The organism is Pantoea sp. SM3640, assembly GCF_015654165.1.
Lineage (GTDB): Bacteria > Pseudomonadota > Gammaproteobacteria > Enterobacterales > Enterobacteriaceae > Pantoea > Pantoea vagans.
The window spans coordinates 57,672-115,077 of sequence record NZ_CP064872.1 but is presented as its reverse complement, the minus strand read 5'-3'; the positions used below and the strand labels follow the sequence as shown (position 1 = coordinate 115,077).

Here is a 57,406-nt window from a genome sequence, read left to right as displayed (position 1 = left end):
CGCCCCGATCACGGCCATCAGATGCTGGACGACCTGCATAAACGTACCAATCCCGGCTATTCTGCCATTGGCCGGCTGAAAGGACTGGCTGAGCTGCGCGGCGTTGAAGTGGCGCTGAAACAGATCTATTTTGCTGATTAAGAATCACCTTTACCCTGCGTCCGCGCTCAGGCGGGCCAGGGTCACCCCAGGCGGCAGCAGCGATTCGTCCTTCTGCCCTGCCTCCCGTTCTCACCTGTTTTTTTGCTGAATACCAATAAAGGCAAAACAACCTGTCAATAAAATGTAAAGTCTGGTCGATAATTGACCTGAGTCAGTTCAGTTGATCGCAAAAACGCTAATCTGCACCGCCCGGAGAAATGCTATGCTGCGCCACTGATTAGCCCCTCCGTATAATACCAATAATATCCAGAGGATTTAGCGGTGCCGCTACTGAAACGAAAACGCGACTACGCCAGGCTGGTGATTATTATCTCCGGCGTGCTGCCTCTGATTATTGGCATTTTTTTCACGGCCCTAGATGCGCGCCACACCGTGCGGCAGCAGCAGGTGAACGCGGCAAAGACGCTGTTATCTCAGGCCGAGAGAATGAGCGACAGCGCCTGGAATATGATTACTGAGCTGCGCCAGTTTCAGCATCAGCCCTGCAGCCAGATTGAAAACCAGTTACAGCGCATCGGTGCGCTGAATCCCTATTTTCGCGCCATTGGTAAAATGGAAGAAAACAGAATTGCCTGCTCTTCAGCCTATGGTACGAAGCCTGCTTTTCTGAGCGATATGATCATGCGTGATGCGCCGGTCACCGGAAAAGCGTGGTGGAGCCTGTCGATTGCCGGAACGGCGGGTGTGCCGGACCGTCCCGCAGTGATTTTTATGCGCGATCTGCCCGATGGTGAGGGGTTCTGGGCAGTCGTTGACGGCCAGTATCTGATCGATTTTATGCGCGCCATCAGCAGTACCCATCTCTATCATTTCAGCATGGAATTTAACGACGGCGCGCCGATCTCGTTTGGCGATCCGCAAATCGCCCTGTCCGGCTGGTTTGAACCGCTGATTTATCAGGCCAGCTCCAGCCGCTATCCGCTCTCTGTCACCCTTATTGCCTCACCCTCTGAGCTGATCCTGGCCTGGCGTCAGGTAATGTTGATCATCATGCCGATGGCGATCATTTTCTCGATTCTGTTGATGATGCTGATGGCGAACTGGCTGCAACGGCGTATTTCCTGGCGCGATGAGATTCGGCGGGCCATCGCCAGCGGTCAGTTCAGGGCGCACTATCAGCCGGTCTATGACAACCGGCTGCAGCGCTGTAGCGGCGCAGAGGCACTGCTGCGCTGGACAACGCCCGACGGTAACGGCATCCGGCCCGATATTTTTATCGGTGCCGCTGAAGCGGAAGGCATGATTGTGCCGCTTACCCGTCATCTGCTCGATTTAATTGCAGAGGATGTGCAGGCGTGGCAGGTTGAACCAGGCTTCCATCTGGCCATTAACGTGGCGGCCGATCATCTGCAGCACCCGGACTTTGTCGACGATATGCTGCACTTTGCTGACCGGGTTAAAGATAAGCAGTTCCTGATTACCCTGGAGCTGACCGAACGCAGCCTGATCAAAGATGGCGTTGAGGTGGCACGCAAGCTGGAGCAGCTGCGCGGTTGCGGAATGAAAGTGGCGATTGATGATTTTGGTACCGGTCACTGTTCGCTGAGTTACTTACAGACCTTCACCATGGATTATCTGAAGATCGATCGCGGCTTTATCAACGCGATTGAATCCCTGGAGGGCAGAACCCCGGTGCTGGATGCAATCATTCAGCTCAGTCATGAGCTTGAGCTGGAAGTGCTGGGGGAAGGCGTCGAGAGCGCATTGCAGTTCAGCTATCTGCAACGGCGCGGCGTGGTCTTTATCCAGGGCTATTATTATGCCCGCCCGATGGACAACGCGGCGTTGATTGCCTGGCTCGCCAGACAGGGCGAACAGCCGGTTAAAGCGAATCACGCCCCTGAGACTCATCAGACAGCCAGCATCTAAACCGACCCTGAACTTAACAGGCTTGCCGCGCAATATCGGCGTCTGTGTGTCTTTCGTTAGGTCGCATGGCTTACTGCCACCCTGCTCTGTATAGCGAATAACCACCTGCGGCGTCGGTATCGTCGCTCATCACCCCTTCCCGCCCCCAATTTGCTGAAAAAAACGGCGATCGTCACGCAGCGTGATAATTTTTTTGCGCAGCTAATCAGCCGTAACAGTGGTAAAAATAGCCTGTATGTAGCCCAAACATGACAGATATCACACAAAAACGGTATACTCTGTCGCTGTTCGCAATAATAACAACAGTAATTATTGTGTCAGTGGGCGCGTAAACCGCGCTTATTTGAAGCTATGCTTAAATTTCTCAACGCAGCGGTCTGATGACTCACCGCGGCTCGCGCCGTTGAGGACTTTCGTGTTCCATTACAGGGTAATTCTATGAAATTGCGTAGGAAGCGTGTAAAACCAATTGGGATCGATGATGTGACCATCATCGATGATGCCCGTTTACGTAAAGCCATCACCGCGGCCTCTCTGGGTAACGCGATGGAGTGGTTCGACTTCGGTGTTTATGGCTTTGTGGCCTATGCACTGGGTAAAGTCTTCTTCCCGGATGCATCACCAGGCGTGCAGATGATCGCCGCGCTGGGTACCTTCTCTGTACCCTTCCTGATCCGTCCGCTGGGTGGTCTGTTCTTCGGTATGCTGGGCGACAAATATGGTCGTCAGAAAATCCTTTCCATCACCATCATCATCATGTCGGTCAGTACGTTCTGTATCGGCCTGATACCCTCCTATGCCTCCATCGGCATCTGGGCGCCGATTCTGCTGCTGTTAGCTAAGATGGCACAGGGCTTCTCGGTAGGCGGTGAATATACCGGTGCTTCAATCTTTGTCGCCGAATATTCGCCTGACCGTAAACGTGGCTTTATGGGGAGCTGGCTCGACTTCGGTTCGATTGCGGGCTTCGTGCTCGGTGCGGGCCTGGTGGTGCTGATCTCCTCCATTATCGGGGAAGAAAGCTTCCTTGAGTGGGGCTGGCGTCTGCCGTTCTTCGTCGCGCTGCCGCTGGGCATCATCGGTCTTTACCTGCGTCATGCGCTGGAAGAGACCCCGGCATTCCAGCAGCACGTGGACAAACTGGAACAGGGCGACCGCGAAGGCCTGCAGGATGGTCCGCAGGTTTCGTTTAAAGAGATTGCGACCAAACACTGGCGCAGCCTGCTCTCCTGTATCGGTCTGGTTATCGCGACGAACGTCACCTACTACATGTTGCTGACGTACATGCCGAGCTACCTGTCGCACAACCTGCACTACAGCGAAGATCACGGCGTGATGATTATCATCGCCATTATGATCGGTATGCTGTTTGTTCAGCCGATGATCGGCATGATGAGTGACCGTTTTGGCCGTCGTCCGTTTGTCATCATCGGCAGTATTGCCCTGCTGGTCTTCGCCATTCCCGCCTTTATGATGATCAACAGTGGCGTGCTGGGCCTGATTTTTGCCGGTCTGCTGCTGATGGCGGTGATCCTCAACGCCTTTACCGGTGTGATGGCCTCGTCACTGCCTGCGATGTTCCCGACGCACATCCGCTATAGTGCGCTGGCGAGTGCGTTTAACATCTCGGTACTGGTTGCCGGTCTGACGCCAACGCTGGCGGCCTGGCTGGTAGAAACCACCAGCAACCTCTACATGCCAGCCTACTATCTCATGGTGGTGGCGGTGATTGGTCTGATTACCGGTCTGTTCATGAAAGAGACGGCAAACAAGCCACTGAAAGGTGCGACGCCAGCGGCCTCAGACATGGAAGAAGCGCGCGAAATCCTGCAGGAGCATCACGATAACATCGAGCACAAAATCGAAGATATCGACGAAGAAATTGCCCGCCTGGAAGCGAAACGTAAAAACCTGGTGCAGCAGCATCCGGATATCAACGAGTAATCGTTCTGCTCTCCCGCCGCCCGGCGGGAGAGTCCTTTTCCCCTCTTATTACCGCACACAAACCTTCATGCCTCGCGGGCAAAGAGAGTAAACTGTCGTCACTTTTTTCACCTGCGTAAGAATGAAAATGTCTGATTATTCCCTTATCCAGCGCCCAAGAAGATTGCGCGCCAGCGCTTCAATGCGTGAAATGTTCCAGGAGTCTTCTCTGAGCCTGAACGATCTGGCTCTGCCTATTTTTGTTGAAGAAGAAGTCGACGATTACAAAGCGATTCAGGCGATGCCTGGCGTAATGCGTATTCCGGAAAAACGCCTTGCTTATGAGATTGAGCGCATCGCCAAAGCGGGCATTCGCTCGGTGATGACCTTTGGTATTTCGCACCATACCGATGCGACCGGCAGCGATGCCTGGAACGAAAACGGTCTGGTGGCACGCATGTCCCGCATCTGCAAAGACACCGTGCCGGAAATGATCGTGATGTCTGACACCTGCTTCTGCGAATACACCAGCCACGGTCACTGTGGCGTGCTCTGCGATCACGGCGTCGATAACGATGCAACCCTGGCCAATCTGGGTAAGCAGGCCGTGGTTGCCGCCGCAGCCGGTGCGGATTTCATTGCGCCGTCAGCGGCAATGGATGGTCAGGTTGAGGCGATTCGCCGGGCACTGGACGCGGCGGGCTTTACCCAGACCGCCATCATGTCCTACTCCACCAAATTCGCTTCATCGTTTTACGGCCCGTTCCGTGAAGCCGCCGGAACGGCGCTGAAAGGCGACCGTAAAACCTACCAGATGAACCCGATGAACCGCCGTGAAGCGATCCGTGAATCGCTGCTTGATGCGGCCCAGGGCGCGGATTCATTGATGGTGAAGCCGGCAGGTGCCTATCTGGATATTCTGCGCGACATTCGTGAACGCACCGAACTGCCGCTGGCGGCGTATCAGGTGAGCGGCGAATACGCGATGATTAAATTTGCCGCACAGGCCGGTGCCATTGATGAGCGTAATGTGGTGCTGGAAAGTCTCGGTGCGATTAAACGCGCCGGTGCGGACCTGATTTTCAGCTATTTCGCCCTTGATCTCGCAGAACAAAAAGTGCTCTGATCCCCTCCTCATAAAGAGCGTGGTTGCTATGTCACGCTCTTCTTCTTCGCCGTAAGGCAAACACCAGAACCTGGCTTCCGCTAAAACAATAAAGGTCTCTGTGATGAAAGCACCTGAAATCCCTGCCGACGAGGCACAACGTTTATCGCAGTTGCGTGCGCTGAACATAATGAACACGCCAGCGGAAGAGCGGTTTGATCGTTTAACCCGCCTGGCGCGCCGCCTGTATGACGTCCCTATCGCGTTAGTCAGCCTGCTGGAAAATGACCATCAGTGGTTTAAATCTGCTCAGGGCTATGAACCTAAAGGATCACCCCGCAACATCTCCTTTTGCGGCCACGCCATCCTGCAGGATGAGATCATGATCGTTGAAGATGCGCAAAAAGATGCGCGTTTTCATGATAACCCGCTGGTGACTGGCGAACCGCATATTCGCTTTTATGCAGGCTGTCCACTGCGTGCGCCCGGCGGCGCGAAAATGGGTACGCTCTGCATTATTGGTCGCGAACCGCGTCAGTTCAACGAAGAGGATCAGGCCACGATGCGCGACCTGGCCGCGATGGCCGAAGCGGAACTGGTCGCCTTTCAGACCGCCACCTGCGATGAGCTGACCCAGATTACCAACCGTCGCGGCTTTATGACGCTGGGGCAGATGGTTCTGAATGAGTGCCTGATGAAAAACCGGCCCGCCTGCCTGACCTTTCTCGATCTCGACAAGTTTAAGCAGATTAACGACACGCTGGGCCACCGTGAAGGCGACCGCGCGCTGATGGACTTTGCCGATGCGATGAAGGTGGTGTTTAAGCACTCCGATCTGTTTGCCCGTCTGGGCGGCGATGAGTTCGTGGTGCTGTTTAACGGCCTGCAGCAGCAGCAGAGCGAAGCGTTACTCGCCCGGTTCGACCATTATCTGCAACAGCAGTCAGTCAGTCTGAATCGTCGTTACCGCCTGCAATTCTCGTCCGGCGTGGTGGAGTTTGACGCAGCGCATCCACAGTCGCTGGAACAGTTGCTGCACGACAGCGATGAGCAGATGTACCTCAGGAAAAAGCAGAAACGCGTAGCGGTTTGAGATCAGGCGCCGCAGCGCCTGACCCGTCAGGGCCGCGCCAGATCGTCGAGCAGCGTCTGATTAAACGTTGCCGGTTCTTCCATTTGTGGCGCGTGCCCCATTCCGGGAAATTCAATTAAACGCGCGCCCGGAATGCGTTTTGCGGCCTCTTTACCCAGCACCGCGTAATCGCCCAGCCGGGCTTTGACCTTAGCTGAGGCGATATCACTGCCGATGGCCGTGGTGTCTGAGGTGCCGATCATCAGAGTGGTCGGGACTTTCAGATCGCCAAATTCATAAAATACCGGCTGCGTGAAAATCATGTCGTAGATGAGAGCGGAGTTCCACGCCACTTTCTGATGTCCTGGCCCGCTGTTGAGCCCGGCCAGCATATCGACCCACTTGTCATAGTCAGGTTTCCAGCGCCCGACATAGTAGGTCTGCTGCTCATACTTCTTAATGCCCTCTGCGCTGAGTTTCAGTTCGCGCTGATACCACTGATCCACCGACCGCCACGGTGCGCCTTTGGCTTTCCAGTCCTCCAGCCCAATCGGGTTGACCAGCACCAGCTTCTGCGTCTGTTCCGGGTACATCAGCGCATAACGCGTGGCCAGCATTCCGCCCGTAGAGTGACCGATAATTACCGCCTTCTCCACACCCAGCCGGGCGAGCAGCTGATGGGTGTTTTCAGCCAGCTGCTGAAAGCTATATTGATAGCTGGCGGGCTTGGTCGAGCTGCAGAAGCCAATCTGGTCGGGCGCGATAACGCGATAGCCCTGCTGACTCAGCGCGCGAATGGTCTCTTCCCACGTTGCACCACAGAAGTTTTTACCGTGCATCAGCACCACCGTTTTGCCGTTGGCCTGTTGCACCGGCTTCACATCCATATAGCCCATACTCAGCGTTTGCTGCTGGGACTGAAAATCGAAATGCTGCAGAGGATAGGGGTAATGAAATCCTTCCAGCTGTTCGCCATAAACAGGCGCGGCACTGGCGGGCGCATGCGCAAATAAAGCCAGCGAGGTGAGCAAAGCGGCAAGCGGTTTTTTCAACGCATATGTCGGGCTCATCCGGGGTTCTCCAGGTTAAAGGTGAGTCGTAAGCCTGGCATGTCGCGGCAGAAAATCTATTGATGGTCCGTGCTATGGCGTTGATTTCACAGATGCTGGCCGCCTTAACCACGAAGCGGCAAGCGAAATACTATGCTCGCGTTTATCGTTATCCGCCCGGGATCAATTATTCCCCTTATAATTAACAACAGACTAATTACAATTCATCTGTTTTATTAAAAACTGCTGTTCATATGAATCTCTTCAGAGATAACGATTCAAATACTGAAAGAACTTTACGCAAAGAATAAGCACATTAAGATAAATAATTCATAATTCCGCTGAATTAAACAGGGGAGAACAGCTATGAAAGAAAACAGATATAACGAAAGCGTGATCGTCTCTATCACTGAGTGGATTAACAATAATCTCGACCAGCGTTTAAGCGTGGATGATATTGCAGAAAAAGCCGGGTATTCGAAATGGTATTTACAGAAACTCTTTGCCCGTTATCATAATGAAACGCTGGCGCGCTATATTCGTAAGAAAAAACTTAACGCCAGTGTGAATGATTTAAAAAACAGCCGCACGCCCATCATCAGCCTGGCGCTGAAATACCATTTTGAAAGCCAGCAATCTTTTACCCGCTCGTTTAAGCAGATTATGGGCTGCACGCCAAGCGCCTGCCGTAAACGACTGATGAGTGAAGAAGCGAAGCAGCAGATGGCCGACGTCGACGACCCCTGCGCGCTGTGCAGCTACGTCCGGCCAGGCAGTATAAAGCAGAGCTGTGGCGTAACAGTCCGGCCTGTTACGCGCTCAGCGCGCGGCTATGCGCAGGCAGATGCTTTCTGCGATATCAGTTAATCAGGATTCATCCGGCTGATAATATTGCACACCAATCTTAATACGCTCACGTCCCTGGGTGACGCGATGACGATTGGTGTCGCGCAGTGAATAGACGCAGCCGCAATATTCCTGCTGATAGAAGCTCTCGCGCTTGCTGATTTCAATCATTCGCGCCGATCCGCCACCTTTACGCCAGTTAAAATCCCAGTAGAGCAGATCCGGATACGCCGCCGCTGCGCGGACACCACAGCTATTAATCTGCTTCATATCTTTCCAGCGTGAAATACCCAGACAACTGGTCATTACCGGGAATCCGTTTTCATGGGCATAGAGTGCCGTGCGCTCAAAACGCATATCAAAGCACATGGTGCAGCGTTCACCCCGTTCCGGCGACCACTCCAGCCCGCGCGCCCGCTCAAACCAGTTATCCCGGTCGTAGTCAGCATCGACAAACGGCACGCCAAATTTCTCGGCAAAGCGAATATTCTCCTCTTTGCGCAGCTCATACTCTTTGAGCGGATGAATATTCGGGTTGTAGAAATAGATGGTGTATTCAATGCCGGAGGCCAGCATCGCTTCCATCACTTCCCCCGAACAGGGTGCGCAGCAGGAGTGCAGTAAAACTTTTTTATGGCCGCCCGGCAAGGGCAGCGGCTGACGCTGGAAAGGTTCAGACATAAGTACCTTCAATCAATAGCAGAAAGGCGGAAGTGTAATGCCGCAGGCGGTCAGTTGCAAAATCTGACCTGATGCAGGCTGCTTTGCATATTCGTGCCTTGGCTGCGGTTTCCCGTTTCTGCATCAACCTGCTGATCTCCGATGCTTTCTTTTCACAGCCATGTTGTGCGACCCCAGCGATAGCCGGAAGTGTGATCGGACCCACATTGATATCGACTATGTTTACATAACATTAACAATATTGACACTGAATCACCGCAAGGAGACTCGCATGGCCGCGGCTAAAAAATCGGGAAATCATCAGAACCGTTTTACCTGGTTCGTCTGTTTTATGGCGGCGCTGTCCGGCCTGTTGTTTGGTCTGGATATCGGCGTCATCGCAGGGGCCTTGCCGTTCCTGGCGAAAGATTTGCAGATTACCAACCATCAGCAGGAGTGGGTGGTGAGTTCGATGATGTTTGGTGCGGCGCTGGGTGCGCTGGCGGCGGGCTGGATGTCCTCAAAGCTGGGACGTAAGAAAAGCATGCTGGCGGGCGCGACGCTGTTTGTGATTGGTTCGCTGTGGTCCGCCTTTTCTCCCGATGTGGAGTCGCTGGTCTGTGCCCGTGTGATGCTGGGGTTGGCGGTAGGGATCGCCTCTTATACCGCGCCACTCTATCTGGCGGAGATTGCGCCGGAACGTATTCGTGGCTCAATGATTTCGATGTACCAGCTGATGCTGACCACCGGCATCGTGGTCGCTTATCTCTCCGACACCGCGTTCAGTTACAGCGGCAACTGGCGCGGGATGCTCGGCGTTATCGCTATTCCGGCGGTGATCCTGTTTATCGGCGTGCTGTTTTTGCCCAACAGTCCGCGCTGGCTGGCGGCGCACGGCCGTTTCAACGAGGCGCAGCGCGTGCTGGATCGGCTGCGTAACAGCAGCGAACAGGCACGGGAGGAGCTGGAAGAGATCCGGGAAAGCCTCCAGGTGAAACAGCGCGGCTGGTCGCTGTTCCGCTCTAATGGCAATTTCCGCCGCGCGGTCTGGCTGGGGATGCTGCTACAGGTAATGCAGCAGTTTACCGGCATGAACGTGGTGATGTATTACGCCCCTAAAATCTTCAATATTGCCGGTTTCTCCAGCACCAGTGAGCAGATGTGGGGCACGGTGATTGTCGGGCTGGTCAACATGCTGGCCACGCTGATTGCCATCTTTTTTGTCGATCGCTGGGGTCGCAAGCCTATGCTCACCACCAGTTTTCTGGTGATGGCGGTGGGCATGGGCGTACTGGGCACGCTGCTGCATATCGGCGTCGAAACAGATTTCCGCAAATACTTTGCGGTCGCGATGCTGCTGATGTTTATCGTTGGCTTTGCAATGGCGGCCGGACCGGTCATCTGGCTGCTCTGTTCAGAAATTCAGCCGCTGAAAGGGCGTGACTTCGGCATTACTGCTTCCACCACCACCAACTGGGTCGGCAACATGATAGTGGGAGCCACTTTCCTGACGATGCTGGATCAACTGGGCAATGCCAACACCTTCTGGTTCTACGGCGCGCTCAACCTGGTGTTTATCGTGCTGACGATGATGCTGGTACCCGAGACCAAACATGTGACGCTGGAGCACATTGAACGCAACCTGATGAAGGGTAAGGCACTGCGGGACATCGGGGCGTAACCGCCCCGTATCAGCCTACCACTGCAGCTGCTGGCCGGCGTAATCGACGTAGTGATGACCCCCGCGTCCGCGCCATTGGGTCAGCTGCTGAACGATACCGGCGGCGCTCTCTTCTGCCGTCAGCGGCGCACTCTCGCCGCCCATATCCGTTTTCACCCAGCCGGGATGCAGCGTCAGCAGCGTCCCGTTCTGTGCTTCAACCGCCGGCGTCAGCGTGCGGCTCAGCATATTCAGTGCGGCTTTGCTGGCCGAGTAAATCGGCATCTGCGCCTCCGGATTTTCATTCAGGCTGCCGAGCTGGGATGAGGTCAGCGCCAGTACGCCCTCCGGCTTCAGCAGCGGCAGCAGAATCTCTGCAGTGCGAACCGGGGCTATCGCATTGGTCAGGAACAGCTGTGCCAGTTCCTGATCGTCACTCTGCGACACCTTCTGGTGCGAAGGCCCGGAAATTCCGGCATTGATGAGAATCGCATCGAACGCGTTGCCACTGAGCTGGCCCGCAAGCTGCTGAACCGCCGATGCGTCGGTCATATCCAGCGCCTGCCAGTCGATACCTGGCCTGTTGCCCTGTTCCGGAACACCGCTGCGATGGGTGGCTGTAACCTGCCAGCCGTCACCGGCAAACGCCTGCACGACCGCCAGACCGATACCGCGTGAAGCACCAATAATCAGAACTTCTTTTTGCTGCGCCATATTCACTCCTCGTTAATTGTCTCGCTACAAGCTTAACGGTATTTCCGCCCGGACAGCGGCCCGCTGTGCTTTTTAACCTGACGACCGCACTGAGGGTAAAAGCGCATGGCGCAACGCTGTTGATGGTTTTCCATCATCAAATTACTTTATCTTTTACTTTTAACCGGTTAGAAGAGATAAACAGTCTGGCAGGCAGCAGCTAATCGCCATTTACGCGTGGAGTCTGAATGAAAAAGCTCACCTTAGAGGTGGTGGCAAAAATGGCGGGCGTCGGGATTGCGACGGTTGACCGGGTGCTGAATGAGCGCGGCGGCGTCTCGCTGGAGACCAGCCGCAAAGTTCTGAAGGCCGCGCGTGAAGCGGGACTCCGGCGTCTGCTGCCAGAGGAGTATCAGCATCCGTGGCAAATCGAAGTCTTCCTTAGTAACAACGGCTCATCCTTTTTTCAGCAGCTCACCACCTGTTTCAGCGAGATCGCCAGTCAGCTTGGCTATCGCCGCCTGAAGCTGCACAAAACGCTCGTGGCCGAAGCGCAGCCCGAGCAGCTGGCGCAGAGCATTGTCGCCCGCAGCAGCACCCGCGACGGCATTATCGTGTTTGCACATGACTCACCGCCTGTCTATCGGGCACTGGCGCTGTGCCGCAGCCGCAATGTGCCGGTGATCACCATCGTCACCGATCTGCCCGACGCTGACCGCCTGTGTCATGTTGGCATCGACCAGTATCAGGCAGGCCGCACCGCGGGCCTTCTGATGAGTAAAACCCTGAACCAGCCCGGCGACATTCTGATGGTCAGCGGCCGCTTTGATTATCGCGCCCACCGTCAGCGTATCGCCGGCTTCCGTGAAGCCATGGAGCAGCGTGCGCCGCAGCGTTATCTGCGTGAGGTGCTGTCGGGTCAGGATCAGCGGGAAACCATCCGCAGCGAGCTGGCCCGCAATCTGCGTTCGTCACAGGCGATTGCCGGGGTCTACAACACCGGCATGGGCAACACGGACGTCAGCGATACCCTGCGCGCTCATCAGCTGCTGGGTAAATGCACCTACATCACCCACGAGCTTTATGATGTGACCCGTCAGCTACTGCTGAACGATGAAGTGGCGTTTACGCTGGATCAACATGCCCGGCAGCATGCCCGATTAGCGATCGATCTGATGCTGAGTCATCTGGAAACCGGCTATCAGCCGGATGTCTATCAGGCGGGTAAAGTCGCGTTCCGGCTGTTTACGGCGGAAAATATGGTGTGAGATGAACCCGGTTTCCCCTGATGAGACAATTTAATCAGGGAAAACCAAGTGAGCATTCTTAATCCGACTCGTCACGGCTTTCATTGCTGTCCGGACTGTCGTCATCATTACCCTGACTCTTCTCCACTTCCTGCGGATGTCCCATCGAAAGTGCCGTGGCGCTGGCCGGATCGAACAGTGACAGACTCTCAATCTGGTCCACCATAATCACTTTACGGAACGACATCGCATCTTTAGGCTTCGAGTCGAGCGTGATCTCATGCTCGGCGTACCATTTGCTGTAGTTATGCTCTACCGCCAGCTTCAGCGTTTTGCTGTCGCGATAGCCGCTCAGCATCGGGATCAGCACGATGTTTTTGGTGCTCTCATATTCAAAGGTCGAGGCATGCACCATGCCGATGTAAATACGGCGCGACTTCAGCGTAATCCACGCCAGCTCGCCCTCTTCCATGCACTGAAACAGCAGTTGCTCCACGCCGTTGGATCGTGACAGCCGCTGATAGAGATCTTTACGCCCTGATACATTCAGGCGTGCGCTGCCCGCCCAGTTTGAGCGATAGAGGCAGAGCAGAATGGCGAAGGCGAGCATAATGACAACCGGTGCCTGGATGCCCAGGAAACTCCAGTTCATGAACTCCACCTGCCACTTCAGATGCACGCCGGGGATCATCTGCAGGGCATTGGCGACACCGGACATACAGAGCAGCAGCAGCCAGACGATGCCGGTGGCGAACACGCCCTGCAGAACAAAAATACAGCCGTAAAGCGCGACCAGAAAATAGACATCCCAGCCCGACGAGCGGCGGATTTTAAAGCGGCTGTTTAAATCACGGCTGGTGTACCAGTAACCACTGACCATCAGCACCATAAATATTGCGGTACCCACCTTACACTCCCTTTAACGTATTCACATGGCGGGCAAAATCTTCGTGGACTTCCTCACTCAGCGTATTGACCGAGATATTGCCGTTCTCATCAATAATGATGCGCTCACCTTCGGCGATGGAGTCGTTGATATCCTGACGGGTCATGATCTGTAGAAACTTCTCGGGACTGGCAAAGACCGACTTAACAAATTTAAACATAGCGATCCCATTGTTGGCCTGAAAATTGAAGTATGTGACCGAATCCACACTCTCGCCTGTTTAATTTCAGGTGAAATTTCTTAAAATCAATTAATTAGCGAAGCGGTATCCACACGATCCGGCCTGTTTTTTGCAGAAATCTTCAACGTAACCAGCAGCCTGCCGCAAAAAACCTCCTGTTTATACGGGTCTGGTATGCAATAACGCCGAATCGCCTCACCGCCGGAAAGCGCTAAGATCAATGGTTAGCCCTTTTCTGTCACCCTGTCTGAAACGCATCGAGGAAGGTTTGCATGAAATTACGAACACTGGGCCGTACCGGTCAGCGCGTCTCTGAAATTGGCTTTGGCGCATGGGCCATTGGCGGAACCTGGGGAGAAGTGAGCATGGAGGATGCCAAAGCCGCGCTGAACGCCGCGCTGGATGCGGGCATCACCTTTATTGATACCGCCGATGTCTATGGCGATGGCCGCTCCGAAAAGATTATTGCGGAGGTGCTGAACCAGCGCGGCGGGGAACGCCCGTTTGTCGCCACCAAACTGGGGCGTCGCCTTTCACCGCACGTGACTGAGGGCTACAACGCCGAAAATCTCAACGCCTTTATCGATCGCTCACGTGAAAATCTGCAGACCGAAACGCTGGATCTGGTGCAGCTGCACTGCCCGCCGACCGAGGTCTACTACAACCCGGACGTCTTCGCGGTGATGGATGAGATGGTGGCCGCCGGAAAAATCCGTCACTACGGTGTTTCCGTTGAGAAAGTCGAGGAAGGGCTGAAGGCGCTGGAATTTCCCAACGTCTCGTCGATTCAGCTGATCTACAACATTTTCCGCCAGCGTCCGGCGGAACTGCTACTGCGTGAGGCGAAACGCCGTGATGTGGCGATCATCGCCCGTGTGCCACTGGCGTCAGGTCTGCTGACCGGTAAAATGAATGCCGACAGCGTGTTTGCCGCTGACGACCATCGCACCTTTAACCGCAATGGCGAAGCGTTCGATAAGGGCGAGACCTTCTCCGGCGTGCCGTATGAGGTGGCGCTGGAAGCGGTTGAGGAGATTCGCCGCTTCGTCACCGGGGACACCACCATGGCGATGTTTGCGCTGCGCTGGATCCTGATGAACGAAGATGTCAGCGTGGTGATTCCTGGCGCGAAAAATCGCGAACAGGCTGAAGCCAATGCCCGCGCCAGCGATGTCGATGCGCTCTCTGAGGAGACGATGGCAGCGCTGAAGCAGATCTATCAGGAGAAGATCGCGCCTCACGTCCATCAGCGCTGGTAAACGCGCGTTACAACGCCTGGGCACAGGCCCAGGCGGAACTCCAGGCCCACTGGAAGTTATAGCCGCCCAGCCAGCCGGTGACATCGGCCACTTCGCCAATAAAGTAAAGCCCCGGCACCGCACGCGCCTCCATGGTTTTCGAGGAGAGCTGCGTCGTATCCACGCCGCCCAGCGTTACTTCCGCCGTACGATAGCCCTCTGTGCCGTTTGGCTGGATGCGCCAGGCGTGCAGCGTCTGCGCCAGCTCAGTTTGCTGTTTGCTGTTGAGCTGCTTCAGCGTGATGTCCGGCACCACCTTCAGCGCCTGCAGGACTTCCACCAGGCGCTTCGGCAGAATTTTCGCCAGGCTGTTTTTCAGGCTGAGATTCGGATGTGTTTCACGCTGTGCCGTCAGAAACGCCTCAAGCGGTGTGGCGGGCGACAGATCGATAGTGACGAATTCACCCGGCTGCCAGTAGCTGGAAATCTGCAATACCGCCGGACCGGACAGGCCGCGATGGGTGAAGAGCATCGCCTCTTTGAAGCGGGTGCCATCCTGCGCATCAATCGTGGTCTCCAGCGCCACGCCTGACAGCGTCTGCAGCTGCTCCAGCAGCGGCTTGTGCAGAGTAAAAGGCACCAGCGCCGCCCGCGTCGGAAAGACGCTCAGGCCGAACTGCTCCGCAATTTTATAGCCAAATGGCGAAGCCCCCAGACCTGGCATCGACAGGCCGCCGCTGGCGATGACCAGCTTCTCCGCCTGAACCGTACTGCCGTTGAGTTGCAGGGTATAACCGCTTTCATCGCGCGCCACGCTGAGCACTTCACTGCGCAGCCGCAGGGTGACATTGCCCTTGTCACATTCGGCCAGCAGCAGATCGACAATCTGCTGAGCCGAGTCATCACAGAAGAGCTGACCCAGGGTTTTCTCATGCCAGGCAATACCATGACGATTGACCAGATCGATAAAATCCCACTGGGTATAACGCGCCAGCGCCGATTTACAGAAGTGGGGATTGTGCGACAGATAGGCCGCCGGTTCGGTATAGAGGTTGGTGAAGTTGCAGCGGCCACCGCCCGACATCAGAATCTTGCGTCCCGGCTTTTTGCCGTTATCCAGCAGTAACACGCGGCGTCCCCGCTGTCCGGCCTGGGCGGCACAGAACAGACCGGCGGCGCCGGCACCAATGATGATAACGTCAAACTGTTCCACTGCGGTTCACTCACTTAACTGGAAAGGCGCAGATTGTAGTGATCTGCTCACTGAGACGCCAGCGTCAAAAAATTGCCGTAAATGTGTCATATTGTATCTGCTTAATATCTAACCCTTTTTAGCTGAGTTACCCTTCAGCCTTACGACGAAAGGTCAAATTAACGCTATATTTTCCTTTCCCATACAGCACGTTGTCGCGGATAATGCGCCGCGTTCATGTCCTCCAAAAATGGCGTAACGTTTATGCTACATCTGTTTGCTGGTCTAGACCTCAGTACTAGCCTGTTATTGGTTCTTGCCCTGCTGTTTGTATTGTTTTACGAAGCGATCAACGGTTTCCACGACACGGCCAACGCAGTTGCGACGGTCATCTATACGCGTGCCATGCGTGCCCAGCTTGCTGTGGTGATGGCGGGTGTATTCAACTTCCTTGGCGTGCTGCTCGGTGGATTGAGTGTCGCTTACGCTATTGTTCATATGCTTCCCACCGATCTGTTGTTAAATGTTGGATCGGCTCACGGTCTCGCCATGGTGTTTTCTATGCTGCTGGCGGCGATTATCTGGAACCTCGGCACCTGGTATCTCGGTCTGCCGGCCTCAAGCTCCCATACCCTGATCGGCGCCATTATCGGTATCGGTCTGACCAACGCCCTGATGACCGGAACCTCGGTAGTTGATGCACTCAACATCCCGAAAGTCCTGAACATCTTCCTTTCTCTGATCCTGTCGCCGATTGTCGGCCTGGTGATGGCGGGCGGCTTGATCTTCATTCTGCGTCGCTACTGGAGTAATACCAAAAAGCGTGCGCGTATTCATATGACGCCTGCTGACCGCGAGAAGATCGACGGCAAGAAAAAGCCGCCGTTCTGGACCCGTATCGCCCTGATTGTTTCGGCAATTGGCGTGAGCTATTCGCACGGCGCGAATGACGGTCAGAAAGGCATTGGCCTGATCATGCTGGTCCTGATTGGCGTGGCTCCGGCCGGTTTCGTGGTAAATATGAATGCCTCCGGTTATGACATTACGCGTACCCGCGATGCGGTTAATCACCTGGAGCAGTATTACCAGCAGCATAACGCCTCGCTGACGCACATCATCCAGATGGCACCGCCTAAGCTGCCAACGCCGGAAGAAGTGCCAGCGACCAGCCCGCAGGAGTTCCACTGTGACAGCGCACGCGCACTGCAGGCGGTTCAGCGTGCTCAGGTGTTGCTGAATAATCTGCAGAGCTACGATCAGCTGACGGTTGATCAGCGCGGCCAGATGCGTCGTCTGCTGCTGTGTATCTCAGACACCGCCGATAAAGCGGCCCGTCTGGAAGAGACCTCGCCAGATGACAAGCGCTTCCTCAATAAGCTGAAAAGCGACCTGCTTGGCACCATCGAGTATGCGCCGATCTGGATTATTGTGGCCGTCGCGCTGGCGCTGGGCATCGGCACCATGATTGGCTGGCGTCGTGTTGCCACCACCATTGGTGAGAAGATTGGTAAAAAAGGCATGACCTATGCACAGGGCATGTCAGCGCAAGTGACCGCCGCGCTGTCGATTGGCGTCGCCAGCTATACCGGCATGCCAGTCTCCACTACGCATATCCTATCTTCATCGGTAGCCGGTACGATGCTGGTTGACGGGGGCGGACTGCAGAGCCGGACCATCAAGAACATCGCCATGGCGTGGATCTTCACCCTGCCGGTCTGTATTCTGCTGTCAGGTTCGCTCTACTGGATTGCCTTGAAACTGGTGTGATGCCAGCAGACAAAAGGGCGACGTAAGTCGCCCTTTTTTAATGCCAGATCGCCAGCGCCACCAGACTTATCACTACCAGTCCGCACAGTGCACTGGTCAGAAGAAACTGCCCCCGCACCCGCTCGCAGCGCCGGATAAACTCATCGTCATGATGATCAAGATAGCGCTTTGCCCAGATATAGGTGACCAGCCGCACCTGCTTGCTCGGCTGACCGTGAGAGGTGAAGAATCCCGCCCCATCGACATACTGATACAGCAGCGGATCACAGCCCCGTAATACCGCCAGCAGGGCACGCAGCGATGAAAAATAGCGCGCCATATTCACGATACACACCACACAAAGAGCCCAAAAAAGCGCAATAGTGTTGATCATATTCTCCCCCTCCCGACTGGCATCGCAGCAACAGACCCAGCGTCAGACACTGTATCCGCCTGCAGAAAAAACCAGCCACTGAATCACCGGACTGCGAAAATTTTCGACCCCCTGAGCGGCTGCGAACCGGACCGCCTTTTTTCAGTGTAGGAGAATTCTTTACATTTTTTCCAACGATGATTTTCGTTCAGCGCGAGTAAATCTGGCATAGCCTTGATCTTATTCATAAGCCAGGCGGCAACGGCAGCATTTGCAGTGAGAGAAGGCTATACTCAGAACATAACAACATCATCACCTGCAACGCAGGTAGACACTTTGGTGGCGCTCATCGCCCGCTCGCGCAAAGGATTTCGCTAAGCTGTGACGCGGCAGGAACACCGGATGCCATCCTTAATCTCGTGAAAGGAGTTTTATCATGGCTTATAAACACATCCTGATTGCAGTAGACCTTTCTCCCGAAAGTCAGTTACTGGTGGATAAGGCCGTCTCGCTGGCTCGCCCGTACGATGCCAGAATTTCCCTGATTCACGTTGATGTGAATTACTCCGACCTCTACACCGGCCTGATTGATGTCAACTTAGGGGATATGCAGAAGCGCATCTCTGAAGAGACGCATACGGCACTGAAAGGGTTATCAGATGCCGCGGGCTATCCGATCAGCGAGACGCTGAGCGGCAGTGGCGACCTCGGCCAGGTGCTGGTTGATGCGATCAAAAAATATGACGTTGACCTGGTGGTGTGCGGTCATCATCAGGATTTCTGGAGCAAGCTGATGTCTTCAGCTCGTCAGTTGATCAATACCGTGCATATCGACATGCTGATTGTGCCGCTGCGCGATGAAGACGAAGAGTAACCGCTGTTATTAAAGCCGGTGTAAGCCGGCTTTTTATCGGGCTGAATATATTTACTCTTTATTCTGGCTCGCGATTTAAGTTCCTTATTCCCGGACCACGCCACCTGAATTTCTTTTTATTTATAAACATATCCACCAGCCTGACTTTACACAAAACTCAATATATGCTGCTTTATCATTTCTAATCTCCTTTTATATTACCTCCTTTTAGCACTGTAACTACAGTCCTATACATAAATTCAAAGCCATCATTACATTGCTCATTCATCCAGTCGCTAATGATAGAAACTTTATTAATAGCAAAGCGTAATTTATCAAAATCTTACTATAGGAAAAGCTTAATTCATCCGTTATCTTTCGCTGGCTTATCTGCTGCGCAGGCAACGGGTAAAGCAGAGTAATGATTCCCATTATTTAAAAAAACCAATAAGGATATTAAAAATGAGAGAGATTAATCAGACAGAAATTGCTGCCGTTAGCGGCGCGGGCCTGACTGAATTTCTGGGTGAGGTTAATACCGCACTGACTGAAGTATCAGGTTTATACGACACCACCGTCGCATCAATCAAGGAAAGCACTGATCTGGGTCAGACTCTAGGTCTGACCTACAAAGCCATTGGTCTGAACTTCGCCAAAAGCTTTTTGAACGCATTTTCAGGCTTCCTGACTAAATTAGCCGCCTGACCGAATCAGTAACACCGCATTAACGCGACAACGCCCGTGCGGATAATTAAAGCCTGCCTGATAGTATTTCAGGCAGGCTTTTTTATTTAGCAAAAATATTATGCCGGGTCACTTTCAGACCAGGCATACGGAGATAAGCAGCAGGAAAATTATTATGGCCTGAAGCAATCGCTTCAGATCGTCATTCGTCTAAAGCGTACTGACCAGCGGCGTATAAATATCAAAGCGATGGCTTTTCGTCACCACAGCCGCCTGCGTCACGATACCCGCCAGCGGCGGTGCATAGTCTGGCCGTTTGACCACAATCCGTTTCTTCGCCAGCCGCCGGGCCGGTTCCAGTAGCGCATCGGCATCTTCATCCGGCCCTACCAGCGACTGAAAGACCCGCATCTCCTTTTTTACCAGCGCACTTTTCTGGCGATGGGGATACATCGGATCAAGATAGACCACATCCGGCTGCGGCGTAATCTCGCCCAGCGCCTGCGCACTGGCTGCATGAATCAGCGTCAGGCGGTCGCGCAGCCAGGGGCCAATTTCCGCATCCTGATAACCGCGCTGCAGGCCATCTTCCAGCAGCGCAGCCACGACAGGATGGCGTTCCAGCATCCGCACCCGGCAGCCGAGCGCCGCCAGCACAAACGCATCACGTCCAAGTCCGGCCGTCGCATCCACCACATCCGGCAGATAGCCGCCTTTAATGCCAACCGCTTTGGCGACAGCTTCGCCACGTCCACCGCCGAAGCGACGGCGATGCGCCATTGCCCCGGTGACGAAATCAACAAAAATACCGCCCAGCTTTGGCTCATCACGCTTGCGCAGCTCAAGGTGCGTCGGCGTCTGCACCAGCGCCAGCAGCGCGTCTTCGTCGTGCTCCAGCTGCCAGCGCTGCGCTAAACGTGATAAGGCGCCGTCTCCGGCGCCTGATTCATCGAGCAAACAGATTTTCACGAACCGACTTATCCCTGAATGCCGTAATGTTCCAGCATCGCATCGAGCTGTGGCTCACGGCCACGGAAGCGTTTGAACAGCTCCATCGGCTCTTCAGAACCGCCACGCGTCAGGATGTTATCCAGGAACGACTGACCAGTTTCACGGTTAAAGATGCCCTCTTCCTCGAAGCGGGAGTAAGCATCCGCCGCCAGCACGTCCGCCCAAAGATAGCTGTAGTAACCTGCTGCATAGCCACCGGCAAAGATGTGGCTGAAGGCGTGCGGGAAACGGCCCCATTCCGGACTCGGAACGACTGCTACGCGGCTTTTCACTTCGCGCAGGGTTTCCAGAATCTGTGCGCCTTTCTCCGGATTAAACTCGGTATGCAGACGGAAATCGAACAGGCCGAACTCCAGCTGACGCAGGATAAACAGCGCGGCCTGATAGTTTTTCGCCGCCAGCATTTTATCCAGCAGTTCTTTCGGCAGCGGTTCGCCGGTCTCAAAGTGACCGGAGATAAAGGCCAGCGCATCCGGCTCCCAGCACCAGTTTTCCATGAACTGGCTTGGCAGTTCGACCGCATCCCATGGCACACCGCTGATACCGGAAACGCCAGGCGCTTCGATGCGGGTCAGCATGTGGTGCAGGCCGTGACCAAACTCATGGAACAGGGTAATCACTTCGTCATGGGTGAACAGCGCAGGTTTGCCTTTCACCGGACGGTTAAAGTTACAGGTCAGGTAAGCAACGGGCTTCTGCAGGCTGCCATCGGCTTTACGCATCTGGCCCACGCAGTCATCCATCCAGGCACCGCCACGTTTGTGCTCGCGGGCGTAGAGGTCGAGATAGAAGCTGCCGCGCAGTTCACCGGTTTCATCGAACAAATCGAAGAACTTCACGTCAGGATGATAAACCTCAACGTCGGTACGCTGCTTCGCAGTGATACCGTAAATGCGTTTCACCACTTCGAACAGACCGGCGACCGCGCGCTCTTCCGGGAAGTAAGGACGCAGCTGCTCATCGCTGATGGTGTAGAGATGCTGCTTCTGCTTTTCACCATAATAAGTGAGATCCCATGGATTCAGCTGCTCAACGCCATGCTCTTTCTGCGCGAAGGCGCGCAGCTGCTCCAGCTCTTTTTCACCCTGCGGACGGGCGCGTTCAGCCAGGTCATTCAGGAAGTCGATCACCTGAGACGGGCTTTGCGCCATTTTGGTCGCCAGCGATTTATCCGCGTAGGAGTCGAAGCCCAGCAGCTGAGCCAGCTCGTGACGCAGCGCCAGCTCTTCCGCCATGATAGGACCGTTGTCCCATTTACCGGCGTTCGGACCCTGATCGGAAGCACGCGTCGCATAGGCGCGATACATCTCTTCGCGCAGCGCCGCGTTATCGCAGTAGGTCATGACCGGCAGATAGCTTGGAATATCCAGCGTCAGCAGCCAGCCTTCCTGCTCTTTGGCTTCAGCCTGAGCTTTCGCCGCCGCCAGCGCGCTTTCCGGCATACCGGCCAGCTCGCTTTCATCGGTGATCAGCTTGCTCCAGCCCATGGTCGCATCGAGCACGTTGTTGCTGTAAGCCGAACCCAGCTCAGAGAGGCGCGCGGCGATTTCGCCATAGCGCTGCTGTTTATCCTTTGGCAGGCCGATTCCAGAGAGTTCGAAATCACGCAGGGCGTTATCGACCGCTTTCTTCTGCGCCAGATCCAGTGCCGCGTATTGATCGCCCTCTTTGAGGTTGCGATACGCCTGATACAGCCCTTCATGCTGACCGACCCAGGTGCTGTATTCAGAGAGCAGCGGCAGCGTCTGCTCATAGGCTTCACGCAGCTCCGGGCTGTTTTTTACCGAATTAAGATGGCTGACCGGGGAGAAAATACGGCTCAGGCGATCGTCGGTTTCCGCCAGCGGCTGAACCAGGTTATCCCAGGTGTACGGCGCACCCTGCGCCACCACTTTTTCGACTTCTGCGCGGCATTGGCTCAGCACTTCCGTCACGGCAGGAACAACATGTTCAGGCTGGATAGCAGAAAAAGGGGGGAGCGTAAAAGATGTCAGTAGCGGATTGGTCATAGCGCAGTCCTTTATCGATGTATGGGGCGCAGCGGGTCGCGCAACGCAATCTAAGTAACATGCGGCTTAGTGTAGTGAAAATCAATGGGGGTCAGGATGAGGTGGGGAAGAAACGCGCGAATGGCTACCCGAAAGCCCGCTGCTTTTAAACTATGGCTGCGATTGCGATGAGCGCGTCGGGCAGCTTTCCGTACCTGCATGCCTGCAACAGGATGCCGCGCCCTGTAATCCCGATTTGTTATCACGCTTCTGGCCCATCGCCAGGCCATCCCTGATATAATCGCGGATTCTCATGCTTTTCCTGCGTCGGTTGCTGTGCGTCGTTCTGTGGGTAATACGTGAGGTAATAATTGGTATAAATTGATTCTCCATCAATTAAAACCTTATACATTCAACAGGATAAACAATGCTGAGTTATCGCCATAGCTTCCATGCGGGCAACCATGCCGACGTGCTGAAGCACACCGTTCTGAGCCTGATCATCACAGCGCTGAAAGAGAAAGAGAAACCGTTTTTCTATCTGGATACCCATGCAGGCGCAGGCCGCTACCAGCTGAGCGGCGAGCACGCCGAGCGTACCGGCGAATATCTGGAAGGCATCTCGCGTATCTGGCAACAGCCCGATGCACCGGAACTGCTGCAACCCTATTTTGACGCCATCGGTGCGCTGAATCGTGGCCCTTCTCTGCGCTACTATCCGGGTTCACCGCTGATTGCCCGTCATCTGCTGCGTGAAGATGACCGGCTGCAACTCACCGAGCTGCACTCCAGCGACTATCCGCTGCTGCGCAACGAGTTCAGCAAAGACAACCGCGCGCGCGTCGACCGTGCCGACGGTTATCAGCAGTTAAAATCGAAACTGCCACCGCCGTCGCGTCGCGGTCTGGTGCTGATTGACCCGCCTTATGAGATGAAAAGCGACTACCAGGCAGTAGTGAAAGGCATTCAGGAAGGTCATAAACGGTTTGGCACCGGCGTCTTTGCGCTGTGGTATCCGGTGGTGTTACGTCAGCAGATCAAACACATGCTGCGTGACCTGGAAGCAACCGGCATCCGCAATATCCTGCAGATCGAACTGGCTGCCCGTCCGGACAGCGATCAGCGCGGCATGACCGCCTCCGGCATGATCGTGATTAACCCGCCGTGGAAGCTGGCCGATCAGATGAATACCCTGCTGCCATGGCTGCACAAAAAACTGGTTCCGGCCGGTACCGGTCACTTCGTGGTGAACCAGATCGTTCCTGAATAACCGATTATGTGGATTCTGCTGGCAGGCGCGCTGGGCGCGCTGCAACCCGCCCGGCGGCTGGCGCTACTGCTGTTAGCGCTCGCTGCGCTGCTGGGGTTTTATCACGACGTCCTGACATGGCCAGTACTGCCGCTGCTGGCCGGGATCGCGGCACTGGTCGCGCTGCGCCGCTTTGACCCAATCCGTTCCCGGCAGCACATTCTGAGTGAAGCGCTGCTGGTGCTGATTTCGCTGGGATTGTTCCTCCATCTTTTTCCCGGCTTTCACAATCCCCTCGTCGTCGATGAGGTAAAGGTGGGCGCACAGAGCCTGCCGTTCAGTTTCTCCTTCAACTTCGATAAAGCGCTGATCCCCTTTGTACTGCTGGCCTGCCTGCCGACGCTGTTCCGTGCCCGGGCCTGTCCACCACGTTATCCGTGGATCGCTGCGCTGGCATTAATCGCCGCCGTGCCGCTGCTGCTGGGTAGCGCCGTGCTGCTGGGTGGTCTGGCCGTTGAGCCTCATTTTCCGCCCTGGCTGCCCGCGTTTATGCTGGCGAATCTGTTCTTTGTCTCGCTGGCCGAAGAGGCGCTGTTCCGGGGCTATCTGCAACAGCGGCTGAGCGAGAAGCTGGGTGGGTTGCCCGCGCTGCTGATTAGCACGCTGCTGTTCGGGCTGGCGCATGCAACCGGCGGCGTACTGCTGGTCGTTTTCGCGACGCTGGCCGGGCTGCTTTATGGTCTGGCGTGGCACTGGAGCGGCCGCTTATGGCTGGCAGCCGCCCTGCACTTCGCGCTTAACCTCACCCATCTGCTGCTGTTTACTTATCCGGCGCTGCATCACTAAACCGTAAACACCGCCAGGTCCGAGGCCAGCTCGGTGCGGGGGAAAATGGTCTGGCACTCCGCCAGCAGGCGGCTCATGTCCTTTGCCAGATAGCGGGAGCTGAAATGGGTGGCGATCATCCGCTTTGCCCCGGCGCGCTTTGCCACCTCCGCCGCCTGCAGGGTTGTGGAGTGCCCGCGCCCGTTGGCTTTCTCCACCATCGCCGCCTCCAGCGTGGTTTCATGCACCATCAGGTCAACCTCCGCCGCCAGCTGCAGCGCAACCTCCGTGGGAGCCGTATCGCCAAAGATGGCCAGCTTTTTACCGGGTGTCGCCGGGCCAAGGTAGTCAGCGCCGTTAATTACCCGCCCATCTTCCAGCGTCACACATTCCCCCTGCTTCAGCTGCTGGAACCACGGGCCGCGGGGCACGCCTTCGGCTTTCAGCCGCTCGGCATCCAGCAGGCCGGGTTTGTCATGCTGTTCAATGCGATAGCCAAAACACTCCACCGGATGGCTCAGCGGCCAGGCACTGATACGAAACTCACCGTCATCCAGCGTCCAGCCCGCCTCAATCTCAACAATGTTCAGCGGGTAATCGGTGTAGGAACCGCTGATCGACAGCGCCGTCTCAACAAAGGTCTTCAATCCTCTGGGGCCATAAACCGTCATGGGTGAGGTCAGTCCGGCCATCGACCGGCTGGTAAGTAAGCCCGGCAGGCCGAAGATATGATCGCCATGCAGATGGGTGATAAAAATCTTATCCAGCTTGCCCGGTTTCAGGCTGGAGCGCATAAACTGTAACTGCGTGCCCTCCCCGCAGTCGAACAGCCAGGTTTCACCACTCAGCGCGCGGGTAAAAGCAATGGAGGTCACGTTACGTTGCAGGCTGGGAGCACCGCCGCCGGTGCCAAGAAAAGTAAGGTGCATGGTATGCTTCCCTGTAAGCGAGTGAAAAACAGAACCCTATTACAATCATAGGCGCAAACTTTGCGTCATTTCGACCCGCAGCGTTACACTCAACCCCAATTTTTTATGCAACCGGATGGATACTTCAATGACCCGACATTTCGACTATCTCGCCATTGGCGGCGGCAGCGGCGGCATCGCCTCGATTAACCGTGCAGCTATGTATGGCCAGAAATGCGCCCTGATTGAAGCAAAAGAGCTGGGTGGCACCTGCGTGAACGTGGGTTGCGTGCCGAAGAAAATCATGTGGCACGCCGCGCAAATCGCCGAAGCTATCCATCTTTATGGCCCGGATTATGGCTTCGACACCACCGTAAACCGCTTTGACTGGGCCACGCTGGTCAAAAACCGCAGCGCCTATATCGATCGCATCCACAGCTCGTATGACAACGTGCTGGGTAAGAACAAAGTTGAAGTGATCAAAGGCTTTGCCCGCTTTGTCGATGCGCACAGCGTTGAAGTGAACGGCGAGATTATTACGGCTAACCACATTCTGATCGCCACTGGCGGTCGTCCGGTTCACCCTTCTATTCCGGGTGCGGAGTACGGCATTGATTCCGACGGCTTCTTCGAGCTGGACGCGCTGCCAAAACGCACCGCGGTTGTCGGCGCGGGCTATATCGCGGTTGAGCTGGCGGGCGTGGTGAACGCGCTGGGTTCAGAAACCCACCTGTTCGTGCGTAAACACGCGCCGCTGCGCAGCTTCGACCCGCTGCTCACCGAGACGCTGGTCGAAGTGATGAACACCGAAGGCCCGGCGCTGCACACCGAAGCCATTCCTAAGGCTGTGATCAAAAACAGCGATGGCAGCCTGACGCTGCAGCTGGAAAACGGCAGCGACTACACCGTAGATTGCCTGGTCTGGGCGATTGGTCGTGAGCCTGAAACGGACAATCTCAATATTCAGGCCGCAGGCGTGGCGCTGAATGAGAAAGGCTATATCAGCGTCGATAAATTCCAGAACACCAATGTCTCAGGCGTTTACGCCGTGGGCGACAACACCGGTGCGGTTGAGCTGACGCCGGTTGCGGTTGCCGCAGGACGTCGTCTCTCTGAGCGTCTGTTTAACAACAAGCCGGACGAGCATCTGGATTACAGCAACGTCCCGACCGTGGTGTTCAGCCATCCGCCGATCGGCACCGTAGGACTGACCGAGCCGCAGGCGCGCGAACAGTATGGCGACGATCAGGTGAAGGTCTATAAATCGTCGTTTACCGCCATGTACACCGCGGTCACCCAGCATCGTCAGCCGTGCCGCATGAAGCTGGTTTGTGTGGGTGCCGATGAGAAGATCGTCGGCATTCACGGCATCGGATTCGGTATGGATGAGATGCTGCAGGGCTTCGCCGTGGCGCTGAAGATGGGCGCGACTAAGAAGGACTTTGATAACACCGTGGCGATCCACCCGACCGCAGCGGAAGAGTTTGTAACGATGCGTTAATCCGCACCGGGCTTCAGAAACAGAACAGGCGACCTTAAGGTCGCCTGTTTTTTTATGCCGCATCCACTTCCGCTTTCTGACCGTGCAGTGCAGCACCGCGTCAGTGCACTTCAGCTTACGCGATCCAGCCAGCGGACATACGCCTGATCCCACAATGCTGCGGGCGTACCCGCCTTGCCGAGGCCAAATCCGTGTCCGCCTTTGCTGATCTGAATCAGCTCAACCGGCACGCGGTTGCGGCGACAGGTGTCGCGCATCAGCTCGGTGTTAAACGGATTGGAGGTGTGATCGTCCTCGGCCTGCGCCAGAAACGTCGGCGGATATTGCCGGGTCACATAGTTCTGCACTGACCAGTTCGCCTCATCCTGCGGCGTGGCATTTTTACCGACCATCATCAGATGCGTATTGGTGTGCTGATAAGGCGCTTCCAGGGTAATGACCGGATAGATCAGGCCGACGCTGTCGACTTTCGGCACCACTTCATCCAGCGGATCGATGGCCGGATAAGATTCAAAGTCTGGCCGCGCCGCCGCCAGCCCCAGCAGATGTCCGCCTGCCGAGAAACCCAGCACATGCACCTTACGTTCGAAAGATCGCACCAGCCGGATGGCGCGTTGCGCATCCTGCAGTGGCGCCAGCCGACCCGCCTGCCACTTCTCATGCGGCAACCGGTAGCTGAGCACATAGGCAGTATAGCCACTGGCATTCAGCCAGCGCGCTACCGGCCAGGCTTCACGCGCCATGCCGATCCAGCGATACCCGCCGCCTGCGGCGATTAATACCGCTTCGCCATTCGGATTTTCTGGTTTAAACCGCTGAATCGCCGGGCTGACGATATTTGACCAGGATCCACTGCTGTTAATATGCAACTGGCCGGATGGGCCGCCGCCGCCGGGCGGATCGTCCGGCCAGAGGGGAATAATGTCATCGCGGGCAAATAATTTGCCGGTGGTCATGGAGAGCCCGAGCGCTCCCGTGCCGAGAATAAAGCGTCGACGCGTAATCATAATGCCTGTTGTGTGATGCCAGAGTAATGAGCAAGCCGTTGCGGCAGGCTACAGAAGAAGTAACAGATGCAAGTCTGGTGCCATGGGTGGCGATTATGTACGCAATAGCCCCAGGAAAGCCATAAAAAAACGCGCCGGACAGGCGCGTTTTTATTTCATTCCGTATGGTTAATCTTCCTGCTGGAACTGCGCCATCACGGCCTGTTCACACTGCTGTTCGTTGACGCGCAGTTTGGCCCGCTCATCATCGCCAAGTTGCAGCCAGGCACTGGCCACTTCACGCGCGGACTCTTCATCAAATTCCGGCTGATTCATCGCCGATGATGACTGACTGCTCGCGACTGACGATTTCATCTGTTCAACATATTGATCCGCACTCGCGACCTTTTTCTCGCCGCTGACAATGTGGCACAACTGACTGGCGTAAACATTCTGCTCAGTATCAGCGTCGTCCGCTGCCAGCGCGCTGCCGGAGGCAAGGAGGCTTAGCAGCACTATCTGAGTGACTTTCATTTTTAACTCCTGTTCGTTCAGGTTAAACCTTGCGCTGAAGGGCTTCGAGGCGCTTCTGACGCCAGTTCAGCAGCGGCGTCACGGTGGTGCCGTGAACCACCACGCTGCAGACCACCAGCGTTAACGCTATATTCGTCATGATTTCCATCTGCGGGCCTTGCATGCCGTGCGTCCAGGCATAGGCGATGTAGTTCAGGCTGCCAATTCCCCGGATGCCCAGCCAGCCAATCAGCAAGCGCTGCCCGAGCGGCAGTCCGGCGCGCAGCGTTACCAGCCAGACGGCCAGCGGTCGTACCACCACAAACAGCACCAGGCCAATCAGCACGCCGTAGATGTTCCAGTGCTGCGCTAGTGTGACGCCCAGCACCACCATCATGCCAGCCGCCAGTAAACGTTCAATAGTATCGCCAAAAGAGAGCGCGTCGCCTACTACAAACCCAATCGACTTCACCATATTATTGCCGCCCTGATGCGCCAGGCGTTTGTTAGGATTCACCAGCGCCTCAGAGGGCAATACGCGCTCGTCGTCAGAGAGGTCTTCCGGCTGATGACGATGGAATACGCCCAGCTCGGCACGGCGTAACCCCAGTCCGGCGGCGAAGGCAGCCAGGAAGCCGGAGGCACCCAGGTACTCCACCAGCGAATAACTGAGGGCTATCAGCGCCAGCGCCAGGAAATCATTGGGCGCAACGTCGCCATTCGCATTGCGCAGTCGGGTCGCCAGCATGCCGATTAACTGCCCCAGAACAAAGCCAATGATCAGACCGCCGCCAATCGCCCAGAGCACCTCGACCGCGCCCCAGTGCGCCAGCATCGCGCCACTCAGGCTCTCGCCATTAAACAGCAGCAGCGCCAGCATCAGCAGGGGTAATGCGGAGCCATCGTTCATGCCCGCTTCACTGGAGATCGCCACACGCAGCGAGTCATCATCCTGCGCATCGTTGACCGAGATTAAGCTCGCCAGCACCGGATCGGTCGGCGCGACAATCGCCCCAAACGCCAGCGCAATCGGCCAGTCTAATCCCACCAGGAAGTGTGCCAGCAGGGTCATCGCGGCAACGGTAAGCAGCATGGCGGGAAACGCCAGCTTCAGCCCGGTGTGCCAGCAGTTGTTCTGCAGCGGCTGACGCAGCTTGAGACCGGTGATAAACAGCGAGGCCGCCATGGTGATTTCGGTGATATGGGCCACGGCTTCGGAATGGGTGACGATATCGAGGTGGATAACATCAAATCCCCACGGGCCGCACAGCATGCCCGCGATCAGGAACAGACCAAATGAGGTGACTGGCCCCCGGTGAATCCAACCGGAAGCCAGCGACATCAGCAGCAGAAGGCCGCCCGTCGCTGCTGTCCAGGCTAAAAAGTTCATAACACTCCACAATATTTCGGGTTTATGAATAAGCCTGGCACATTTTTTGACGGGCGAGGCGTCAGTTTTTCAGGTGACGACTGGCGAAGCGGACCGCGAGAGCCGCGGCACCGGCTAAAGTGGCGAGCGCAACGACGCCATTCCAGCCCCAGTGAGCCAGCGCCAGACTGCCCAGCGCCGCACCGGTCGCCATACCGATAAACACCACAGTAAACAGCAATGCATTCAGGCGACTGCGTGCTTCCGGTGCCAGGCCATAGACCAGCGTCTGATGCGCCACCAGCGTGGCCTGCACCCCTAAATCAAAGCCGATGGTACAGACCACAATCAGCGCCAGCTGTGCGGGCATGGGCAGCAGTGGCAGCAGAAACATCAGCGCAAAAGAGATCGTCACCAGCGCGGCACCGGCCTGCGTGACGCGTGCCGGGCCGATGCGGTCAGCAAAACTGCCCGCCAGCGGTGCTGCCATAGCGCCTGCTGCACCGGCTAAACCAAACGCCCCCGCCACCGCACTGTCGAGATGAAAGCGGTCGCTGAGCATTAACGCCAGCGTCGACCAGAAGGCGCTGAAGGCGACCGACAGCAGACCCTGAGCCAGCGCGGCGCGGCGCAGGGTCTGATGGTGACGCCACAGATGCACCAGTGACAGCAACAGGCGCGGATAGCTCACTGAGGTGCCCGGCGCGAAGCGTGGCAACACCCGCCACAGCGTCAGCGTAATCAGCAGTACCGCCAGTGCGGCGATCATGTACATGGTGCGCCAGCCGAAATATTCCGCCACCACCCCGCTGACTACCCGCGACAGGAGGATGCCGACCAGCAGTCCGGTCATCACCGTGCCGACCGTTTTACCCCGGCTGCGTTCCGGGGCCAGCGTCGCCGACGCGGGCACAATATCCTGCGCCACGGTGGCGGTCAGGCCGGTAATAAAACTGGCAACCAGCAGCGCGCTGAGTCCACCGGAAAAGCCACACAGCAGCAGCGCCGCGACCAGCAGTAAGCCTTTGATAAAGATAATGGTGCGGCGGTCGTGACGATCACCCAGCGGGGCCAGCAGCAGAATACCCAGCGCATAGCCCGCCTGAGTCAGCATCGGCACCATGCCAACTGCGCCGATGCCTGCATTAAACTGCTTACTGATGATATCCAGCATCGGCTGGCTGTAGTAAATCGATGCAACGCTGAGCCCGGCTCCGGCCGCCAGGGTAAACACCAGCGGCGTAGAGAGCGATTCATTTTGCGTCTGAGTCTGTATGGCTGACATGCTGTAATCCTCATCATTTCGTGCAACCATTAAAGCGCATTGTGGTTATACGCGGTAGACTGATACCAGACAAAACCGTTATGCGTGGCGCGTATGAACAATCCCAACAGCAGCGATCGCATCGACCTGATGCAGACATTTATCCGTATCGTTGAGAGCGGCAGCCTGTCCGCAGCAGCAGCCCAGCTTGGCACGACACAGCCCACCGTCAGCCGCCGATTGCAGACCCTGGAGCAGCGGCTGGGCCTCAAGCTAATCCTGCGCACCACCCATGCGCTGAAACTCACCGATGATGGCGAACGCTGCTACGCCCAGGCACGGCAGTTGCTGGCGACCTGGCATGCGCTGGAAGATGAGCTGACCGGTGCCAGCGATGACCCGGTCGGTACGCTGCGGGTTCGTGCGCCGCACGCCTTTGGTCAGGATCAACTGATCGCGCCGCTGGTGGACTATCTGCACCGCTATCCCCGCCTCAATATCGAGTGGATGCTGAATGACCGCACGCCCGATTTCATGGCGGAGAACGTGGACTGCGCCATTCAGGTCGGTGCGCCCACCGATCCCTCGGTGGTGGCGATTCTGCTGGCCGAAGTGCCGCGCATTGTGGTGGCGGCCCCGCACCTGCTGGCGCAGCATCCGCCGATAGAACGTGTGGCACAGCTGCGCGATCTGCCCTGGCTGGCGCTGACCAGCTTTTACCGTAATGAAGTGGCGTTGCAGAAGATTGACGACGGCCAGCCAGTGAACCTGGCGATTACGCCCCGGCTGAGCAGCGACAGCTTATATGCAGTGCGCAAAGCGGCGCTGGCCGGGATGGGCGCGGCGATTGTCTCCTCGTGGGCGGTGCAGGAGGACTTAGCGGATGGTAGTCTGGTTCAGCTGATGCCCGCCTGGCAGGCCCCGCCGCTGCCGGTATGGCTGACCTATCCCTGGGCGAGTTACTACCCGGCCAGGCTGCAACACTTTTTTGCCATGATCAAAGAGGTGATGCCACAGCTGGCGGGCACGCGCCCGGCGTCGCAGCCGGCAGGTCGTTCAGGGGAAGCAGAGCGGAAGGGATAAAGCAGGCGCCCGCGTCAGCGGGCCGCCAGGTGATAAATTACTTTTTATCGTAGCGCGACATTTTGTCCAGCCAGCCCATCACAAAGGCCGAGAGCACAAAGGTCAGGTGGATAATCACGTACCACATCAGCTTGTCGTTTTCGACGTTGCGCGCTTCCATAAACACCCGCAGCAGGTGAATCGAGGAGATGGCCACGATAGAAGCCGCGACTTTGTTTTTCAGCGAGCCGGAGTCCATCTTGCCCAGCCAGCTCAGCTTCTCTTTGTCTTCGTCGATATCAAGCTTGGAGATGAAGTTCTCATAACCCGACAGCATCACCATCACCAGCAGGCCGCCCACCAGCGTCATATCCACCAGCGACAGCAGCAGCAGGATCAGATCGTTTTCCGCAATGCTGAAAATGTTGGGCAGCAGGTGGAAAATTTCCTGGAAAAATTTAATGGTCAGCGCCAGCAATCCCAGCGAAAGTCCAATGTAAACCGGAGCCAGCAACCAGCGCGATGCATACATCAGGTTTTCGGTAAAACGTTCCATACAATCCCACGAATAATCAAACAGGTCCGGAAGTATAACCGATCCACTGTGAAGTTATTTCAGCCCTTCGTCAGAAATTTCAGGGACCGGCGGCAGCGGCAGTGAGAGACGAAATGCCGCGCCGCCTTCGGGTCGGTTCTCTGCCCAGATCTGGCCGCCGTGGCTCTCAATAATGGTTTTACAGATTGCCAGACCCAGCCCGACGCCCGGCACCGCCGACTCTTTATCACCGCGCCAGAACTTATCGAATATCCGGGTTAAATCGTCTTCGGCAACGCCCGGTCCGCTGTCCCACACCGCAATCTCCAGCCGTGTTGCAGCACGCCAGGCGCGGATGCCACGCGGCGCGCTGTTACCGGCATACTTCAGGCTGTTCTCAATCAGGTTGGTGAAGACGCGTTCCAGCAGCGTGCTGTCGCCTTTAATCAGCACGATGTCATCCGGCAGATCGAGCTGAACCTCATGCCCTTTCAGCGACGGTGCCATGCTGCTCAGCGCGCCGCCGATCACCTCTTCCAGCGCCAGCCACTCTTCCCGCAGGTTAAGGCCGCCCGACTGAATGCGTGCCATATCCAGCATGTTGCTCACCAGCCGGATGGTGCTCAGCGTCTGCTCACGGATCTGGCTGGCCTGCGGCACATATTTTGAGTTGTCGCTGGCCAGGTCGAGCATCAGCATTTCCGCCTGACCAAACAGCACGGTCAGCGGGGTGCGCAGGTCGTGGGACAGCGCCGAGAGCAGCGCATTGCGCAGCTGTTCACGCTCGGCCGAGAGCCGGGATGCCGCCTCGCTGTGCGACAGCGCCATTCGCTCCAGCGCATTGGCAATCAGTACCGTAAAGGTTTCCACCAGCCGCTGCTGTTCGGGGATCATCAGCTGACGCAGGTTCTGCGGCTCCACCACCAGCAGACCCCGACAGTGTGCACCGCTTTTCAGCGGCAGGATCTGATAGGGCACCGCCGGTAAGGTATCGGTGCCCGCGCCCGCAGGCTGGCCTTTGCTGTAACTCCATTTCGCGATGGCGCGATCCGGTTCGCTGGCCGGTAACGCCTCGCCCACCGGTTGCAGCTCACCCTGCTCATCCGGCAGCAACAGCAGGCAGCGCGCCTGCAAAGTGGCGTCGAGCACCCGCTGGCTGGTGGCGGCGATATCCTGCGGCGTCAGCGCGCTGCCCAGCGATTTTGCCATCTCGTAGAGCTGCCGCGCCCGCTGCTCGCGGTAGCGCGCCACCCGCGCCTGATAACGCACGCCTGCCGTAAGGTTGCCGACAATGACGCCCACCGCCAGCATTACGCCAAAGGTCACCAGATATTGCAGGTCGGAGACCGCCACCGTGCCGGTGGGGGCCACAAAAAAGAGGTCGAAGGCGACGATATTCATCACCGTGGCGATCACCGACGGCCAGCGGCCATAGCGCAGCGCCACGATCACCACCGCCAGCAGGTAGATCATCACACAGTTGGCAGGATCGAAATTGATCAGTACCGACTGTCCGGCTGCGGTGACGACGATGCAGAGCACCAGCGCCATCATCACGCCGCGCAGCTGAATGCGCCATTTTTCACTGGTCACGCGGCCATCCGGCAGCGGATGCGGCGCATCCTTCAGCGGCTCATCCAGTGCGACAACCAGAAGGTCGAGATCGGGGCCGAGCTGGCCCAGACGTTCGGCAAAACTGTCACGCCGCCAGCGTCGCAGCGGGCGACGACCGGTGACAATTTTGCCCAGGTTGTGCTCGCGGGCGTAGCCCAGCACCGCTTCCGCTTCATCCGGTTCCGACAGCGTGGCCGTTTCCGCACCCAGCTCCTGCGCCAGCTGTAAGGTGCGCAGAATCGCCCGTCGCCGCGCTTCGGGCAGCCGGTTAAGCCGGGGTGTTTCGACATAGACCGCGTGCCATTCACTGCCGAGCCGTGCCGCCAGCCGGGCAGCGGTACGCACCAGCTTTTCACTGCCACTGTCGTCACCAATGCAGAGCAGAATGGCGTCGCGGGTGTGCCAGACGCGATCCCGTCCCTGCTGATCGCGCCAGGCGCGCATCTGGTCGTCCACCCGATCGGCAGTGCGACGCAGGGCCAGTTCACGCAGGGCGAACAGGTTACCTTTGCGGAAAAAGTTTTCGATGGCGCGTTCCGCGCGGTCGCCAATGTAGACTTTGCCCTCTTTCAGCCGCTGCCGCAGATCGTCGGGCGGCAGATCGACCAGCACCACTTCATCAGCGCTGTCGAAAAAGGGATCGGGCACGGTTTCGCGCACCTGAATGCCGGTAACCCCGCCGACCACATCGTTGAGGCTCTCAAGATGCTGCACGTTCACAGTGGTCAGCACGTCGATGCCCGCTTCCAGCAGCTCTTCGATATCCTGCCAGCGCTTGGGATGGCGCGAGCCCTGCACGTTGGTGTGCGCCAGCTCATCCATCAGAATCACCGCCGGATGGCGGGCCAGCGCAGCATCAAGATCAAACTCCGCATGACGCGAGCGGCCGGTTGCGCGCCGCGGCAGCAGGGTTAAGCCTGTCAGCAGCTGCGCGGTTTCCGGCCGTTCGTGGGTTTCTACCACGCCAATCAGCACATCCAGACCCTGCGCACGCAGCCGCTGTGCCTCCTGCAGCATGGCGTAGGTTTTGCCCACGCCCGCACAGGCACCAAAGTAAATCTTCAGCTGCCCGCGATGACTTTCGCGGTTAGCCTGCAGCAGCGCGTCGGGATCGGGACGCTGGGGTTCGTCGTGGTTCATCGCTTCCTTAACACCATTACAGTTCGTTGAGCGCCATGTTCAGCTGCAGCACGTTGAGGGTCGGCGTGCCGAGGAAGGGCATCAGCGGACGATGCGTCATCTTTTCAATCAGCGCCTCGACCTGCGCGACCGGCACGTTGCGGCTGGCAGCGATACGCGGAGCCTGCCACAGGGCAGCCTGGGGCGAAATATCCGGGTCCAGCCCGCTGGCGGAAGCCGTCACCAGCTCAACCGGCACGGCTGCAGGTGCCTGCGGATTGGCGGCACGCAGTGCAGCGACGCGGTCGGCGACCGCTTTATCCAGCGCCGGGTTGCTGGCGGCCAGATTACTGCCTCCCGAGGCCAGCGGGTTATAGGCTTTATCAGTGGTGGCTGAAGGACGGCCCCAGAAATAGCCGGGCTGGGTAAAGTTCTGCCCAATCAGCGCGGATCCGTGCGCCACGCCATCTTCTTCCAGCAGCGAGCCATTGGCCTGGGCCGGAAACAGCCACTGCGCCAGCCCGGTGGTGAGGAAAGGATAAACCACGCCGGTAACAAGCGTAAGCAGCAACAACAGTAAAATTGCCGGACGTAACTGACTCATTTTTTTCTCCTCAGGCCATGCCTGAAAGCACTAACAGCAGATCGATCGCTTTGATGCCGACAAACGGCACCAGCAGGCCACCCAGACCGTAAATCAGCAGGTTGCGGCGCAGCAGCGCAGCGGCACTCAGCGGGCGGTAGCTGACGCCTTTCAGGGCCAGCGGGATCAGGAAGATAATCACCAGGGCGTTAAAGATCACCGCTGACAGAATTGCGCTGGCGGGCGAGTGCAGCTGCATCACGTTCAGCATGTTGAGCTGCGGATAGGTCGCCGCAAACGCCGCCGGAATAATGGCGAAATATTTCGCCACGTCGTTGGCGATACTGAAAGTGGTCAGGGAACCGCGCGTCATCAGCATCTGTTTACCGATGTGCACCACTTCCAGCAGCTTGGTCGGGTTCGAGTCGAGATCGACCATGTTGCCCGCCTCTTTCGCCGCCTGTGTACCGGAGTTCATCGCCACCGCAACATCCGCCTGCGCCAGGGCAGGCGCATCGTTGGTGCCGTCGCCGGTCATCGCCACTAACCGTCCTTCTGCCTGATACTGGCGGATCAGCGCCAGCTTGGCTTCCGGGGTCGCCTCTGACAGGAAGTCATCCACGCCCGCTTCCGCCGCAATGGCCGCGGCGGTCAGCGGGTTATCGCCGGTGATCATTACCGTTTTAATGCCCATTTTGCGCAGTTCGGCAAAGCGCTCTTTGATGCCGCCTTTCACGATATCTTTCAGCGCCACCACGCCCAGCACGTTCGCGCCCTCGGACACCACCAGCGGCGTGCCGCCACTGCGTGCCACCTCTTCCACCTGCGCATTGACCTCGGCAGGGAAACGGCCATGGTTCGCTTCGATATGACGGCGGACCGCATCGACCGCGCCCTTGCGGATCAGCCGCTCCTGCACGTTTACGCCACTCATGCGGGTCTGGGCTGAGAACGGAATAAAGCTGGCACCCATGCTGCTGAGATCGCGCTCACGCAGATTAAAGCGCTGCTTCGCCAGCACCACGATGCTGCGGCCCTCTGGCGTTTCATCAGCCAGCGAGGCGAGCTGCGCGGCGTCGGCCAGCTGCTCTTCGCTGACGCCCGGCGCGGGCAGGAACTGGGTCGCCTGACGGTTACCCAGCGTGATGGTGCCGGTTTTGTCCAGCATCAGCACATCCACATCGCCGGCGGCTTCCACCGCACGTCCACTGGTCGCAATGACGTTCGCACCCAGCATCCGGCTCATTCCCGCCACACCAATCGCCGACAGCAGGCCGCCGATAGTGGTCGGGATCAGACAGACCAGCAGCGCCACCAGCACGGTGATGCTGACCGGCGTGCCGCCCCATGCCGAGAACGGCCAGAGTGTGACGGTCGCCAGCAGGAACACGATGGTCAGTGACACCAGCAGGATGGTCAGGGCGATCTCATTCGGGGTTTTACGGCGCTTCGCCCCTTCCACCATGGCGATCATCCGGTCAAGGAAGGTTTCGCCCGGGTTGGCGCTACAGGTGATCACTAGCCAGTCAGAGAGAATACGCGTACCGCCCGTCACAGAGGCGAAGTCACCGCCTGACTCACGGATGACCGGTGCAGATTCACCGGTAATCGCGCTCTCATCCACTGAGGCACCGCCCTCCATCACTTCACCGTCGCAGGGAATGATGTCACCCGCTTCGACCAGCACCGCGTCGCCTTTACGCAGCGCATCGGCGCTGACCTGCTGCCACTCCGCGCCATAGCGCGCCGCTGACAGTTTTTTAGCAAAGCTGGTCTTTTTGACCCCTTTCAGGCTGCTGGCCTGGGCCTTGCTGCGCCCTTCTGCCAGCGCCTCCGCCAGGTTGGCGAACAGCACGGTGAACCAGAGCCAGAGTGCAATCGCGCCGGTAAAGCTGGCGCTGCCGCTGATGCGGCCGGATAACATTGCCAGCGCCAGCAGCGTGGTCAGCACGCTGCCGAGCCAGACCACAAACATCACCGGATTACGGAACTGTACCCGCGGATCGAGCTTTTTCACCGCATCCCAGGCCGAGGTACGCAGCAGGGCTGCGTCAAATAACGCCTGTTGTTGACGACTCATGAGGATTGTCCCTGAACAAGTTGCAGATGCTCAGCCACCGGGCCCAGCGCCAGAGCAGGAATAAAGGTCAGTGCACCCACCAGCAGCACCGTGCCGATGAGTAAGGCAATAAACAGCGGGCCGTGGGTGGGCAGCGTGCCGTTACCCACCGGCTGCACTTTTTTCACCGCCATCGCACCGGCAATCGCCATCACCGGAATGATGATGCCGAAGCGGCCCAGCAGCATGCAGACCGCCAGTAACAGGTTCCAGAACGGCGTGTTAGCACTCAGTCCGGCAAAGGCGCTGCCGTTGTTGTTAGCCGCCGAGGAAACGGCGTAGAGCACTTCGCTGAAGCCGTGAATGCCGGGGTTCGCCATTGCGCTGCGACCAGCGTCGGTCATCATCGCCAGCGCGGTGCCGATCAGCACCAGCGCCGGGGTGACCAGAATCGCCAGCGCGGTCATTTTCATCTCCCACACGTCGACTTTTTTACCCAGGAACTCCGGGGTACGGCCAATCATCAGCCCGGCGATAAATACCGCCAGCAGCACAAACAGCAGCATGCCGTAGAGACCGGCACCGACGCCGCCAAACACTACTTCGCCCAGCTGCATCAGCCACATCGGCACCATGCCGCCCAGTGCGGTAAAGGAGTCGTGCATGGCATTGACCGCACCGCAGGAGGCCGCGGTGGTAATGACCGCGAACAGGCTGCTGTTAAGAATGCCAAAGCGCGTCTCTTTGCCTTCCATGTTGACGGCGCTGTCGGCACCCAGCTGGAGGAAATGCGGGTTGCCCTGCAGTTCGGCCCACATCACGACGGCGACCGCCGCGACAAACATCAGCGTCATCGCCCACAGCAGCATGTGGCCCTGACGACGGTCACGCACGCTTTCGCCAAACGCAAAGCAGAGCGCGGCCGGGATCAGGAAGATGCTCAGCATCTGCACCAGGTTGGTCAGCACCGTCGGGTTTTCAAACGGATGGGCGGAGTTGGCGTTAAAGAAGCCGCCCCCATTGGTGCCCAGCATTTTAATCGCTTCCTGCGACGCCACTGGTCCCATCGACAGCGTCTGCTGCACGCCTTCCAGCGTGGTGAAGCTGTGGTAAGGCGCGAAGTTCTGAATGCTGCCCTGACTGACAAAGAACAGCGCCATCAGCAGGCTGATGGGCAGTAAGACGTAGAGCGTGATGCGTGTCAGGTCGCGCCAGGCGTTACCCAGAGAGGCAGAGCTGCGATTAGCGAAACCCCGGATCAGCGCAAACGCCACGGCGATCCCGGTTGCGGCAGAGAGGAAGTTCTGCACCGTCAGGCCCACCATCTGGCTGAAATAGCTCAGGGTGCTTTCGCCGCTGTAGGACTGCCAGTTGGTGTTAGTGACGAAGCTCACAGCGGTGTTGAGCGCCAGATGCCAGCTCAGGCCAGGCAGCTGCTGCGGATTCAGCGGCAGCGAGCCCTGCAACAGCAGTATGGCCAGCAGCACCACGAAGCCCAGCGCGTTAAACAGCAGTATCGCCAGCAGGTAGTGCGGCCAGCGCATCTCCGATTGCTGCGCGCCCAGCAGTCGCCACAGCGGCGCTTCAAAACGGGCAAACACCGGTTTATCAGCTACTAACGCGGCCAGACCCCGGCCAAGCGGCTGTGCCAGCACCATCAGCAGCACCAGATAAAATGCGATGAGTAAAAAAGCATTGGCCGCCATCAGAAGGCCTCCGCATTTAACAGGGCATAGATCAGATAGCCCAGTAACAACACCACCAGCACAATGCCGGTTATTACGCCCACGCTCACAGGAACCTCCAGAGGATTGGATTTATGGCTTAGCTTGCGCGGAGGCGTATAAAGAAGGGGTTAAAATGCAGCGGGCGGGCGTAAAAATAGTGTAAAAATGGCGAAAAATCAGGCGACTTCCAGCGCCCAGATACGATTGAGATCGACGTTACCCCATAGCGTACTGTCCTCTGCGCCCACAATGCTGTCGGTGCAGAAACTGTCGCCGAGGTCGAGCTCCTCCGGTTTCACTTCACGCTGGGCGTGCAGCGACCAGAAGACGTGCACACAGGGACGCATCAGCGATTTTTCCCCCGCTTTCACCACCAGCGCCACCCGGCCGGAGGCCAGACGCACCAGCGATCCCACCGGATAGATGCCGATAGTTCGCACGAAGGTGTGCAGCAGGCCCGGATCGAAGTGGCCACGCCAGCTCAGCATCTGGTGCATCGCCTCTGCCGGTGTCCAGCCGTTGCGATAGGACCGGGTTGAGGTGACAGCATCGTAGACATCACACACCGCTGCCATCCGGGCGTAGAACGAAATCGCCTCGCCTTTCAGACGGTGCGGATAGCCGCTGCCATCATATTTTTCATGATGATGCAGGGCGATATCGAGCAGATCGTCATCGGCGTCGGCTTCAATCAGCATCTGCGTGCCCACCACCGGATGCTCGCGCATCACCCTGAACTCCTCTTCCGTCAGCTTGCCTGCTTTGTTCAGGATCGCCAGCGGCACAGCGGCTTTGCCCACATCATGCAGTAAACCGCCCATGCCCACCCGACGCAGCTGCTGCTCATCCAGCCCGAGTTTTTTACCCAGCGCAATCATCAGCCCGCAGACCGCCATAGAGTGCAGATAGGTGTAGTCATCATGATTTTTCAGCCGTGCCACGCTGAGCATCGCTGAGGGTTCACGCGTGATCGAGCCGGCGATTTCATCCACCAGATCCATCATATAATCGAGCTTCAGGCCGTTGCCCAGCCGCGCTTCGTTGAACATCGCCAGTACTTTCGGTTTGCCCTGCTGAAAGATCAGCTGTGCCTGGTCCAGCTCCTGAAAAAACGGAGTGCGGCCAATGGTTCTTTTCGCGATCGAGGTGGAGATCGGCGCCTGCACGGAACGATCGAGGTCGATCCAGAGCTGGCGGATCCCTTCACTGCGTAACGTGGCGATTTGTCGTGGATCGGTGATCAGCATCTGATTATGAATGCGCTGGTCCTTTATCCACCAGACCTCCAGCTTGTGGATAAACATCCCTGGGCGCAGTTCATCAATGGTAATCAGCTTTATCACGCTATCACTCCTTACGATCAGCGGGTGGTAAGGTGATATCGGCAGCTGGACAAATATTCTTCAGGCTGTTTTGTGCGGAGGCGGCGTGCGGGCGAGTGGTCAGAGGAGAGGCCTCCTGCCTCACTCTCTGTCCATCATGGTTAAGTCGTTGTTGCCGTTAGACTACGCGGGTCAGCACCGGCTCTCCACGAGCAAACGCCAGCATGTTCTCAAACACCAGATCGGCCATCGCCGCCATGGTTTCGTGGGTGCTGCTGGCGATATGTGGCGTAATCACCACATTGTCGCGCTGACGCAATTCGTCAGGCACCTGCGGCTCCTGTTCAAAAACATCCAGTCCGGCACCGGCGATCTGCCCGGTTTCCAGCGCCGCTAACAGCGCCTGCTGATCCACCACGCTGCCGCGCGCGATGTTGATCAGATAACCCTGCGGACCCAGCGCCCGCAGCACATCTGCGTTAATGATATGCCGCGTTGCGGCCCCGCCCGGCAGCGTAAGCACCAGAAAATCGGCCTGCTGCGCCAGCGCTATCAGACTCTCATGCCGGGTAAAGGGCACGTCGGGGCGTGAACGCGGGTTGTAATAGTGAATCTGCATATCAAACGCCTGTGCGCGCCTGGCTACCGCCTGGCCGATATTGCCCAGCCCGACGATACCGCACACCTTGCCGCCAATTTTACTGCTCAGCGGAAAGCGACCCTGCGTCCAGTGCCCGGCACGCGTGAAGCGATCGGCCTCACTGATGCGGCGCGCCACATCCAGCAGCAGCGCCATGCCCAGGTCGGCAACGCAATCATTCAGCACCTCGGGCGTGTTGGTGACGACAATGCCGCGTGACCGGGCGGCTTCCGTATCAATGCTGTCATACCCGACGCCGTTACTGCAGATCGCTTTGAGGTTGGGCAATGCCGCGATCAGTGCGGCGGGTGCGCCCATCACCGCGTTGCCGCTGGTGACCAGTATGTCGATGGCAGCACCCTGTTCAGCCAGAAAAGCCGCCTCATCGTCCGCCTCCCATAGCCGGAAGGCGGTGAACGCATTTTCGATATTCGCAATCAGCTCTGGTGGCAGAAATTTCCCTTTGATCAGCACCTTACATTGCTTTAATGCCATCTTCTTTCTCCTGATGGTTATAGGCTGCCGGGCGATTGGTCTCTTCGCCGACGCGTTCAATCGGTCCCATCACCAGCAGGAACAGCAGCGCCGCGACCACGCAGTGTGCCGCCACAAATGCCAGCCCGATGCTGTAGCTGCCGGTCAGCCCGACGATGATGCCGAACAGCAGCGGCGTGGTGAAACCGGCAATATTGCCGATGCCGTTAAAAATGGACCCCGCCAGACCCACCGCCTCTTTGGGCGCGGTGTCGCTGATCACCGTCCAGGTGCCTGCGCCCGCCGCGATGCCTTTGCCGAAAAAGGCGAAAGACATAATAGCGATAATGCCGCCATTACCGGGAATGATCGCCGCCAGCACCAGGCTCGACGCCATCAGCATGCCAACGATGTAGGGGGTTTTACGCGCCCATGAGACGCTCCAGCCCCGGGCGATTAACTTATCTGACAGGTAACCGCCGCTGATCCCGCCGAGAAAACCAAACACCGCCGGGGCGATGGTGGCGAATCCCGCCTCCATAATGTTCATGCCGCGTGCCTGCACCAGATAGATCGGGAACCAGGTAATGAAGAAGTAGCTGAGCGCAATGATGCAGTACTGACCAAGATAGGCGCACCAGAGCATACGATTGGTAAACAGCTTTCTGAACATCGCTTTGCTGACCGGTGGCCGCGCTTTCAGCGTCTGCGCCGCGTCGATATCCACCAGCGCGCCGCCGTCAATGATGTGGCGCAGTTCGCTTTCCGACACGCCGGGGTGATTGCGCGGCTCGCGCATCCAGGCCGTCCAGACAAACACCGCCAGCAGGCCGATGCCGCCCAGCACAAAGAATGGCCACTCCCAGCCAAAGCGCGACACCAGCCAGCCTGACAGCGGCGAGAAGATGGCGACGGCAAAATATTGCGCCGAACTGAACAGCGATGACGCCCGTCCCCGCTCAGCGCCAGGGAACCACATAATCACCACGCGCGCATTGGCGGGAAAGCTGGGTGCCTCAATGAGTCCCAGCATAAAGCGCAGACCAAACATCAGCATCAGTGCGCCGGTCATACCGCTGGAGAATTCACCCACAAATCCCATCGCCAGTGTCGAGACCGACCAGAGCGCCAGCGTGATGCCATACACTTTTTTAGCCCCGAAGCGGTCAAGAAACAGTCCACCGGGGATCTGGCCGATAACGTAGGCCCAACTGAAAGCAGAGAGGATCAGTCCCAGCTGGATTGCTGACAGGCCGAACTCCTCTTTGATCGCCGATCCGGAGATCGAGAGGATCGAACGGTCGGCGTAAGCCACGACTGACAAAAACAGGATCAGGCAGAGGATCCCGATGCGGACATGGGTGGTCCGTTGAGGCGTTGCATCTTTAGGCATGAGCTGAATTCCTTAAAAAGCGGCAGGTTGCGCCACGAGGTTTTTTTCAGGAATAACGCTGAGATTTCCCGCTTCTGGAAATATAGATAGGCCGCTAACCATCGGTCATTGTGCGGATGTAGAGATCGACGGGTCCGATTCAGCGATTTTCTGGCAACCGCCACAACCGCCCGTGCGGCGCTGCACAAAAGCGCAAAAAGCTGCTGCTCTCTGCCGCAGAGTGTGCACCCGATCGGGGTTTTAACCGGCCCGGGCAGCTATGACGCGACGAATTTGCAGCAAAGTGTGGCGACGCCAGCAAGAGTGAAACGGGCGGCTTGTCAAACCTGGCGGCAATTTCTAAGCTGCAGATGATCCTATTTATCCATTTTTATAATAAATGAAAAATCCATTCCATCCGGTTAACCTCGGGAGTCCGCAATGAAAACACGCGCATGGGCCTTACTCTGTCTGCTCTCTCTTTCCACGTCGGCGCTGGCAGAGAAGATTGGCGTTTCGATGGCTTATTTCGACCAGAACTTCCTGACTATTATTCGCCAGTCGATTGAGAAAGAGGCGAAAGCGCGTCAGCTGGATGCGCAGTTCGAAGATGCACGCGGCGACGTCGGCCGTCAGACCGATCAGGTACAGAACTTTATCAGCGCCGGGGTGGATGCGATTATTGTCGATCCGGTCGACTCCGCCAGCACCCCAGCCCTGACGAAACTGGCGCAGCAGGCGCACATTCCGCTGGTCTACGTTAACCGCACGCCGGGCGATAAAACCCTGCCACCGGGCGTGGTGTTTGTCGGCTCTGACGAACGCGAGTCCGGCACGTTGCAGATGGAGGCGCTGGCGAAGCAGGCCGGTTACCGCGGCAATGTCGCCATCATGATCGGTAACCTCAGCGATGCGGGCGCACTGCAGCGCACCCGGGATGTGGAGCAGGTAGTGGCAAAGTATCCCGGAATGAAAGTTGTGCTCAAGCAGACTGCCAACTATGCGCGCAATGAGGGCATGGATTTAATGCTCAACTGGCTGTCGAACGGGGAAGCGATTGATATTGTCGCCGCTAACAACGACGAAATGGCGATTGGTGCAACCATGGCGATTGCTCAGGCGAAGCCGAAGAAAACCATTCTGGTCGGCGGCATTGATGCCACGCCGGATGGCCTGAAAGCGCTGGCGAGCGGCAGACTGGCGGTGACGGTGTTCCAGGATGCCGTGGGCCAGGGCAGGAAATCGGTTGAGGTGGCGCAGCAGATGATCAAAGGCCAGAAGGTCGACGCCCACCAATGGATCCCGTTTGAGCTGGTCACACAGCAGAACATGCAGCAGTACAGCCCTAAAAATCCGTAACGCAACACGGCGCGGCAGCACTACCGCGCCGGTTATCACTCCCCGTTCAGCAGCTTCGCCATCATCACCACATCGCGCAGCTGACCGTCACGCAGTGCGGCCTGGCGTTTCACCCCTTCCCGCTCAAAGCCCAGCCGCTCATAGAGCCGCAGCGCACGATCGTTGTCGTGAAACACTTCCAGCTCCATACGCGTAATGCCCAGCCAGTTGCGGGAGTAGTCGAGCGCGGTGCGGATCAGGCGCTCACCAACACCGCGACCACCAAAATCGGGATGCACGCCCAGCCCAAAGCTGATGCAGTGGCGGGTGCGCGGCTTGTTATCCACAAACAGCGTCAGTTCGCCAGCCAGTCCGCCGTCGATTTCGGCGACAAAGGCGATAAAGCCCTCGGCATCCATTCTGGCGATTTTTTTCTCCCAGGTGGCGACGCTGGGAAACGGCAGCTGCAGCGTCCAGGGATAGACGTCGGGATGACTGTAAAGCCGCTGATAAGCGGCAGCGTCCTGCGGTTCCCGTGCCCGAATTGTGATTTCCATATTTTCTCCTGTTAGCCGAATGGGGTTCATGCACTAAGCTGTAGCTCTTCACCGGACGGAAAGAGTATCGCTATGTTGTATCGTCGTTTTGAGCGTTTTATCAATATATTTCAGGACGCACCCACCGATTCGCCCCCCTCAACGGTCTGGTCGTTTTACCTCTACTACCTGCGCCAGGTCTGGCCCAGTTTTGCCGCGCTGCTGGTGGTCGGGCTGGCATCAGCCCTGATTGAAGTGTCGCTGTTCAGCTATCTGAGCCGCATTATCGATATGGTCAATCACTCCACGCCCGCCACCCTGTTCCGGGATAACTGGCCGATACTGCTGTGGATGGGCGCGGTGGCGCTGATTCTGCGGCCGGTTTTTATCGCCCTGCACGATATGCTGGTGCATCAGAGTATCAGCCCGAGCATGACCAGCATGATCCGCTGGCAGCATCACAACTACGTGCTGCGTCAGAGCCTTAACTTCTTCCAGAGCGATTTCGCCGGGCGTATTGCCCAGCGCATTATGCAGACCGGCAGTTCACTGCGTGACTCGGCGGTGCAGCTGGTGGACGCTATCTGGCACGTGCTGATCTACGCCGTAACCTCGCTGCTACTGTTTGCCGGTGCCGACTGGCGGCTGATGATCCCGCTGATTATCTGGATGGTGGCCTACAGCGCCTCGCTGCGTTTCTTTGTACCGCGCGTCAAAGCCCGTTCGGTGGTCTCCTCGGAAGCGCGCTCAAAGCTGATGGGCACCATTGTTGACGGCTACACCAACATCGCCACCATCAAGCTGTTCGCCCACAGCGACCTGGAACGTCAGTACGCGCGTGAGGCGATTCAGGAGCAGACCGACAAAACCCAGCACGCCAGCCGCATGGTCACCAGCATGGATCTGACGCTGTCGGCGCTGAACGGCCTGCTGATTGTTTCAACATCCGGCCTGGCATTGTGGCTGTGGAGCCAGTCGCTGATCAGCGTCGGGGCGATTGCACTGGCGACCGGGCTGGTGATCCGTCTGGTGAATATGTCCGGCTGGATCATGTGGGTGGTCAACGGCATCTTCGAAAATATTGGCATGGTGCAGGATGGCCTGAACACCATTGCGCAACCGCTGAGCGTGCAGGATGCGCCGCAGGCGAAGCAGCTTAAGGTGACGCGTGGCAACATCCGCTTTGAGAATGTGCGCTTCGATTATGGCGGTGGCCGTCAGGTGATTAACGGTTTTAACCTCGACATCCGACCCGGTGAGAAGATTGGTCTGATTGGTCCCTCGGGTGCCGGTAAATCGACGCTGGTGAACCTGCTGCTGCGTCTTTATGACCTGAACGGTGGGCGGATTGTGATCGACGAACAGGATATTGCCGCCGTGACCCAGGAGAGCCTGCGCAGCCAGATTGGCATGATCACCCAGGACACCTCGCTGCTGCATCGCTCAATCCGTGAAAACCTGCTCTATGGCCGTCCCGACGCCACTGAAGAGGAGCTGCAACTGGCCATTCACCGCGCCCGCGCCGATGAGTTTATTCCGCTGCTCTCCGACTCGCTGGGCCGCACCGGGCTGGACGCGCACGTGGGCGAGCGCGGCGTGAAGCTGTCGGGCGGTCAGCGTCAGCGTGTGGCGATTGCCCGCGTGCTGCTGAAGGATGCGCCGGTTCTGATCATGGATGAGGCGACCTCTGCCCTCGACTCTGAAGTGGAAGCCGCCATTCAGGAGAGCCTGGAGTCCTTAATGCAGGGCAAAACCGTTATCGCCATTGCGCACCGCCTGTCGACCATTGCGAAGATGGATCGGCTGGTGGTGCTGGATAAAGGCGGTATTGCCGAGATGGGCAGCCATCAGGAGCTGCTGGCGCAGAACGGTCTTTATGCCCGACTGTGGCAGCATCAGACCGGCGGATTTGTCGGCGTCGATTAATCGCCGCGTCGATAGGGTAAGGCGTCGCGCGCCTCTTCCGCCCAGCCGCGTACGCCTTCCCGCTCCTGCACCAGAAAATCTGCCACGGCCTCGCGCAGGCCGGGATGCAGCAGATAGTGCCAGGAGTGGGTAATCTGCGGCTCAAAGCCGCGCACCAGCTTGTGCTCGCCCTGCGCCCCCGCATCAAATCGCGTCAGACCTTCGTCAATCGCTAAATCCATCCCCTGATAAAAACAGGTTTCGAAGTGCAGCCGGTCAAACTCCGCCAGACAGCCCCAGTAGCGGCCATAAAGCGTGTTGCTGTCGCGCAGATAAAAGGCCATCGCCGCCGGTTGCTGCTGCAGGCGGGCGATTACCACCACAATATTCTGCGGCATCCGCTCTGCCAGCAGGCTGAAAAAGTTGCGCGTCAGGTAGGGCCGCTGGCCGCGCACCGCGTAGGTGTTGGCGTAACAGGTGTAGACAAAATCCCACTGATCTTCACGCAGCTGGTCACCGCGATAGCGGTCAAACGCAAAGCCGCTCTGCGCCACCTGCTCGCGCTCTTTACGCAGCTGTTTGCGCTTGCGCGACATCAGCGTGTCCAGGAAATCCTGAAAATCACGGTAGCCACGATTATGCCAGTGATACTGACAGCCGAGCCGGGAGAGCCAGTCGGGCTGATCGGCCAGCAGCAGGTTCGCCTGCGCATCGGTAAAGTTGATGTGTGCGCCGCTTAAGCCGTGCTGCAACAGGCTCTCCGGCAGGGCCGACAGCAACTGTGCGGCGGCAGAGGCGTCACCCAGCAGGCGCGCGCCGCTGACCGGACTGAAGGGAATCGCCCCCAGCCATTTCGGGTAGTAGCGGATCCCGGCGCGCTGGCTGGCATCCGCCCAGGCGTGATCAAAAACATACTCGCCCTGTGAATGATATTTCTGGTAGCCCGGCAGCGCGGCGCGCGTCACGCCCTTTTCCCGCCACAGCAGATGATCAGGCTGCCAGCCCGACTCAGGCCGCACGCTGCCGCTCTCTTCTAAGGTGAGCAGAAAAGCGTGGCGCAAAAACGGCTGGTCATCAGGCAACAGCGCATCCCACTCGGCGGCCGGGATCGCCGCCAGTGACGTCAGGTGAATCAGCGACATGAATTACTCCAGAGAACGTCGGGCAGAGCGTCAGTCAAGCAGGTTTTCCGCGGCAGCGAAAGGGTTAAGGCACGCAAAGTGAAGGCTGCAACGCCTGGCCGCAGCTTCTATACTGCGACTTTACCCTTTCAGGACTTCGCCATGGATCGACTCGATTGTGACCGGATGTTTGTCACGGTGCTGGAAACCGGCAGCTTTTCAGCGGCAGCGCTGCGTCTCGGTACCAGCAGCAGTCAGGCTTCTAAACTGGTTTCAAAGCTGGAGCAGCAGCTCGGCGTCCAGCTGTTTAAGCGTAGCACGCGCGCCCTCTCGCCCACCGACGTTGGCCGTAGTTATTATGAGCGGGTAAAAAACCTGCTCGATGCGTTTGAAACGCTGGATGCCAGCGTGCGTGAAAGCGCCACCACCCCCACCGGCAGGCTGAAAATCAGTGCGCCCGGCTCTTTTGGCACGGCGGTGCTTTCTCAGGTGCTGGTGGCGTTTGCCCGGCGCTATCCACTGATTGAACTGGATGTCAGCTTTTCCGACCGGGCCGTGAACATCGTCGATGAGGGATTTGATATGGCGATCCGCATCGGCAACCTCAGCGACAGCAGTCTGGTGGCGCGCAAGCTGGGCGAAGTGCATGTCCGCATTGCTGCGTCACCGATCTATCTTGAGCAGTTCGGTACGCCACAACACTGGCGGGACATGGCGCAGCATCAGTGCATTATCGACACTAATTTCCGCGATCCCTGGCACTGGCCGTTTGTCAGCGGTGACGGCAGCAACGAGATTGTCACCGTGCCGGTCCGGGGCCGTCTGCGATTTGCCAACACTGAAGCCTGTCTGCAGGCAGCGATGGCCGGATTAGGCATTGCGCGTCTGCCCGGTTTCATCGCCGCTCCCGCGCTGCAACAGGGTGATATTGTCCGACTGCTGGATAACTTCGACACGCCGCCGCTGGGCCTGTTTGTGGTCTATCCGCCCGCCCGTCATCTGGCGCACCGGGCGCGCCTGCTCATCGATTTTCTGGTGACCCACTTTACCCACTTCCCGCCTGCGTGATTCCTTCCATAATGGAAGAAATGATTGTCTTTATGACCGGATTATCAGTCGTTTAGTCATCAGTTAAGCTGCTTCTCAAAACAGAGAGGAGTCGCGCGATGTTAGTAGAAGGCAAATGGAGTAGTGACTGGCATCCGGTGCAGGCTACCGATAAACAGGGCGGCTTTGTCCGTCAGACGTCCGGCTTCCGGGACTTTATCAGCAGCGATGGCTCCACGGCATTCGCCGCCGAACCCGATCGCTACCACCTCTATGTGGCGCTGATCTGCCCATGGGCGTCGCGTGCGCTGATCGCCCGTAAGCTCAAGGGGCTGGAATCGCTGATCGGCGTGACGGTGGTCGAGCCGCAGCTTGGCTCTCAGGGCTGGCGCTTCGGCAACTTTCCCGGCGCGCAGCCGGACCCGCTGAATAACGCGCAATACCTGCATGAAATTTACACCCGCGTCGCGCCCGACTACACCGGACGGGCCACTGTGCCGGTGCTGTGGGACAGGAAAACCGCCACCATCGTCAGCAACGAGTCTGCGGACATTGTGCGGATGTTTAACAGCGGCTTTGGCGATCTGGCCGATAACCGCATCGACCTTTATCCCGCCGCGCTGCGTGCGGAGATTGATGCGCTGAATGAGAGCCTTTATCCGCGTCTGAATAACGGTGTTTATCGCGCGGGCTTCGCCACGACCTCTGTCAGCTATCAGCAGGCGTTTTATGACGTTTTCAGCCAGCTCGATGAACTGGAGGCGCTGCTCAGCGATGGTCGTACCTTCCTGCTGGGTGAACGGCTGACGGAAACCGACATCCGGCTGTTTGTGACCCTGATTCGCTTTGACGTCGCCTATCATGGCCTGTTCAAATGCAACCTGCGCCGGATCCGCGACTATACGCTGCTGAACCGCTATCTTAAGAGCATGTTGTCGGTCTCTGGCGTACGTGAAACGGTCAACATTGACCATATCAAACAGGGTTACTACTCGATCAAGGCGCTGAACCCGAACGGCATCGTTCCGGCGGGTCCTGATCTGAGTGAATACGGTTTATAAAAGGAACAATGATGGCAAAAGCACTGGTGATTTTTCTGCATGGCGTAGGCAGTAACGGCGACGATCTGGCTCCGATTGGCCGTCACTGGGCGACGCTGTTGCCGGATGTGGTTTTTGCCTCGCCCAATGCACCTGAACGTTTTCCCGCCGGTTTTGGCTGGCAGTGGTTCAGCCTGACAGACGTAACGCCAGAAAACCGGCCTGGTCGGGTTCGGGCGGCACGGGCCGCGTTTGATGCGACACTCAATGAAATTGTCGCGCAGCACGGCTTTGCCGACCGCTGGCAGGATGTGGTGCTGGTGGGCTTCTCTCAGGGGTCGATCATGGCGCTGGATGCGCTGGCGTCTGGCCGTTATCCGCTGGCGGGCGTGGTCGCCTTTTCCGGTCGTCTGGCGGTTGACGGTGAATTAACTCCGCAGGCTCATGTGCCCGCACTGCTGATCCACGGCCAGGCCGATGAAGTCATCCCGTGGCAGGAGAGCGAATCTGCGGCGGCCCGGCTGCGAGCCGCGGCGGTGCCGGTCGACGCGCGCTTTGAACCCGCCACCGGCCACACCATTTCCGCTCAGGGTGCCATGCACGCCGCCGCGTTTATCGGGCAGTGCTTACAGGATTAACCCCAGCAGCGCGTTAACGCCTGCCAGGCATGGCGGGAAGCCACGTCGGGCGGCAGGCGTTTCAGCGCATCATTAAAGACTTCAATCCCCACCGGCCCCTGATAGCCCGCGCTTTTGAGCTTATCGACAAAGCGCTTAACGTCGATAATCCCATCGCCGGGCAGCAGACGCTGGTGTTTCGCCATCGCCATCAGGCTCTGCTTATCCTGCGCGGGAACGGCGGCCATATCACACAGCTGCACTTCATAGATGCGATCGGCGGGAATGCCGTCCAGATGGGAGGCATCACCGCCCAGCGCGCAGATGTGGAACAGATCGACCACCAGCCCGATATTAGGCTGATCGAGCCGCTGCAATCGCTGCCACGCCAGCGGCAGCGTATTGTCCACGCTGCACCAGGCCATCGGCTCATACATAATGCGCATGTTGTAGCGCGCGGCTTCAGAGGCCATCCAGCGCAGGTCATCATCAATCTGGTCGGCACAGCAATCCTCACGGGTGCTGGCCGGTGCCTGAATGGTGTCACAGCCCAGCGCCTGGGCAATCTGTATGAACTGACGCAGCTCTTCGCGCTTCTGAGATCGCAACGCACTGGGTGCGCCGGTGAAATCACGCAGCACCTGCAGATTGGTAAAGCCAGGTCCCTGTCGTGCGCTGATCTCAGCCAGTGCCGCTGCACCGCCTTCACAGGCTTCAACATCCTCGCGCCAGATCTCGACCTGATCAAAACCGGCGTCACGCGCCGCCTGCAGCTTCTGGCCGGGTTCACCGTTTAACAACACCAGGTTAAGGAAGGTGGGATTGGTTCGCATTTGCTCGGCTCCTTAATCGTCCGGAATAATCGGTGAGGGTCAGCGTCAGCGCCGCGCATTATCCGATGCACCGCGCACACGCCCGAAATCAGTATCGCTTGAGCGGTATGATGCGCCGGGTCAGCCCAGCAGCGTGACCAGTGCGAAACCGGCAAACGCCATCAGTAGCGAGCCAATTACATGCACCAGCGCGCTGGCCATCGCCCAGAAATACTTCCCTGATTGTAGCAACACCATTAATTCTGCCGTGAAAGAGGAGAAAGTCGTCAGGCCGCCGCAGAGTCCGGTGACGATTAACAGTTTCCAGATCGGGTCGATGTCGGGATGGCGGACAAACCAGGCCATCGCCCCGCCGATCACCAGACCGCCGATCAGATTCACCAGCAGCGTGCCGGGCGGCAGGTTGGGAAAGAGTGCATTAAAACGCATTGCGAACAGCCAGCGCAGTACACAGCCGGCAGAGCCGCCGATCACCACAGCCAGTAAGGGTTTAAACATGTCTTGCTCCTGATTACAGAGTAATGCCGGGCTGAGGAGGAGAGGCAGAGATAAACTGCGCCTGACACCTCAGCTCCCGCGAAGGAATTGAGTGTCAGGCGTCATCAGCCGGTGTTAAGCCCACCGGCGGTTAGGAAAGGTGGCACGCCATCACCTTGAGCCGGTGATAATACGACGCCCGTTCCAGGCTGGCAATACGGCTGAATCGCTTGACGCCCTGCCCGCTGGCGGGGTAATGCTGAAGGTTTACAGCCTGTTGCGGAGAGCCTATGCGTACCCTGATTTTTGATACTGATATCGGCGTGGATGACGCCTTTGCGCTGGCTTATGCGGCGCGGACGCAGCATCTGCTGGGGATTACCACGGTTTTTGGTAACGTGGCAGTGGGTCAGGCGGTGAAAAATGCCCGGCTATTCTGCGACAAAATGGCGATTAACGCAGCGGTCTGGCGCGGCTGTTCACGGCCGCTGGCGCTGACCCCCTCTGCGCCCGCCAGGCTGCACGGCGAAGATGGGCTGGGCGATGCGTTTGATAATGCTTTTAGCGATGAGGCGCCAGGCGCGGTGCAGTTTATTATCGACAGCGTGCGGGCGCAGCCGCATCAGATCACCCTGGTGGCAATTGGTCCGCTGACCAATATCGCCACGGCCATTAATCAGGCGCCGGATATTATTCCGCTGGTCAAAGAGCTGGTGATCATGGGCGGCGCGTTTGGCACCGACGGCCACAGCGGCAACGTGACGCCTTTCAGCGAATTTAATATCTGGAAAGATCCGCACGCCGCCGATCAGGTGCTCGCGTCGGCGCTGAACGTGGTAGTGATCCCGCTGGATGTCACGCACAAGGTGCTGATTAGCGGCGATGAGGTGCAGCGTCTGAACCAGCCGGTGCTGAGCGCGATCTGTCGCCCTTACCTGGCTTACAGCCTGCAGAAAGAGGGTTTTGCGGGTATGGCGCTGCACGACACCCTGGCGGTGGCGTGGCTGACGCTGCCGCAGGCGTTTACGCTCACCGAAAGCCCGCTGCGGGTGATTACCGAGGGCATCGCCTGCGGTCAGACGGTGCGTAAGCTCAGCGCGCTGGCATCACGAGCCGATCCGTTTGCCGGTCTGCCGGCCCAGCGCATCGCGCTTGGCGTGGATGCCGACGCGGTGCGGGCGCACTTCTTTGAGATCCTCACCGCGCCCTGAATCACGTTACCTGTCGAAGTGAATGACGCCTTTGATCAGCTCACGGTTGTTGATGACCAGCGCCTCAAAGGTTTCATCCAGCGTGGAGAAAGCCAGATGGTGATTCAGCATCATGTCGGCGCGCAGCTGGCCGCTGGCCATTAACACACGCACCCGATCAAAGTCTTCGCGGGTGGCGTTGCGGCTGCCCATCAGCGTGGCCTCTTTTTTGTGGAATTCACTGTCCGGGATGACCAGATCGCCTTTGTGCAGACCGACATAGACGATGGTGCCGCCGTGCCGCATCAGGTTGACTGCATTGTTCATCGCCGCCGGATTGCCGGTGGCGTCAATCACTTTCAGCGCCAGACGGCCACCAAACTGCTCGCGTAGCGCACTATCGAACGCCTCATCAGCCGGATTCAGTGCCGCCAGACCGAGCTGGTCAGCGACATGCTGGCGACGAAATTCGCTGGTATCCGCGACCACCACCTGCGCACCACTGGCGGCGGCAATGGCGGCGACACCCAGCCCAATCGGCCCGGCTCCGACCACCAGCACCTGCTCATCCGCCCCAATTCCGGCACGCCGCACCGCATGGGCGCTGATGGCAAACGGCTCAATCAGCGCGGCCGCTTCCGGTGCGACCTCATCCACCGCCAGCAGGGTGCTGACCGGCACGCTCAGGTAGTCGCAGAAACCGCCATCCTGATGCACGCCAATCACCGAGATCCGCTCACAGCAGTTGGTTTTGCCGCTCTGGCAGGCGTCGCAGCGCAGGCAGGAGATGTAGGGCATGAGTGCCACCCGCTGGCCTGGCTGAAAGCCTTCCGCGCCACTGCCCAGCGCCACCACTTCTGCACAGATTTCATGGCCCAGTACCCGTGGATAGCTGAAGAACGGCTGATTGCCGGACCAGGCGTGGATATCAGTGCCGCAGATTCCGGCAGTCAGGATTTTAATCAGTGCCTCGCCCGCGGCAGGCGTGGGGGTGTCGCGTGTGGTCCAGACCATCTTACGTGGTTCAGCGATGACCAGTGCTTTCATTGTTGTCATGGTGATTCTCCGGTTGTCCTGCTGGCAGTTATGGCGAATCCTGCTCGCCGCGCGGCGTTCGTTTGCGGGAAGTGTGAAGCACGGCGATTTTTTTGGGCTTTGAATGGTTTTTAATGCATAAAAAACCGGAGAGTGAGATGAGCCGCAGCCAGAATTTGCGTCAGAACGTGATCAACCAGATGCTGGAAAGTATTGCTCAGCGTCACATCTGTTCACCCCTGCCGCCGCAGGCCGCGCTGGCCGAGATGTTCAATATCAGCCGCACCACGGTGCGTCATACCCTGCACTATCTGCATCAGTGCGGCGTGCTGGATAAGGTGGATCAGACTTACGTTATCGTGCGCGATCCGCGTGAAGAAGACGGCTTTAGCGCCTTAACGCCGCCGATTGAGCAGCAGGCCAGCCACTTTGAGCAGATGTTTTTTAATATGATTAATCAGCGGCAGCTGGTGCCGGGCGACACCTTCAGCGAGCTGCAACTGGCGCAGCAGGTGAAGGTCAGTCCGGTAGTGGTACGCGAGTTTCTGCTGCGCTTTATGCGCTATGACCTGCTGGAGCCGGTTAAACGTGGTCAGTGGCGGATGAAGAAGTTCACTCAGGATTACGCCGAGAAGCTGTTTGAGCTGCGCGAGATGCTGGAAACCCACGCCCTGAGCCGCTTCCTGAATCTGCCTGCCAGCGATGAACGCTGGGTCCAGGCGCGGGATCTGCTGGATCGTCACCGATCGATGCGCGACACCATTGCCAGCAACTATCGCCACTTTGCCGCGCTGGACCGCCAGATGCATTCGCTGATTTTATCCGCCGCTAACAACCCATTTTTCAATCAGTCGCTGGAGATTATCTCGGTGATTTTTCATTCGCATTATCAGTGGGATGAGAGCGATCTCAAGCAGCGAAATATTGTGGCGCTGGAGGAGCATATGGCGATTCTCACCGCTCTGATTGGCCGTCAGGATATCGACGCGCTCTGCGCCTTACATAACCATCTGGCGACCGCCAAAACCTCGATGGTGCGCTCAATCGGTCAGTACAATTAAAAACCGATTAAAAACCACAAAGCATTAGCTCCCGCACGATTCAGAAACATCTTTGCAACATCCTTAACCCTTTGCTCTTAGTCTCGACTGCAACGTCACGGCGGCCTTTTGCCGCTGCGCGCAGACCCCTTCTCACCATAACGATAAGTACCCAGTTTCGGGAGAGTGCAATGGAAAAGACTTCAGTAACCGGCCGCGACAGCGTGACCGGCGACACGCCACCAGGCCAGGATTTCGTGCCGATGCGCAGCGACGTGGTGCGTTCACCGCGCATCCGCAAAGTGCAGATCACGGCAATGTTGCTGCTGCTGTTCGCCGCTATCATCAACTATCTGGATCGCAGCTCGCTGTCGGTGGCGAATATGACCATCCGCGACGAGATGGGGCTGAGCGCCACCGAAATCGGCCTCCTGCTCTCTGCTTTTTCGCTGGCGTATGGCCTGGCGCAGTTGCCGTGCGGTGCGCTGCTGGATCGTAAAGGCCCGCGCATTATGCTCGGTATCGGCATGTTCATCTGGTCGCTGTTCCAGGCGGCCTCTGGTCTGGTGCATAACTTCACCCAGTTCGTGCTGGTGCGCATCGGTCTCGGCATTGGCGAAGCGCCGATGAACCCATGCGGCGTGAAAGTCATCAACGACTGGTTCAACATTAAAGATCGCGGCATGCCGATGGGGATGTTTAATGCCGCCTCGATGATTGGGCTGTCCGTAGCCCCGCCGATTCTGGCGGCGATGATGCTGGTGATGGGCTGGCGCGGCATGTTTGTCACCATCGGTATCCTCGGCATGTTCCTCGCGATCGGCTGGTATATGATTTACCGCGACCGCGATAACAACACTCTGAGCGCCGAAGAGATCCACTATCTGCAGGCGGGCAGCGTGGCATCGCGTAAAGAGCCGATCAGCTTCAGAGAGTGGCGCGGCCTGTTTAAGCAGCGCACCATGTGGGGCATGATGATTGGCTTCAGCGGCATCAACTACACTGCGTGGCTCTATATCGCCTGGCTGCCGGGCTATCTGCAATCGACCTATCATCTCGATCTGAAAAGTACCGGCCTGCTGGCGGCGATTCCATTCCTGTTTGGTGCGGCGGGCATGCTGCTGAATGGCTATGTGGTTGATTCGCTGGTGCGTCGCGGCTTTAACGCGGTGAAAACCCGCAAAGTCTGCATCGTCAGCGGAATGCTGCTGTCCGCCGGGTTTACCGCGGTGGTGACCCGCGCGACCGATACCACCAGCGCCGTGACGCTGATTGGGATGGCGCTGTTCTGTATCCACTTTGCCGGAACGTCATGCTGGGGGCTTATCCACGCCAACGTCACCGCCCGCATGACCGCCTCGGTCGGCAGCATCCAGAACTTCGCCAGCTTTATCTTCGCCTCGTTCGCGCCCGTCATCACTGGCTGGGTGCTCGACACCACCAAATCGTTCAGCCTGGCGCTGATGATTTGCGCCTGTGTGACGCTGGTTGGCGCACTCGCCTACCTGCTGCTGGTGCGCCAGCCGATCACCGACGGCGACTAAGCACGACTGACGGCGGCTACGTCAGCGCCGTCAGGGTGACGCCATATTTTGCACCGTAGCGTT

Annotated in this window: 53 protein-coding genes and 1 riboswitch (2 of these 54 only partly in view); of the genes, 24 read left to right on the top strand and 29 right to left on the bottom strand. The window is 57.7% G+C overall.

The features are described 5' to 3' along the window. The 5 genes from uxuA to IV493_RS00505 all read left to right on the top strand — a co-directional run. On the top strand, positions 1-141 hold the 3' end of the coding sequence (gene uxuA / locus IV493_RS00525; protein ID WP_013359369.1) for a mannonate dehydratase. It extends 1,044 nt beyond the left edge of the window; the window shows 141 of its 1,185 coding nt (coding positions 1,045-1,185); its start codon lies beyond the left edge, outside the window; it ends in the stop codon at positions 139-141. A gap of 282 nt (positions 142-423) precedes the next feature. Continuing rightward, entirely contained in the window at positions 424-2,031 is a 1,608-nt protein-coding gene (locus IV493_RS00520) for an EAL domain-containing protein (RefSeq protein ID WP_195857598.1), read from the top strand. Between the two features lie 438 nt (positions 2,032-2,469). Next, complete coding sequence (gene proP, locus IV493_RS00515) at positions 2,470-3,975, top strand: glycine betaine/L-proline transporter ProP (RefSeq protein ID WP_033784222.1); 1,506 nt, start codon at positions 2,470-2,472, stop codon at positions 3,973-3,975. Positions 3,976-4,102: 127 nt separating this feature from the next. Continuing rightward, complete coding sequence (hemB, locus tag IV493_RS00510; RefSeq protein WP_033734324.1) at positions 4,103-5,080, top strand: porphobilinogen synthase; 978 nt, start codon at positions 4,103-4,105, stop codon at positions 5,078-5,080. A 103-nt stretch (positions 5,081-5,183) separates the two neighbouring features. Further along, the gene (locus IV493_RS00505) at positions 5,184-6,152 is read left to right on the top strand and encodes a diguanylate cyclase (protein ID WP_013359373.1); all 969 of its coding nucleotides are present in this window, start codon (positions 5,184-5,186) and stop codon (positions 6,150-6,152) included. 26 nt (positions 6,153-6,178) lie between these two features. Here the strand turns inward: IV493_RS00505 and IV493_RS00500 are convergent, their stop codons facing one another. Beyond that, the gene (locus IV493_RS00500) at positions 6,179-7,201 is read right to left on the bottom strand and encodes an alpha/beta fold hydrolase (protein WP_195857597.1); all 1,023 of its coding nucleotides are present in this window, start codon (positions 7,199-7,201) and stop codon (positions 6,179-6,181) included. A 345-nt stretch (positions 7,202-7,546) separates the two neighbouring features. On the opposite strand from IV493_RS00500, the gene IV493_RS00495 reads away from it, so the two are divergent. Then, positions 7,547-8,047 carry a helix-turn-helix domain-containing protein gene (locus IV493_RS00495; protein ID WP_013359375.1) on the top strand — a complete coding sequence of 167 codons (501 nt, stop codon included), beginning with the start codon at positions 7,547-7,549 and terminating at the stop codon, positions 8,045-8,047. Here IV493_RS00495 and IV493_RS00490 read toward each other — a convergent pair whose 3' ends face one another. Continuing rightward, the gene (locus tag IV493_RS00490; protein WP_013359376.1) at positions 8,048-8,707 is read right to left on the bottom strand and encodes an epoxyqueuosine reductase QueH; all 660 of its coding nucleotides are present in this window, start codon (positions 8,705-8,707) and stop codon (positions 8,048-8,050) included. It abuts the gene before it with no gap. 271 nt (positions 8,708-8,978) lie between these two features. Between IV493_RS00490 and IV493_RS00485 the strand changes: the two genes are divergently transcribed. Further along, positions 8,979-10,367, top strand: a complete 1,389-nt coding sequence (locus tag IV493_RS00485) for a sugar porter family MFS transporter (protein ID WP_013359377.1) — start codon at positions 8,979-8,981, stop codon at positions 10,365-10,367. A 15-nt stretch (positions 10,368-10,382) separates the two neighbouring features. Here IV493_RS00485 and IV493_RS00480 read toward each other — a convergent pair whose 3' ends face one another. Beyond that, positions 10,383-11,060, bottom strand: a complete 678-nt coding sequence (locus IV493_RS00480) for an SDR family oxidoreductase (protein ID WP_013359378.1) — start codon at positions 11,058-11,060, stop codon at positions 10,383-10,385. A 227-nt stretch (positions 11,061-11,287) separates the two neighbouring features. On the opposite strand from IV493_RS00480, the gene IV493_RS00475 reads away from it, so the two are divergent. Then, a complete protein-coding gene (locus tag IV493_RS00475) occupies positions 11,288-12,307 on the top strand; it encodes a LacI family DNA-binding transcriptional regulator (protein ID WP_013359380.1) in 1,020 nt (339 codons plus the stop codon). A gap of 58 nt (positions 12,308-12,365) precedes the next feature. Here the strand turns inward: IV493_RS00475 and IV493_RS00470 are convergent, their stop codons facing one another. Both IV493_RS00470 and IV493_RS00465 read right to left on the bottom strand, forming a co-directional pair. Beyond that, positions 12,366-13,193 carry a hypothetical protein gene (locus tag IV493_RS00470; RefSeq protein WP_195857596.1) on the bottom strand — a complete coding sequence of 276 codons (828 nt, stop codon included), beginning with the start codon at positions 13,191-13,193 and terminating at the stop codon, positions 12,366-12,368. Position 13,194: 1 nt separating this feature from the next. Then, positions 13,195-13,392, bottom strand: a complete 198-nt coding sequence (locus IV493_RS00465) for a hypothetical protein (protein ID WP_013359382.1) — start codon at positions 13,390-13,392, stop codon at positions 13,195-13,197. A 293-nt stretch (positions 13,393-13,685) separates the two neighbouring features. Between IV493_RS00465 and IV493_RS00460 the strand changes: the two genes are divergently transcribed. Beyond that, the gene (locus IV493_RS00460) at positions 13,686-14,672 is read left to right on the top strand and encodes an aldo/keto reductase (RefSeq protein WP_095706548.1); all 987 of its coding nucleotides are present in this window, start codon (positions 13,686-13,688) and stop codon (positions 14,670-14,672) included. Positions 14,673-14,679: 7 nt separating this feature from the next. Here the strand turns inward: IV493_RS00460 and IV493_RS00455 are convergent, their stop codons facing one another. Then, a complete protein-coding gene (locus tag IV493_RS00455) occupies positions 14,680-15,864 on the bottom strand; it encodes an NAD(P)/FAD-dependent oxidoreductase (protein WP_195857595.1) in 1,185 nt (394 codons plus the stop codon). Positions 15,865-16,107: 243 nt separating this feature from the next. Here IV493_RS00455 and pitA point away from each other — a divergent pair, with 243 nt between their 5' ends. Further along, the gene (gene pitA, locus IV493_RS00450) at positions 16,108-17,610 is read left to right on the top strand and encodes an inorganic phosphate transporter PitA (RefSeq protein ID WP_143813135.1); all 1,503 of its coding nucleotides are present in this window, start codon (positions 16,108-16,110) and stop codon (positions 17,608-17,610) included. Between the two features lie 37 nt (positions 17,611-17,647). On the opposite strand, the gene uspB is transcribed toward pitA, so the two are convergent. After that, complete coding sequence (gene uspB / locus IV493_RS00445) at positions 17,648-17,983, bottom strand: universal stress protein UspB (RefSeq protein ID WP_013359386.1); 336 nt, start codon at positions 17,981-17,983, stop codon at positions 17,648-17,650. 415 nt (positions 17,984-18,398) lie between these two features. On the opposite strand from uspB, the gene uspA reads away from it, so the two are divergent. Then, the gene (gene uspA / locus IV493_RS00440) at positions 18,399-18,836 is read left to right on the top strand and encodes a universal stress protein UspA (RefSeq protein ID WP_147789621.1); all 438 of its coding nucleotides are present in this window, start codon (positions 18,399-18,401) and stop codon (positions 18,834-18,836) included. A gap of 441 nt (positions 18,837-19,277) precedes the next feature. Beyond that, positions 19,278-19,520, top strand: a complete 243-nt coding sequence (locus IV493_RS00435; protein WP_147789622.1) for a hypothetical protein — start codon at positions 19,278-19,280, stop codon at positions 19,518-19,520. Positions 19,521-19,709: 189 nt separating this feature from the next. Here the strand turns inward: IV493_RS00435 and rsmJ are convergent, their stop codons facing one another. Both rsmJ and prlC read right to left on the bottom strand, forming a co-directional pair. Further along, positions 19,710-20,468: a 16S rRNA (guanine(1516)-N(2))-methyltransferase RsmJ gene (gene rsmJ / locus IV493_RS00430; RefSeq protein WP_147789623.1), complete on the bottom strand. Its 759-nt coding sequence runs from the start codon at positions 20,466-20,468 to the stop codon at positions 19,710-19,712. Between the two features lie 8 nt (positions 20,469-20,476). After that, a complete protein-coding gene (prlC, locus tag IV493_RS00425) occupies positions 20,477-22,519 on the bottom strand; it encodes an oligopeptidase A (protein WP_013359389.1) in 2,043 nt (680 codons plus the stop codon). Between the two features lie 406 nt (positions 22,520-22,925). Between prlC and IV493_RS00420 the strand changes: the two genes are divergently transcribed. Beyond that, on the top strand, positions 22,926-23,768 hold the full coding sequence (locus IV493_RS00420; RefSeq protein WP_033734342.1) for a 23S rRNA (adenine(2030)-N(6))-methyltransferase RlmJ: 843 nt from the start codon (positions 22,926-22,928) through the stop codon (positions 23,766-23,768). 6 nt (positions 23,769-23,774) lie between these two features. Beyond that, positions 23,775-24,593, top strand: coding sequence for a CPBP family intramembrane glutamic endopeptidase (locus tag IV493_RS00415; RefSeq protein WP_110331025.1), 819 nt, complete (start codon positions 23,775-23,777; stop codon positions 24,591-24,593). Here the strand turns inward: IV493_RS00415 and rnz are convergent. Continuing rightward, positions 24,590-25,501, bottom strand: a complete 912-nt coding sequence (rnz, locus tag IV493_RS00410) for a ribonuclease Z (RefSeq protein ID WP_013359392.1) — start codon at positions 25,499-25,501, stop codon at positions 24,590-24,592. The genes IV493_RS00415 and rnz overlap by 4 nt on opposite strands. 127 nt (positions 25,502-25,628) lie before the next feature. Between rnz and gorA the strand changes: the two genes are divergently transcribed. After that, entirely contained in the window at positions 25,629-26,981 is a 1,353-nt protein-coding gene (gorA, locus tag IV493_RS00405; protein ID WP_033734348.1) for a glutathione-disulfide reductase, read from the top strand. Between the two features lie 110 nt (positions 26,982-27,091). Here gorA and IV493_RS00400 read toward each other — a convergent pair whose 3' ends face one another. From IV493_RS00400 to IV493_RS00385, 4 genes are all read right to left on the bottom strand, one after another. After that, the gene (locus tag IV493_RS00400; RefSeq protein WP_013359394.1) at positions 27,092-27,988 is read right to left on the bottom strand and encodes an alpha/beta hydrolase; all 897 of its coding nucleotides are present in this window, start codon (positions 27,986-27,988) and stop codon (positions 27,092-27,094) included. Between the two features lie 168 nt (positions 27,989-28,156). Beyond that, the gene (locus IV493_RS00395; RefSeq protein ID WP_013359395.1) at positions 28,157-28,501 is read right to left on the bottom strand and encodes a hypothetical protein; all 345 of its coding nucleotides are present in this window, start codon (positions 28,499-28,501) and stop codon (positions 28,157-28,159) included. 22 nt (positions 28,502-28,523) lie between these two features. Then, complete coding sequence (locus IV493_RS00390; RefSeq protein ID WP_195857594.1) at positions 28,524-29,870, bottom strand: sodium:proton antiporter; 1,347 nt, start codon at positions 29,868-29,870, stop codon at positions 28,524-28,526. Between the two features lie 61 nt (positions 29,871-29,931). Further along, complete coding sequence (locus IV493_RS00385; protein WP_013359397.1) at positions 29,932-31,134, bottom strand: MFS transporter; 1,203 nt, start codon at positions 31,132-31,134, stop codon at positions 29,932-29,934. Between the two features lie 93 nt (positions 31,135-31,227). Here IV493_RS00385 and IV493_RS00380 point away from each other — a divergent pair, with 93 nt between their 5' ends. Next, positions 31,228-32,196, top strand: a complete 969-nt coding sequence (locus IV493_RS00380; protein ID WP_013359398.1) for a LysR family transcriptional regulator — start codon at positions 31,228-31,230, stop codon at positions 32,194-32,196. A gap of 37 nt (positions 32,197-32,233) precedes the next feature. Here IV493_RS00380 and IV493_RS00375 read toward each other — a convergent pair whose 3' ends face one another. The 9 genes from IV493_RS00375 to IV493_RS00335 form a co-directional block, all read right to left on the bottom strand. Then, positions 32,234-32,731 carry a TIGR00645 family protein gene (locus tag IV493_RS00375; RefSeq protein WP_003852093.1) on the bottom strand — a complete coding sequence of 166 codons (498 nt, stop codon included), beginning with the start codon at positions 32,729-32,731 and terminating at the stop codon, positions 32,234-32,236. Between the two features lie 54 nt (positions 32,732-32,785). Then, positions 32,786-35,464: a two-component system sensor histidine kinase KdpD gene (gene kdpD, locus IV493_RS00370; RefSeq protein WP_013359399.1), complete on the bottom strand. Its 2,679-nt coding sequence runs from the start codon at positions 35,462-35,464 to the stop codon at positions 32,786-32,788. A gap of 16 nt (positions 35,465-35,480) precedes the next feature. Next, a complete protein-coding gene (gene kdpC / locus IV493_RS00365; protein ID WP_195857593.1) occupies positions 35,481-36,047 on the bottom strand; it encodes a potassium-transporting ATPase subunit KdpC in 567 nt (188 codons plus the stop codon). 10 nt (positions 36,048-36,057) lie between these two features. Continuing rightward, positions 36,058-38,106, bottom strand: a complete 2,049-nt coding sequence (kdpB, locus tag IV493_RS00360; protein WP_110331030.1) for a potassium-transporting ATPase subunit KdpB — start codon at positions 38,104-38,106, stop codon at positions 36,058-36,060. Continuing rightward, entirely contained in the window at positions 38,103-39,791 is a 1,689-nt protein-coding gene (kdpA, locus tag IV493_RS00355; protein ID WP_013359402.1) for a potassium-transporting ATPase subunit KdpA, read from the bottom strand. Before kdpA ends, kdpB begins: the two co-directional genes overlap by 4 nt. Then, complete coding sequence (gene kdpF / locus IV493_RS00350; RefSeq protein WP_010253443.1) at positions 39,791-39,880, bottom strand: K(+)-transporting ATPase subunit F; 90 nt, start codon at positions 39,878-39,880, stop codon at positions 39,791-39,793. Before kdpF ends, kdpA begins: the two co-directional genes overlap by 1 nt. A 108-nt stretch (positions 39,881-39,988) precedes the next feature. Then, a complete protein-coding gene (locus IV493_RS00345) occupies positions 39,989-41,155 on the bottom strand; it encodes an HD-GYP domain-containing protein (protein ID WP_033784242.1) in 1,167 nt (388 codons plus the stop codon). Between the two features lie 157 nt (positions 41,156-41,312). After that, positions 41,313-42,269: a 2-hydroxyacid dehydrogenase gene (locus IV493_RS00340; protein WP_107319132.1), complete on the bottom strand. Its 957-nt coding sequence runs from the start codon at positions 42,267-42,269 to the stop codon at positions 41,313-41,315. Continuing rightward, positions 42,250-43,641 (bottom strand): MFS transporter, encoded by a 1,392-nt coding sequence (locus IV493_RS00335; RefSeq protein ID WP_110331033.1) that lies wholly within the window; start codon positions 43,639-43,641, stop codon positions 42,250-42,252. Before IV493_RS00335 ends, IV493_RS00340 begins: the two co-directional genes overlap by 20 nt. A gap of 420 nt (positions 43,642-44,061) precedes the next feature. Between IV493_RS00335 and IV493_RS00330 the strand changes: the two genes are divergently transcribed. After that, entirely contained in the window at positions 44,062-44,979 is a 918-nt protein-coding gene (locus tag IV493_RS00330) for a sugar ABC transporter substrate-binding protein (protein WP_195857592.1), read from the top strand. 35 nt (positions 44,980-45,014) lie between these two features. Here IV493_RS00330 and IV493_RS00325 read toward each other — a convergent pair whose 3' ends face one another. After that, positions 45,015-45,515 carry a GNAT family N-acetyltransferase gene (locus IV493_RS00325; protein ID WP_033784246.1) on the bottom strand — a complete coding sequence of 167 codons (501 nt, stop codon included), beginning with the start codon at positions 45,513-45,515 and terminating at the stop codon, positions 45,015-45,017. A gap of 72 nt (positions 45,516-45,587) precedes the next feature. Here IV493_RS00325 and IV493_RS00320 point away from each other — a divergent pair, with 72 nt between their 5' ends. After that, a complete protein-coding gene (locus IV493_RS00320) occupies positions 45,588-47,420 on the top strand; it encodes an ABC transporter ATP-binding protein (protein WP_195857591.1) in 1,833 nt (610 codons plus the stop codon). Here the strand turns inward: IV493_RS00320 and IV493_RS00315 are convergent. Further along, positions 47,417-48,541 carry a GNAT family N-acetyltransferase gene (locus tag IV493_RS00315; protein ID WP_147789627.1) on the bottom strand — a complete coding sequence of 375 codons (1,125 nt, stop codon included), beginning with the start codon at positions 48,539-48,541 and terminating at the stop codon, positions 47,417-47,419. The genes IV493_RS00320 and IV493_RS00315 overlap by 4 nt on opposite strands. A 141-nt stretch (positions 48,542-48,682) precedes the next feature. On the opposite strand from IV493_RS00315, the gene IV493_RS00310 reads away from it, so the two are divergent. The 3 genes from IV493_RS00310 (at position 48,683) to IV493_RS00300 (ending at position 51,245) form a co-directional block, all read left to right on the top strand. Then, entirely contained in the window at positions 48,683-49,588 is a 906-nt protein-coding gene (locus tag IV493_RS00310) for a LysR family transcriptional regulator (RefSeq protein WP_013359410.1), read from the top strand. Positions 49,589-49,686: 98 nt separating this feature from the next. Further along, positions 49,687-50,628: a glutathione S-transferase family protein gene (locus IV493_RS00305; protein ID WP_195857590.1), complete on the top strand. Its 942-nt coding sequence runs from the start codon at positions 49,687-49,689 to the stop codon at positions 50,626-50,628. Between the two features lie 11 nt (positions 50,629-50,639). Continuing rightward, on the top strand, positions 50,640-51,245 hold the full coding sequence (locus tag IV493_RS00300) for an alpha/beta hydrolase (protein WP_013359412.1): 606 nt from the start codon (positions 50,640-50,642) through the stop codon (positions 51,243-51,245). Here IV493_RS00300 and IV493_RS00295 read toward each other — a convergent pair. Continuing rightward, entirely contained in the window at positions 51,242-52,057 is an 816-nt protein-coding gene (locus IV493_RS00295) for a sugar phosphate isomerase/epimerase (protein WP_195857589.1), read from the bottom strand. The genes IV493_RS00300 and IV493_RS00295 overlap by 4 nt on opposite strands. Positions 52,058-52,177: 120 nt before the next feature. Beyond that, positions 52,178-52,555, bottom strand: coding sequence for a fluoride efflux transporter CrcB (gene crcB, locus IV493_RS00290; protein WP_013359414.1), 378 nt, complete (start codon positions 52,553-52,555; stop codon positions 52,178-52,180). Between the two features lie 88 nt (positions 52,556-52,643). Further along, positions 52,644-52,719: riboswitch (Fluoride riboswitch) on the bottom strand. 105 nt (positions 52,720-52,824) lie between these two features. Between crcB and IV493_RS00285 the strand changes: the two genes are divergently transcribed. Next, positions 52,825-53,745, top strand: a complete 921-nt coding sequence (locus IV493_RS00285) for a nucleoside hydrolase (protein WP_195857588.1) — start codon at positions 52,825-52,827, stop codon at positions 53,743-53,745. 6 nt (positions 53,746-53,751) lie between these two features. On the opposite strand, the gene IV493_RS00280 is transcribed toward IV493_RS00285, so the two are convergent. Then, complete coding sequence (locus IV493_RS00280; RefSeq protein WP_195857587.1) at positions 53,752-54,780, bottom strand: zinc-binding alcohol dehydrogenase family protein; 1,029 nt, start codon at positions 54,778-54,780, stop codon at positions 53,752-53,754. A 137-nt stretch (positions 54,781-54,917) separates the two neighbouring features. Here IV493_RS00280 and IV493_RS00275 point away from each other — a divergent pair, with 137 nt between their 5' ends. Continuing rightward, positions 54,918-55,820: a GntR family transcriptional regulator gene (locus IV493_RS00275; RefSeq protein ID WP_013359418.1), complete on the top strand. Its 903-nt coding sequence runs from the start codon at positions 54,918-54,920 to the stop codon at positions 55,818-55,820. A gap of 170 nt (positions 55,821-55,990) precedes the next feature. After that, positions 55,991-57,343 carry an MFS transporter gene (locus IV493_RS00270; protein ID WP_195857586.1) on the top strand — a complete coding sequence of 451 codons (1,353 nt, stop codon included), beginning with the start codon at positions 55,991-55,993 and terminating at the stop codon, positions 57,341-57,343. Between the two features lie 16 nt (positions 57,344-57,359). Here IV493_RS00270 and IV493_RS00265 read toward each other — a convergent pair whose 3' ends face one another. After that, positions 57,360-57,406, bottom strand: the final stretch of a protein-coding gene (locus IV493_RS00265) for a hypothetical protein (protein WP_013359420.1). 1,345 nt of this gene lie beyond the right edge of the window; the window shows 47 of its 1,392 coding nt (coding positions 1,346-1,392); the start codon falls outside the window, past its right edge — the gene reads right to left on this strand; it ends in the stop codon at positions 57,360-57,362.

Excerpts from the sequence above, each read along its gene's own strand:
- proP (WP_033784222.1), top strand. The coding sequence starts at position 2,470 with ATGAAATTGCGTAGGAAGCGTGTAAAACCAATTGGGATCGATGATGTG.
- hemB (WP_033734324.1), top strand. The coding sequence starts at position 4,103 with ATGTCTGATTATTCCCTTATCCAGCGCCCAAGAAGATTGCGCGCCAGC.
- IV493_RS00505 (WP_013359373.1), top strand. The coding sequence starts at position 5,184 with ATGAAAGCACCTGAAATCCCTGCCGACGAGGCACAACGTTTATCGCAG.
- IV493_RS00500 (WP_195857597.1), bottom strand. The coding sequence starts at position 7,201 with ATGAGCCCGACATATGCGTTGAAAAAACCGCTTGCCGCTTTGCTCACC.
- IV493_RS00495 (WP_013359375.1), top strand. The coding sequence starts at position 7,547 with ATGAAAGAAAACAGATATAACGAAAGCGTGATCGTCTCTATCACTGAG.
- IV493_RS00490 (WP_013359376.1), bottom strand. The coding sequence starts at position 8,707 with ATGTCTGAACCTTTCCAGCGTCAGCCGCTGCCCTTGCCGGGCGGCCAT.
- IV493_RS00485 (WP_013359377.1), top strand. The coding sequence starts at position 8,979 with ATGGCCGCGGCTAAAAAATCGGGAAATCATCAGAACCGTTTTACCTGG.
- IV493_RS00480 (WP_013359378.1), bottom strand. The coding sequence starts at position 11,060 with ATGGCGCAGCAAAAAGAAGTTCTGATTATTGGTGCTTCACGCGGTATC.
- IV493_RS00475 (WP_013359380.1), top strand. The coding sequence starts at position 11,288 with ATGAAAAAGCTCACCTTAGAGGTGGTGGCAAAAATGGCGGGCGTCGGG.
- IV493_RS00465 (WP_013359382.1), bottom strand. The coding sequence starts at position 13,392 with ATGTTTAAATTTGTTAAGTCGGTCTTTGCCAGTCCCGAGAAGTTTCTA.
- IV493_RS00460 (WP_095706548.1), top strand. The coding sequence starts at position 13,686 with ATGAAATTACGAACACTGGGCCGTACCGGTCAGCGCGTCTCTGAAATT.
- pitA (WP_143813135.1), top strand. The coding sequence starts at position 16,108 with ATGCTACATCTGTTTGCTGGTCTAGACCTCAGTACTAGCCTGTTATTG.
- uspB (WP_013359386.1), bottom strand. The coding sequence starts at position 17,983 with ATGATCAACACTATTGCGCTTTTTTGGGCTCTTTGTGTGGTGTGTATC.
- uspA (WP_147789621.1), top strand. The coding sequence starts at position 18,399 with ATGGCTTATAAACACATCCTGATTGCAGTAGACCTTTCTCCCGAAAGT.
- IV493_RS00435 (WP_147789622.1), top strand. The coding sequence starts at position 19,278 with ATGAGAGAGATTAATCAGACAGAAATTGCTGCCGTTAGCGGCGCGGGC.
- prlC (WP_013359389.1), bottom strand. The coding sequence starts at position 22,519 with ATGACCAATCCGCTACTGACATCTTTTACGCTCCCCCCTTTTTCTGCT.
- IV493_RS00420 (WP_033734342.1), top strand. The coding sequence starts at position 22,926 with ATGCTGAGTTATCGCCATAGCTTCCATGCGGGCAACCATGCCGACGTG.
- IV493_RS00415 (WP_110331025.1), top strand. The coding sequence starts at position 23,775 with ATGTGGATTCTGCTGGCAGGCGCGCTGGGCGCGCTGCAACCCGCCCGG.
- rnz (WP_013359392.1), bottom strand. The coding sequence starts at position 25,501 with ATGCACCTTACTTTTCTTGGCACCGGCGGCGGTGCTCCCAGCCTGCAA.
- gorA (WP_033734348.1), top strand. The coding sequence starts at position 25,629 with ATGACCCGACATTTCGACTATCTCGCCATTGGCGGCGGCAGCGGCGGC.
- IV493_RS00400 (WP_013359394.1), bottom strand. The coding sequence starts at position 27,988 with ATGATTACGCGTCGACGCTTTATTCTCGGCACGGGAGCGCTCGGGCTC.
- IV493_RS00395 (WP_013359395.1), bottom strand. The coding sequence starts at position 28,501 with ATGAAAGTCACTCAGATAGTGCTGCTAAGCCTCCTTGCCTCCGGCAGC.
- IV493_RS00390 (WP_195857594.1), bottom strand. The coding sequence starts at position 29,870 with ATGAACTTTTTAGCCTGGACAGCAGCGACGGGCGGCCTTCTGCTGCTG.
- IV493_RS00385 (WP_013359397.1), bottom strand. The coding sequence starts at position 31,134 with ATGTCAGCCATACAGACTCAGACGCAAAATGAATCGCTCTCTACGCCG.
- IV493_RS00380 (WP_013359398.1), top strand. The coding sequence starts at position 31,228 with ATGAACAATCCCAACAGCAGCGATCGCATCGACCTGATGCAGACATTT.
- IV493_RS00375 (WP_003852093.1), bottom strand. The coding sequence starts at position 32,731 with ATGGAACGTTTTACCGAAAACCTGATGTATGCATCGCGCTGGTTGCTG.
- kdpD (WP_013359399.1), bottom strand. The coding sequence starts at position 35,464 with ATGAACCACGACGAACCCCAGCGTCCCGATCCCGACGCGCTGCTGCAG.
- kdpC (WP_195857593.1), bottom strand. The coding sequence starts at position 36,047 with ATGAGTCAGTTACGTCCGGCAATTTTACTGTTGTTGCTGCTTACGCTT.
- kdpB (WP_110331030.1), bottom strand. The coding sequence starts at position 38,106 with ATGAGTCGTCAACAACAGGCGTTATTTGACGCAGCCCTGCTGCGTACC.
- kdpA (WP_013359402.1), bottom strand. The coding sequence starts at position 39,791 with ATGGCGGCCAATGCTTTTTTACTCATCGCATTTTATCTGGTGCTGCTG.
- IV493_RS00340 (WP_107319132.1), bottom strand. The coding sequence starts at position 42,269 with ATGGCATTAAAGCAATGTAAGGTGCTGATCAAAGGGAAATTTCTGCCA.
- IV493_RS00335 (WP_110331033.1), bottom strand. The coding sequence starts at position 43,641 with ATGCCTAAAGATGCAACGCCTCAACGGACCACCCATGTCCGCATCGGG.
- IV493_RS00330 (WP_195857592.1), top strand. The coding sequence starts at position 44,062 with ATGAAAACACGCGCATGGGCCTTACTCTGTCTGCTCTCTCTTTCCACG.
- IV493_RS00325 (WP_033784246.1), bottom strand. The coding sequence starts at position 45,515 with ATGGAAATCACAATTCGGGCACGGGAACCGCAGGACGCTGCCGCTTAT.
- IV493_RS00320 (WP_195857591.1), top strand. The coding sequence starts at position 45,588 with ATGTTGTATCGTCGTTTTGAGCGTTTTATCAATATATTTCAGGACGCA.
- IV493_RS00315 (WP_147789627.1), bottom strand. The coding sequence starts at position 48,541 with ATGTCGCTGATTCACCTGACGTCACTGGCGGCGATCCCGGCCGCCGAG.
- IV493_RS00310 (WP_013359410.1), top strand. The coding sequence starts at position 48,683 with ATGGATCGACTCGATTGTGACCGGATGTTTGTCACGGTGCTGGAAACC.
- IV493_RS00305 (WP_195857590.1), top strand. The coding sequence starts at position 49,687 with ATGTTAGTAGAAGGCAAATGGAGTAGTGACTGGCATCCGGTGCAGGCT.
- IV493_RS00300 (WP_013359412.1), top strand. The coding sequence starts at position 50,640 with ATGGCAAAAGCACTGGTGATTTTTCTGCATGGCGTAGGCAGTAACGGC.
- IV493_RS00295 (WP_195857589.1), bottom strand. The coding sequence starts at position 52,057 with ATGCGAACCAATCCCACCTTCCTTAACCTGGTGTTGTTAAACGGTGAA.
- crcB (WP_013359414.1), bottom strand. The coding sequence starts at position 52,555 with ATGTTTAAACCCTTACTGGCTGTGGTGATCGGCGGCTCTGCCGGCTGT.
- IV493_RS00285 (WP_195857588.1), top strand. The coding sequence starts at position 52,825 with ATGCGTACCCTGATTTTTGATACTGATATCGGCGTGGATGACGCCTTT.
- IV493_RS00280 (WP_195857587.1), bottom strand. The coding sequence starts at position 54,780 with ATGACAACAATGAAAGCACTGGTCATCGCTGAACCACGTAAGATGGTC.
- IV493_RS00275 (WP_013359418.1), top strand. The coding sequence starts at position 54,918 with ATGAGCCGCAGCCAGAATTTGCGTCAGAACGTGATCAACCAGATGCTG.
- IV493_RS00270 (WP_195857586.1), top strand. The coding sequence starts at position 55,991 with ATGGAAAAGACTTCAGTAACCGGCCGCGACAGCGTGACCGGCGACACG.